Here is a 42,566-nt window from a genome sequence, read left to right on the forward strand (position 1 = left end):
GGCGCCGAGGCGGAGCCAGCGCCGGAGCCGGAGCCGGCTCCGAAAGTGATCGAGCATAACCCCAAACCCGCCGCCAAGGCGAAGACCGCCGCCCGTGCCAAGGCGCCGCGCACGCCGAAGGCGGGCTAGATATCCCTCCAACCACATCGTCATGCCCGGGCTTGACCCGGGCATCCAGGGGCTACAAGTTCGGAGCGTGCGGCCCTGGATTGCCGGGTCGAGCCCGGCAATGACGAAACCAAATCTGCGGCCAAATCGCATCTATGTTCGACATCGGTTGGTCTGAACTCCTGGTCATCGGCGTGGTGGCGATCGTCGTGGTCGGCCCCAAGGAATTGCCGCGGCTGATGCGCACCTTCGGCCATTACGTCGGCAAGGTCAGGCACATGGCCGCGGACTTCCAGCGCCAGTTCGAGGAGGCTGTGCGCGACAGCGAGATCGATGAAGTGCGTAAGGCGATGCAGGATTTTCACGCGGAGGCCTCCGACGTGAAATTGGGCGGAACCGTCGACAAGCCTCTAATGATGCCGGCCCCGACTCCGCCGGCGCCCGCCACCGCATCGGCCGAAGCGGCGCTGCCCCCGCCCGCGCCTAAACCAAATCCCAAGCCGCGGGCGAAGAAGGCCAAGCCCGTCCCGGCCAAGACGGTTCCCGCCAAGACCGTTCCAGCCAAGACCGTTCCGGCCAAGACCGCGGCAGCCAAAAGCAAGACGCCCAAGCCACGCGCCAAGAAGCGCGAGGAGGCGCCGTGAGCGATAAGGATCAAGAGGCGATCGAGGCGACCAAGGCCCCCTTGATGGAGCATCTCATCGAGCTCCGCCGCAGGCTGATCTGGTCGCTTGGCGCGGTCGCCATCGCCTTCGCCGTCTGCTTCTATTTCTCGCGGCCGCTCTACAATCTCCTGCTCTGGCCCTACCGGCTCGCGGCCGGCGTCGATACGCCGATCGAGATGATCTACACCGCGCCGCAGGAATTCTTCTTCACCGAGATGAAGCTCGCGCTGTTCGGCGCCATCTTCATTGCCTTCCCGGTGATCGCCTCGCAGATCTACATGTTTGCGGCGCCTGGGCTGTACCGCAACGAGCGCAAGGCGTTCTTGCCGTTCCTGGCCGCGACACCGATCCTGTTCCTGCTCGGCGCTTCGCTCGTCTATTTCGTGGTCATGCCGCTCGCCATGACCTTCTTCCTGTCGATGCAGCAGTCCGGCGACAACCAGGTGCATATCCAGCTCACCGCGCGGGTGAGCGAATATCTCTCTTTGATCATGACGCTGATCCTCGCCTTCGGCATCTGCTTCCAGTTGCCGGTGCTGCTGACGCTGCTCGCCCGCGCCGGTCTGATCACCGCGGCGCAGCTCAAGGCCAAGCGCCGCATCGCCATCCTCATCGCCTTCATCGTGGCTGCCGTGCTCACCCCTCCGGACCCCTTGAGCCAGATATCGCTCGCGCTTCCCACAGTGCTGCTTTACGAGCTCTCCATCTACGCAGTGAAGTTCGCCGAGAAGCGCCACGCCGCTTCGACGGCCGCCAAGCCGGCCGCTAAACCCGCCGGCAAACCGGCCGGCAAGCCGGCTTAGTGGTTTGTAACGCCTATCCTCCGTTTGTCACGCCCGCGAAGGCGGGCATCCAGTAATCACTGGTGGTGCAGTCTGACGAGATCGGTGGTTCCTGGCTGATCCGCCAAGCCGGGCGACGACAGGGGAGAGAAGTGGGGCGTCGCCGCAATTCGAGGCGCAGCGATTGGGGGATAGAGGTCATTCCAATTCGGATTGTTCTCCTCAATCAGCCGAACTTTCCAAGCGCGCCGCCATTTTTTCAGGCGTTTTTCGCGTTGGATCGCGGCACCAATCTCTCCAAACTGCTCGAAATAGACGAGACGGACGACATCGTATTCCTGGGTAAAGCCCTTGAGCAACTTTTCCTTATGCACGTACACGCGTCGCACGAGGTCGTCGGTCACGCCAACGTAGAGGGTGCCGCCAATACGGCTCGCGAGAATGTACACGTAGTAGACGCGCTCCCTCATACGCAGAGTCTCGTGGTTACTGGATCGCCCGGTCAAGCCGGGCGATGACAATGACGGGAACCGAGGTACAATGGGATCGCCACATTTCGACAGGACAAAACCATGCGCGTGAGAATCGATCAGGGAGCCGATGCGGTCTATCTGAACCTCACCGACCGCCCCATCGAGGGGAGTGAGGAGGTCGCTGAGGGCATCATCGTGGACTACGACGCGCAAGGCTGCATCGTCGGCGTCGAGATCCTAGATGCCTCGAAGAACTTTGTCATGCCCGCGAAAGCGGGCATCCAGTAATCACCGCCGGTGAAAGATTATTGAGGGCGGTGGCTACTGGATCGCCCGGTCAAGCCGGGCGATGACGATGGAATGAGAAACGGATGACCCGAGCTCTCTCCCTCGACGACAGGCGGCTTCGCACCAGCGTGCTCTTTGCGGTCGCGGTCCACAGCCTGTTCATCCTCTTCTTTACCGTTTTTCTGTTCCAGCACGCCAATCCCATGGGCGACGGCATGGAGATGGTCGGCACCAGCATCGCCTTCATGTTCATCTTTCTGCCCTTCAGTCTCCCCGCTTATCTCCTCGCCAAGACTGGTCGCTTGCTCATCGTCGCGGCCATTCTCGCGCTGATCGCGTCCTTCCTCTATTTCGGCCTCTGGCTCGAATTTCTCGACGAGTTGAGCATCCAGCCGGCACCCTGGAACACGGGATAGCTACCCCCTTCTTACCCGGGTCGATCGCGTCACCAAGACCGGCGACGTCGTGCGCGATGTGATGAGCGTTGCAGATGTTGCCTACCGCTGCGAGCCCGTTACTAGTTCTCGGCCGTGTCGATATTCATCTCGCGCCACAGACGAGCTTGGCACGCGCGGCGGGAGATCGCTCGTTTGAGCTGGTGGCATTCGCCAATCTGACCGGAGTTTAGGTCAGGTGGACCAACCGTGGTGAGAGCGGGCGCTTGAGGCCCAACTTGTCCTGCGTTTTGCGTCAACTCACCGGCGAAAACGGGGATGCTGGCCGTGGTGAGGGCGACAAGGGTACCTGCCGCAGCCAAACTGATGCGAGCGAGCGAGAACATGGCTGGCTCTCCTTTCCTGTCTCAGTGCTCAAGGCGATCTTGAGCTTGAGGGAGAGTCTCGTTCGCCGCTCGGATCGGCGCTGTGGCATTTGCCGCGCCTTCGCCATTTATCCGCGGCGCCCGCGCCCGCCAGGTGAAGTTGGCTAATCTTTCGGCTTCTTGACGATGTCGTAGAGGGCATTGACCGCCTCGCCGAGCTTATCGGTCCCGTCGGGCGGCTGCGAGTTGGTCTGGACCGTGATCATCACATCCTGGTCGGCAAACCAGACGTAGAGCGTGCGGTAGCCGAGACTCTCGCCCTCGTAGAACCATTGCGCGCCGAGAGTCCCAAGAATCTTCCTCCCCAACCCAAGCGCGAAGCCGCCTGGGTCGTCGGCCGACACTGCCGCGATCGGCTCGCCCGTTTTCATCGAAACGAGCGCGGTCCATTCTTGCTGCTGTTTCGGCGGAACCACCTTCCCGCCGAACACCGCGCGCATCCAGCGATCGACGTCGCGGGCGCTGGAGACGGCGCCGCCTGCCGATTGCATCCAGGAGGTGCTCATCTCGCGCACGTCCTTCCCGACGACCGGCGCATTCCACGGGACCTTGCAATCAGGTTGGTATTCCGAGCAGGCTGCGTTCTCGAAGTAGCCGTGCGCAAGACGCTTGATGACCGATTCCGGGTAGGTACTCGCTTCGTAGAACGTCGAATCGAGACCGTGCGGCTCGATCGCCAACTCATGCACGAGATTGGTGAAAGCCTTGCCTGCAGCTTTCTCGGCGATCATGGCGGCGAGAATGTAATTGGTATTCGAGTAGTGATAGCCCTTGGTCACCGGCAGCTTGTTGTTCGGGCTTGGATAGGCGGCATCCGCAAGCTCCTTGAGGGTGAGAGCCCGCATCGGCTCCTCCGTCCAAGACTTGGCCATCCACTCGGTCTCGGAATAGTTGGGAATTCCGCTCGTCATGTCCAGCAGACTGCGGATGGTGACGTCCTTCCACGCCGGAAACTCAGGCAGCCATTTGTCGAGCGTGTCGTCGATCGAGAGCTTTCCCGCCGCTTCGAGCTGGAGGATCACTGCGACGGTGAATGATTTCGACGTGCTTCCCATCTGGTAGAGCGTGTCCTGGTCGACCGGCCTTGCGTCTGGGTCGCGGCCCACTTTCCCGGCGAATGCTTCGATCGCCGGCCCTGCAGCGCCGAAGCTTATATAGGCGGCGATGCCGGTGACCTTTTCGATCGGCGCCCGAGCCGCGAGCCACGCGTCAAGCGCAGCCTGAACCCTCTCGACCTGGGTCGGCTCGGCAGCCAAAGCGGCCGTCGCATGGACAACCGCGACCGCTCCGGCCAGAAGCGAAATAAGTCCGTTCTTCATGTTCTGCTCCCCTTGCGCGCGACGCTTATGAGATTCTTATAAGACCGCATTCCGCTTCACCTCGAAAACATACGCAGAGTCGGTCAGCTCTTGTCGGCGAGCAGATTGCGCTTCGTCAAGGCGCGATTTCCGCAACTAACGTAGCGGTCTGAGCGCGGCTCGGAGCTCGGTACTTAATAGTTCCGGCTGTTCCCAGGCCGCAAAGTGTCCACCTTTGTCGAGCTTGTTGTAATGGCTGAGTTTGGGATACGCGCGCTCCACCCAGCACCTAGGAGCTGCGTAAATCTCGTCAGGGAAGGTGCTCACGGCAACCGGGATCGTGACGTTCTTTGGAGCAAAGAACGCCAGGCGGTCTTGGCCTCGGCCTCGGATTTGTACTGGCCCATCATTTTGGCCGTTTTCGCGTCGGACGGCATGGCAGTCATTATCTTGATCTTGCATGACCCTCCGTCTCAAAGCATCAGGTCGACGTAGTAGTTATCGCCACCGCCCCGGCGAGCGCGGGTGCAGCCAAGGCGCCGACAAGCGTACCGGCGATTAGATACTTTTTCATCGACTTCCACCCCTGTAACCGTGGTTGACCCCAGCCCGGCTAAACTCCGATCGGTCCCCTCTAGCTGCAAGTTGGCACATCAATTCTGACCGGCGATGGGGTAAGCTCGGACGCCTGCCCCTGGGGGAGTCTGCGCAAAAGGAAACACGGCAACGCCTCGCCCGACCAGGCCTCGGGCGACGATCCCGAAGCTCTGCTGATGGAAATTTTATGAATACGTTTCTCAACAACACGGGCACGATCCCAATGCCGTCATTGATGAAACCCTTCTGCGTTTCCCGCCGTCGTTTCCTAGGAGGTTCCAAATGGGACGCAAATTCGAAAACATCCTCGGAACAATAGGCAACACGCCGATTGTCAGGATCGGCAAGTTGGCGCCCCCCGGGGCGAACCTGTTCGTGAAGATCGAGGCATTCAATCCCCTGGGCTCAGTAAAGGACCGCTTGGCTCTCGGTGTGATCGAAGACGCCGAGCGATCGGGAAAGCTCAAGCCGGGACAAACCCTCATCGAGGCAACGAGCGGCAACACCGGGATAGGGCTCGCCATGGTGTGCGCCCAAAAGGGCTACCCGCTCGTGGTTACGATGGTCGAGACCTTCAGCGTCGAGCGCAGGAAGCTGATGCGGTTTCTCGGTGCCAAGGTGGTGCTTACGCCGGCCGCCGACAGAGGCGTGGGCATGGTCAACAAGGCAATCGAGCTTGCCGAAACCCACGGCTGGTTCCTGACGCACCAATTTGAGAACGAAGCCAACGCCGACATGCATTCGCGCACCACGGCCAGGGAGATCGTGGCGGATTTCGAGGGCGAGCCGCTCGACTATTGGGTGACGGGGTTTGGTACCGGCGGCACGCTCAAGGGCGTTGCGCGCGTCCTTGCCAAGGAACGGCCGGATACGAAGATCATCGTCTGCGAGCCCGAAGACGCACCGATGCTCACCAGCGGAGTGAAGCAGGAGAGAAACGCAGATGGCTCTCCCGCGACCGGCCATCCGGCGTTCAAGCCGCATCCGATGCAAGGCTGGAGCCCGGATTTCATTCCAAAATTGGCGGGCGACGCCGTTGCCATGGGCGTCATCGACCGCATCCTGACGATTGCGAACGCCGACGCGATGCATTGGAGCAAGCAACTTGCTCAGAAGGAAGGAATCTTCGTTGGCATCACGTCCGGCGCGACTTTCGCGGGAGCGATCAGGATCTGCAAGGAAGCGCCCAGGGGCGCAACGGTGCTTTGCATGCTGCCCGACACCGGTGAGCGCTATCTGAGCACGCCGCTTTTCGCCGATGTCGCCGCGGACATGACCGATGAAGAGCTGGAAATCTCGCGCTCGACCCCTGGCTTCCGACTCGTGCCCAAGGCTTAAGAAGCGGATCAGCAGTCCTGTAAATACTTCCCAACCCAGAGTCTACGGCGGACGTGGCTCAATCGCGGCGGCGTTTGACGCTGTGCTGAGCTGTGCCTCCGCTTTAAGGCAGCGGTGCCTGGGAGACCTTCGGGCAATCGAGCGTCTTCTCCAGCGCCTCCACAAGCTCGTCCTTGCCTTCGGCCGGGCCAGAGAGCCCGTCATTCTGTTTGGCCACGCACATCAGGTCAGGTTGAATCCAGACTCCGTCCGCTTAGGATCTATTTGATCTCCCAGGTGGCCTTGTGGTTGACGATAACGGCCCCACGGCCGCCGACCGCTTCGTGAAGTTCCACCACAGTGTAGGGAACAGTTCCCGTTATACCTTTGTATTTCCCCGTACCACCCATCAGGTAATGGTTGTTGTCGTCGAAGGTCGTGAATACGTTGTCGCCATCTTTGTCGGTTTCAACGCAGCTGCCGTTGTAGTGAAATGTCTCTCCCACCGTGCTCGTGTGATAGAGGCAGCGAACGGACATGTCATTGAACGGGCCTTCTCCTTTGACATTGCGGGTGATTCCAGTTTCGTCAACGATCGACCCGGTGCCGGCTCCGCTATCCATTTTTGCCAAAGTGTTATCGACATAGTATGTGTCGTATTCCGCCGTGCCGGTCTTGGGAAACTCCGCTGCCACTGCCGGAGCCGCGCAAAACGTCAATACGACAGCCATCGAAGCGAGCATCGATTTCATATCAGTACCTCCTTCAAGGACATCCCTTCGGGGACAACGGTCGAACTGGCGCCGAGCTCGCTGTTGCATCCAGCCTGCAGATAGCGGGACGCCGTCCCGACCAGCTACATACCCAGCTCCGCATCCTACTACAGCAATGATAATACCACGATGTCATTGCGCGAGCAGGCGAGACCTCGGCGAGTCCGATGTTCAGCTCGGTGAAACTTCACCAAAAGCCCGACCACCCTGTTGATTGTCACTTTTTGGGGTGGGACAATGCCTGCAGTTCGCGCCTGCTATATCCTGCTAGATAATGTCTGGCCTTCTGGTGCGAGCGAAAACTGAACCCTCGTACTGGCCCCGCTGGAGCGGGACGCCTCTGAATTTTGCTTGCAAACAGCAGCGTAGGAGTGAGCCATGACGACACGTCCATCCTCGGTGATTGTGTTCATCGCATCATTGCTTGCCGCCTTGGAAGGGCTCCGCACCATGGTTGTCACCCACCGGCACGTCCTCCTGCTCGCCCTGCTTCTTGCCTCACCCGCTGTGGTGCGAGCCGCACAGGGCGCCGAAGGAACTGCGACCGTGCCGCGCTTCGAGGAAGCGCCGTGCCCGAAACTGCAGGGGGCCGAAGAGCTTGGCAAAGCGAGCTGCTTCTACCTCGTCGTACCGGAGAATCGCGGAAAGCCGAATGGCCGCACCATCCGGCTCATGGTCGCCAAATACCCCGCCCACGCAGCGCAGAAACGACCCGATCCCGTTGTCTATCTGGCGGGCGGCCCGGGAGACATCGCCCCCCTGGAGGTCAACGGGTTCATCGCCGCCGACTTCATCCGCGACCGCGACATTTATGTGGTGAGCCAGCGCGGCACCATGTTCTCGGAACCGGCGCTCACCTGCGCGGCCATCGACGACTTCGCCAGACAGCTTCTTGGCCTCCGCTTCTATTCCGAAGCGACCAAGCGCACCCATTTGGCCGCCACCGAAGCCTGCCACCGCGAGCTAGCCGCCACCGGCGCCGACCTCAGCGCCTACAATTCGACCGAGAGCGCCGCCGATTTCGCCGATCTCCGCAAGGTGCTCGGCATCGCCACGTGGAATGTCCATGGGACGTCCTATGGCTCCTACCTGGCGCAGACGCTCATGCGCGACCACCCTGAGGGCATCCGCAGCGTCGTCCTCGATTCCGTGTTGCCGACGACCTACACGGTCCCGGCAAACTGGCAGAATGCGCGCTACGGGTTCAACAACCTCTTCCAAGCCTGCGCGGCGGAACCGGCCTGCAACGCGGCCCATCCTCGTCTCGAAGAAACCTTCACCGGACTGGTCAACAAGCTCGAGGCCGCGCCGCTGACGGCAACCGTCAAGGACCCGGCCACCAGTGAAAACATCGAAGTCGTCATCGACGGTGGAGCACTGATCGATTGGCTGCGCAACCAGAACTATGGCATTCCCATGCTCCGCGCCGCGCCGGATCGGATCGATGGGCTCGCCGCCGGCCGGCCCGAGGCCATCGAGGCGATCGCCTTGGATCGGGCAAGCCGGGCGCCACCATCCCGACCGGGTGCCCCAGCCCTCGGCTACGGGTTGGCGCTTGGCGTCAGCTGTCGCGAAGACTATCCGTTCGCGACGCCGGAGGATCTCGCCGCTTCCGGCCGGGAAGCGTTTCCGGACTATCCTGCGTCGATACAAGACGAGGGGATCGGCGGCTGGGCGTATTTCAACGAAGACTGCCGCGACGTCTGGAAGGTGCCCGCCGCTCCGGAGGCCATGCGCCAGCCCGTCGCGAGCAGCATCCCGACGCTCCTCATCTCCGGCAGCTTCGATACGCTGACGTCGCTCGCCGGGGCCAAGGCCGCGGCGACCAGCCTGTCCAACGCAACGATCATCAGCATCCCGGGCGTCGGGCACTTTGTCTCCCCCCCGTCTCCTTGCGCTCAGACGGTGATCGTATCGTTCCTCGCCGATCCCGCCGCGCCCGACACATCCTGCGTCGGCGCGCTGAAGCCGCAGACCTTTACCTCAGTGGCCTCGCCGTGAGGCGTTGCCGCGCGGCCTAGCGGGACCTTCCATCGAGAATTGGAGGCCCGCTACCGGCCTGACGCAGGCTAGGGAAAGTCTTGCACACCCGGATAGAGCGGGTAGACGGATTTGATCTCTCGCGGCGTGCCGGCGATCTCTAGCACTCATTTCTCGCTCAAGCGGCGTGTCCGCTCGTAGCACCTAGCTGACATCGCCTCGCACGACTCGGCGATCGTCTGTTCGCCACCCTGCGGCCTCCCTAAGTTTTTCGCCCCGTCGTGCTGTGACAAACGCCACAGCGCGAGTCAGATCGATGAGGCCAAGATCTCCTGTCGAAAGGCCACGACGACAAAAGGAACCGTCGTGGCTCGCCCAACCTCCAGGCGAGGCGTTCATGATGCAGAAATACATCAAGTGCATGGCGCTGCTCGCGTCCCTGATCCTGCTCTCTGCGGGGCTGAACTACATTTTCATCGGAACCGCCGGGGGCAGGGTGATGAAGCAAACGCAGCAGGTTCAGCGCGGAGGGCCGACTCTGCAGCAAGCCTCCGCGGTTGAGTGCGCGCCTGAAACGAAACGCTGCTCACTTGCAGTTCGTTGACCTGACGTGATCCCGGCGATTCGTCCGTTCACTACTTATCCCCGTCGCTCGCGCCTCACTTACACTCATGGCCATCTTCGGAGCTTGTGACGAGTCACCATTGGATTGCCGGGACAAGCCCGGCAATGACGAAGGAGGAGGAGAGGCCGTCTTTGCGTCACCCCGGCGAAAGCCAGGGCCCAGATTTTTGCCTTCGCGCGTCCCGCGCGAGCTGGATTCCGGCTTGCGCCGGAATGACTGAGGAGGGGAGGGAGGTAGACGCTCCAAGGCTCGGGCCTTATAGGAAAGCCTCGATTTCCAGCCTGTAGGACAAAGCCTTGCTCGACATCAAATGGATTCGCGAGAACCAGGACGCCTTCGTCGCCGGGCTGAAGAACCGCGGCGCTGACGGGTCGGAAGAAATGTTGACTCAAATTCTGAGGCTCGACGAGCAACGCCGCGCCACGATTCAGAAATTGCAGGAGGCGCAGGCCCGACGCAACGCCGCCTCGAAGGAGATCGGCCAGGCCAAGGCAGGCAAGGACGAAGCCTCAGCCAAGCGGCTGATGGACGAAGTTGCCGGCCTCAAGACTGCGATCCAAGAAGGCGAGGCGGCGGAGAAGCGGCTCGATGACGAGCTACGCAGCTTGCTCGCGGCTATTCCCAACACGCCGGCGGATGACGTGCCGATCGGGCCTGACGAGAAGGCCAATGTCGAGCTGCGCAAGGTGGGCACGCCTCCGAAATTCGACTTCCAGCCCAAGCAGCATTTCGAGCTTGGCGAGGCGCTCGGGCTCATGGATTTCGAAACCGCGGCAAAGCTCTCAGGCTCGCGCTTCGTGGTGCTGAAGGGAGCGCTCGCGCGTCTCGAGCGTGCACTGTCCCATTTCATGCTCGATCTGCACACGAGCGAGCATGGCTACACTGAGATCGCCCCTCCACTCTTGGTTCTTGATGAGGTCATGTTCGGCACCGCGCAACTCCCGAAGTTTCGAGATGAGCAATTCTTGGGTGCAAGTGAGGGATCCCGAACCGAACTGCTAAATGAAGCTATGAAAAGTGCTGACGAGACAGATCGGAATGCAATCTGTTCCGGTAATAAGTCTATTGCCGAAGCCGTCGTCGCCATTCTGGCGCGTGCGCCGTCCAAAGAGGATCTTTGGCTCATCCCCACCGCCGAAGTTCCGCTAACCAATCTCGTGCGCGAGGATATCACCGACGAGTCCAAGCTTCCCATCCGTGTCACCGCAGGCACGCCGTGCTTCCGCGCCGAGGCAGGTGCCGCCGGCAAGGACACGCGCGGCATGATCCGCCAGCATCAATTCTCCAAAGTCGAGCTCGTCTCCATCACCACGCCCGAGCAGTCGGCGAACGAGCATGAGCGCATGACGGCCTCAGCCGAGGAAGTCTTGAAACGCCTCGGGTTGCCTTATCGCGTGGTGGTGCTGTCCACCGGCGACATGGGCTTTGCCGCGCAGAAGACCTACGACATCGAGGTCTGGCTGCCGGGGCAGGGGATGTATCGAGAGATCTCCTCCTGCTCCAACTGTGGGGACTTCCAGGCCCGCCGCATGAATGCGCGCTACCGGCCGCAAGGCGCCAAGGAGACGCGCTTCGTGCACACGCTGAACGGCTCTGGCGTCGCCGTCGGCCGCGCTCTGATCGCGGTCATGGAGAACTACCAGGAAGCCGACGGCTCGATCCGCATCCCGGACGCGCTTCTGCCCTACATGGGCGCCCTCACCAAAATCGAGGCGCCGAAGCAATGACGTCTGACGCACCGACCCCCTCACCCTAACCCTCTCCCCACTGGGGAGAGGGAGAAGAGGTCCCCATCTCGCCAATCCATTCTCCTCGCCCCTTTGGGGAGAGGGTTTTCCGCCGCGATCTTGTGCGAGCGAAGCTCTGCGCAAGTCGCGTGGCGGAGAGGGTGAGGGGGCTCCGGCTTCCGCATTCGTCATTGCCGGGCTTGTCATTGCCGGGCTTGTCCCGGCAATCCAATTCTGAGTTTGAAAGGGACACCATCGTTGGCCAAGGCCCTATTGGATGTCCGGGACTTCGCCCGGGCATGACGAGGGAAAAAGAATAGCCGCCCAAACCATGCGCGTCCTGATCACCAATGACGACGGCATCGAGGCGCCAGGCCTCGACGTGCTCGAGCACATCGCCGGCGCGGTGAGCAAGGAGGTCTGGGTGGTGGCGCCCGAGACCGATCAGTCCGGCGCGTCGCACTCTCTGACGCTGGCCGAGCCCTTGCGCATGCGCGAGCTTGGGCGGCGGCGCTACGCGGTGAAGGGCACGCCGACCGACTGCGTCATCATGGGGGTCCGCTTCCTGCTCAAGGACAAGCCGCCGGACCTCGTGCTGTCAGGCGTCAATCGCGGCCAGAACCTCGCCGACGACGTGAATTATTCCGGCACCGTTGCCGGCGCCATCGAAGGGTGCCTGCTCGGCGTGCCGTCGATCGCTCTCAGCCTCGCCATCGGCAACTACGAGACCGGCACGCCGATCTGGGACACGCCCATGCGTCACGGCGGCGAACTGTTGCGCAAGCTGCTCAAGGCCGGATGGCCTGAAGGCGTGGTGCTCAACGTCAATTTTCCCAATTGCCAGCCCGATGAGGTGAAAGGCATGGCGGTCACCACACAGGGCCAGCGCCACCCCGACCTCCTGCGCATCGAGGACCGGCTCGATACCCGCGGCAAGCCCTATTACTGGGTCGGCATCGAGCGCCGCAAAGCCAAGCCGCCGAAGGGCACCGACCTCTGGGCGGTGCAGTCGGGGCGCATCTCGGTGACGCCGCTGCAGCTCGACTTCACCGACGAGGAAGCGCTTAAGACGCTTGCCGCTGCGCTCGGCGAATAGGCCTTCCGCTCTTTAAGAGAGGAGTTCACTATCGCCGGATACGCGATGAATCGTATGCTTGAGGGGATCGCTCGCCATGGCGAGTGAGCCGGACCAAATCGGCCTGATCATGCAGCTCAGGCGCCGCGGCATCCGCGATACGCGGGTGCTGCGCGCCATTGAGCGCGTGCCGCGCGAGCTGTTCGTCGACCCCGCCTTTGCCGACCACGCCTATCAGGACATCGCGCTTCCCATCGATTGCGGCCAGACCATCTCGCAGCCTTATGTCGTCGCCTTCATGACCGAGAAGCTAGAGCTCAACGACAGCCAAAAGGTGCTGGAGATCGGCACCGGCTCCGGCTACCAGGCGGCGGTGCTGTCGCATCTCTGCCGCCACGTCTTCACCGTTGAGCGCTGGCGCGAGCTGCAAAAGGCGGCCGGCCGCCGCTTTGCCAAGCTCGGCATCGCCAATATCACCACCATCATCGGCGACGGGTGGATCGGCTGGCCGCCGCAGGCGCCCTACGACCGCATCATCGTGACCGCGGCGGCGGCCGAACCCCCGCTTGCTTTAATCGATCAGTTGAAGCCAGGCGGCCGCATGATCATCCCGCTCGGCTCGACCCGCGACACCCAATCTCTGGTCGAGATCGACAAGACCGAAACGGGGGAGATCGTCAAAAAGCCTTTGCTTCCGGTGCGCTTCGTGCCGCTGCTGCACGGAAGGGTGAAGCCCGATGAGCGCGCGTGACGCGGCCGCTTAAGCACCTGCTTCTTTTTCGCTCAGACCGGGAACATCGTTAAAAGCTTGTTTACCGTTCGCGCGCTTAACTCGGACTCTCGGTCTGTATGCGTACGAGGGGTACGGGGGAATGCAAGCGCGCGTGTCTTGGTCAGCGGTTGGCCGTTGCGCTCTATTGTCCACTGCAGTGTCGGCCTTGACGCTTGTCGGCGGCTGCAGCTCCGGTGTCTCTCGTTTCGACTTTCCCTCTTTCGGCCTGACGCGCTCAGACCCTGCGCCGCTCGCCGATCCCAACGCCACCGCGTCGCTTCCTCCGGTTCCGCAAGAGTCGGTCTATGCCCAAGGCGGCCCGAATGCCTACCAGGGCGGCTCGTACTCCCGCTCGAGCCTGCCGCCGGCCTCGCAGCCTTATACCCAGGCGACGCCGGCCGCCTATTCGCCGCCCGGCGCAAGTCTGAAGCCGGAGAGGTCTGCCTATGAGCCGCCTTCGCCCGCGCCGCGGCCGAACCTCGCCAAGGTGCGCGCCGTAGCAGAGCCTGAGCGCGGAGGGGAGATCTACAAGGTGCAAGCCGGCGACACGCCGCGGAGCATCGCCCAGATGACTGGCGTGAGCGAGAAGGCACTGATCGAACGCAACGATCTCGCCCCGACCCGCCTTAGGATCGGGCAAACGCTATACCTGCCGAAAGGCGGCAAGGCTCCGGTCGCGCCGCGCGCTGTGGCGGCGAACCAGAGCAAGCCTGCGCCTGACGTCCGCGTGGTGAAGACCACGACGATCGAGCCGCCCGGGCAGCGAGAGAAATCTCAACCGGCCGCGAAGGCTCAAGCCGCTCCCGCCCCCGCGGTGGCAAGCTCGGACGAGGTCATCGGCGGACAGAACCCGCAAGTGGCCAGCACCCAGCAGCTTCCGGCGCCTGAGCCAATGTCTGGCAACAGCTTCCGCTGGCCGGTGCAGGGGCGCATCATCTCGGAATTCGGCACCAAGCCCGACGGCGGCCACAATGACGGCATCGACGTCGCGGTGCCGATGGGCACCTCGGTGAAGGCGGCTGAGAACGGCGTCGTCGCCTATGCCGGTGACGAGCTGAAAGGCTACGGCAATCTCGTGCTGATCCGTCACTCGAACAATTGGGTGTCGGCCTACGCCCACAATGACGAGATCCTGGTCAAGCGCGGCGATCAGGTTCGCCGCGGTCAGGTCATCGCCAAGGCCGGGCGTTCCGGTCAGGTCAATCAGCCGCAGCTCCATTTCGAGCTGCGCAAGGGCTCTCGCCCGGTCGACCCGACCAAGTACATGACGCACGCAACGGCGGACGCCGACTAGCACGTCGTTTCACTCGAACGGAAATAGGCCTCGTCATGGCCGGGCTTATCTCGGCCATCCACGCCTCTTCATCCCTCCCCTTGATGGGGAGGGTGGCGATCGCGACCGCAGGTCGGGATCGCCGGGTGGGGTGACACGCATGAACCCCCACCCCGACGCCGCCTCAAGAAGGCGTCGTCGGACCTCCCCACAAGGGGGAGGTAAGGAGGTTCCTCGTCTTGCCTCCAGTCAATCGCCGTCAAGCCGCACACCCAAGCGTCCTGCCAGATCCTGAATGAATTGAAAGGCGACGCGGCCCGAGCGTGCGCCGCGGCCAATCGCCCAGGCGAGCGCCTCGCGCGTCAGTGCCTCGTCGGCGATGGGCAAGCGATAATGCGCGGCATAGCCCCGCACCATGTCGAGATAGTCGTCCTGACTGCAATTGTGGAAACCGATCCACAGGCCGAAACGGTCGGAGAGCGACACAATCTCGTCCACGCCCTCCGACGGGTTGATGGCGGTCGAGCGCTCGTTCTCCAGCATCTCGCGCGGCATGAGATGCCGCCGGTTGGAGGTGGCGTAGAACAGCACGTGCTCAGGACGCCCCTCGATCCCGCCTTCGAGCACCGCTTTGAGCGACTTGTAGGAGGTGTCGCGCCCCTCGAAGGACAGGTCGTCGCAGAACAGGATGAAGCGCTTGGCCCTTGTCTCGCGGAGATGCGCAAGGCAGCGCGGCAGCGAAGCGATCTCCTCGCGATGGATCTCGACGAGCTTGAGCGCGCCCGCTTGCGGCCTCGTCTCGCGGCTCACTGCCGCATGCACCGCTTTGACCAGCGAGCTCTTGCCCGTGCCGCGGGCGCCCCACAGAAGCGCATTGTTGGCGGGGAGGCCGCGCGCGAAGCGGACGGTGTTGTCGTAGAGCACATCGCGCATGCGGTCGATACCCTTGAGCAGGCAAAGCGGCACGCGATTGACCGCCGCGACCGGCAAAAACGCCTCAGGCTCGGCCTGCCAGATGAAGGCTTCCACTCTATCGAAGTCGGGCTTCCGCGGCGGCAGCGGCGCCAGCCGCTCCAGGGCCCGCGCCATCCGCTCGATAAGGCCCCCAATTGGCTCCTGGAAGTTCATGGCCCTTTCGTTTAAGGCTCTCCGGCCCCGTTGCAAAGCCGAGACGGGCCGCTATAGTCGCGGCAATTTCGTGCTACCAATCCGCTCAAAATGGACGGTAAGAGCCTTGAAAGGCTTAAGGGCGGCCAGCTTTAGGCCAAGCCGAGGACAGCAGCAATGATCGACGCCGTATACGCTCAAGCAGCCCCAAGCGCATTCGACGCCCTGAATAGCTTGATCGTTCCGACCGTGCTAATCATCGGCATCATGTATTTCCTGATGATCCGGCCGCAGCAGAAGCGGCTGAAGGATCATCAGGCGTTGATCGCCGGAATCAGGCGCGGCGACACCGTGGTCACCTCTGGTGGCATTCTCGGCAAGGTGACCAAGGTCGATGACCAGGAGTTGCAGGTCGAGATCGCCGACGGAGTCCGGGTCAAGGTCGTGCGCGGGACGGTCTCTGAGGTCCGGGGCAAGGGAGAGGCACAAGCCGCGCCTAAGTCGAAGGCGGCGGCGGAAAGTGACAAGTGAGTTTCGCTCGGGTCTGAACGCTTAAGCCTCGAAAAGCCAAATCTGGAGTCGATAGGCGGCAATGCTGCATTTTTCCCAATGGAAGGTGATCCTGGTGCTCGGCATCGTTCTCGCCAGCATCGTCTTTGCCCTTCCCAATCTCTTCCCGCGTTCGACCATGGAGGCCATGCCAGGCTGGCTTCCGCACAAGCAGGTCAGTCTCGGTCTCGATCTGCAAGGCGGCGCCCATCTCCTCTATCAGCTCGACGAGAACGAGATGATCGAGGATTGGCTCAACAAGTTGCGCGACGAGGTGCGTGAAACGCTGCGTAAGGATCGCATCTCCTACACCGACCTCACGCAGAACGTGGCCGGGCGCACGGTGTCGGTGAAGATTCGCCAGGCGACCGACTTCGACAAGGCCTACCAAGCCTTGCGCAAGCTGTCTCAGCCGGTTGGCGGGTCGTTCGGACTATCGGGCGTGAACAATCTCAACGTCAGTCAGAACGGCGACGATGGCGTCACGCTCAAGGCCACCGACGCCGGGCTTACCCAGCGCATGAATTCGGCCATCCAGGCCTCGATCGAGACCATCCGCCGGCGCGTCGACGCCTTCGGCACCACCGAGCCGAGCATCCAACGCCAAGGGCGCAATCGCGTGCTCGTGCAGGTTCCCGGCATCAGCGACGTCGAGCGGCTGAAGAAGCTCATCGGCGAGACCGGCAAGCTCGAATTCAGGATGGTCGATCCGGGCGCCAATGCGCAGCAGGTGGTGGAGAGCAAGCAGGTTCCCATCGACGACGAGCTGCTCTACTCCAAGGACACCCCGCCGGTTCCCTACGTGATCAGGAAGCAGGTGCTGGTGAGTGGTGAGGATCTTGTCGACTCCCAGCCAGGCTTCGACCAGCGCACCAACGAGCCGATCGTGACCTTCCGCTTCGACCCCAGCGGCGCCAAGCGTTTCGCCAGGGCGACGCAGGAAAACGTGGGCCTGCCCTTCGCCATCATCCTCGATGGCAAAGTGGTTTCGGCGCCAGTCATTCGCGAGCCGATCCTCGGCGGTTCCGGACAGATCAGCGGCCGCTTCACAGTCCCCGAGGCGAGCGACCTTGCCGTGACGCTCCGCTCCGGTGCGCTGCCGGCCAAACTCACCGTGATCGAGGAGCGCACCGTCGGCGCGAGCCTCGGCGCCGACTCGATCGCCTCGGGCAAGAAGGCCACGCTGCTTGGGCTGCTGCTCGTGGTGATCTTCATGTTTACCGCTTACGGGCTGTTCGGCCTGTTCGCCAATATCGCGCTCGTGGTCAATATCGCGCTCATCTTCGGCGTACTCTCGCTGATCGGCTCCACCCTGACGTTGCCCGGCATCGCCGGCATCGTGCTTACCATCGGCATTGCCGTCGACGCCAACGTGCTGATCAACGAGCGCATCCGCGAGGAGATACGCTCAGGCAAGTCACCGGTCGCTTCCGTCGAGGCAGGCTATCAGCGGGCGATGACCACCATCATCGACTCGAACGTCACCACGCTGCTCTCGACGCTGGTGCTGTTTTGGCTTGGCTCCGGCGCGGTGCGCGGATTTGCCGTGACCCTCACCATCGGCATTCTCGCCTCCTTGTTCACCGCCGTGACCCTGACGCGGCTCATGGTGTCCTATTGGCTGCGCTGGACGCGGCCCGCCCTGATCCCGATTTAGGAAAAATCGCCGCTATGTTCACAGGCATTCATTTCATCCCCGCCGACACCAAGATCGGCTTCGTACGCCTGCGCACCATCAGCTGGGTGGTCTCGGCCCTGCTGACCGTGGTGCCGCTTCTGCTCGTATGGAAGGTCGGGCTCAACTTCGGCATCGACTTTCAGGGCGGCACGCTCATCGAGATTCAGACCAAGGAAAGCGTCGCCGATCTTGGCGACATTCGCTCCAAGGTGCACGGGCTCAATCTCGGCGAGGTTCAGATCCAGGAATTCGGCGCGCCGAACGACGTGCTGATCCGCATCGCCGCCCAGCCGACCGAGAAGGAGCAGCAGGGCTCCATCGCCAAGGTCAAGCAGGCGCTCGGCGACCAGGTCGAATATCGCCGCATCGAGGTGGTTGGACCCACGATCTCGAGCGAGCTGATCGCCGGCGGCACCGTCGCCGTGGTCGTCGCCATGATCGCCATCCTGTTGTACATCTGGTTCAGGTTCGAATGGCAGTTCGCGGTCGCCGCCGTCGCCTCGCTGGTCCACGACGTGACCGGCACCATCGGCCTTTATTCCGCGCTTCAGCTCGAATTCAATCTGTCGAGCATCGCCGCGCTCCTCACCATCATCGGCTATTCGCTCAACGACAAGGTCGTGATCTTCGACCGGATCCGCGAGAACTTGCGCAAATACAAGAAGATGCCGCTGACCGAGCTGCTCGACCTGTCGATCAACGAGACGCTGTCGCGCACGGTCTTGACTCATGTGACCACGTTCCTCGCCATGATGCCGTTCGTGCTGGTCGGCGGCGAGGCGATCTTCGGCTTTGCGCTTGCCATGGTGTGGGGCATCGTCATCGGCGCCTATTCCTCGATCTATGTTGCCGCACCGTTGCAGCTGATCCTCGGCGTCAAGCGCGACGGCGGCATGGCGAGCGCGCCCGCCAGGGCAAAGACGCAAGCCCGGGCGCGTGCTTGAGCGGGATGCGCCCAGTCCTGATTTGACGCATGATCCTTTCGGAAAGGTCTCCGGCTTTCTGGATCAGGCTCTAGGACAAGAAGGCCTTGCAGGCAGGCGAACGAGACGCTGCCGTCCGCACCATCGCCCGCGATGGCGACCTTGACCGCTATGTGAGCGCGCTGTTCGCGCCCGGCGCCTGCCGCGAGCCCCTGTTTGCCCTCTACGCCTTCAATGTCGAGCTCGCGCGCATCGGCGAGCAGGTGAGCGAGCCGCAGCTTGGCGAAATTCGTCTCCAGTGGTGGCGCGACGCGCTCGATCGGGCCTGCGCCGGCGAAATCGCCGGTCACCCGGTGGCCGACGCTCTCGGACGCGCGGTTCGGCAGTGCGACCTGTCGCGCGATAGCCTCGCCGATTTGATCGACGCGAGGCACTTCGACGTGTCGGTGAGGATCATGCCGGACGCAGGCGCGCTCGACGACTATCTCGCCAAGACGGCAGGCGCGCTGTTCAAGCTCGCCTCGGAAATCGGCATGGCTCGGGCCCGGTCAGCTGAGCCTCGTGCGCTGGAGCAGGCGGTCAGAGCCGCCGGCATCGCCTATGGCCTCACCGGACTGATGCGCGCTCTGCCGGTTCATGCAAGGCGCGGACGCGTCGATCTCCCGGAGGATGGGCTTCTCCGCCACGGCACCTCGCCGGCGCAACTTCTATCCGAAGAGGCGAGCGAGGGGCTGACCGAGCTCTTGGCGGATTTGCGGAAAACGGCGCGAGCCGCGCTCGGATCGGCGAGGCAACATGTGGCAGAGCTTCCGCCTGCGGCGCGACCGGCGTTCCTGCCGCTGGCGCTGGTCGGTCCTTACCTCTCCGTTTTGCAGAAGGTTGATCCGCTGCGGCAGATCGCCGAGATCAATCCGCTCCACCGGCTGTGGCGGCTAAGCACCTGCCGTTTTCCTCCATCGGCGTAGCAGAAGGACGATCCATGACAGAGGCAACACGACGCTGGTCCTGGCGGAGCTGGCTTCCGGACGTGAGCGCAGCCGTTTCGCGCTTTCCCCTCGGAGTGCTGCTTGCCGGCTTCTTGACGATCTACAAGCTCTGGGCGGATAGCCCGAACGAGGCTGACGAAAAGATCCTCGGAACGCTTGCCGCGTCGTTTCTTTGGGTTGTCGCGGTCGATCTGTTCGTGGAGTCCCAAGGCCGATCGCAAAAAGCGCGAGGAATCGCCTGGCTCGCCGGTATCGCCGTCATCGCGCTGCTGTTCCACTTCAGATGGGAGGCATGGCTTTTCCCGCCGCTGCTCTTTGGCGCCTTGCTGTTTGCAGTCGGGCTGGCGGGGCAACTCCGGAGCGGAGATCGCAACGCCGCCTTCTGGCTGTTCAACCATCGGCTCTGGCTCGCCGCCGCGCTTGGGCTGATCGGCGCTGTCCTGTTCGGCGGCGGCCTCTCCATCATCCTCGAAACCTTGAACTTCCTGTTCGGGCTTGAGCTTCCGGAAAAATGGCACGAGAGCATCTGGACCGTTGCGCTCGGCTTCTTGGCGCCGGTGAGCTGGCTTGCGCTCGCGCCGCAAAACTTCACCGACCGGATCAGCGATCAGGAGACTGAGTTCACCACCCGCGCCGTCGCCACCATCGTCAGGTTCGTGCTGGTGCCGCTGCTCCTTGTCTACACTGCCATCCTCTATGCCTATGCCCTCAAGATCGGACTCGCAGGGACGCTGCCCAAGGGAACTCTCGGCAGTCTCGTCGTCGGCTATTTGCTCGCCGGCGCTGCAACCCTGCTTCTGGCCTATCCCATCCACGACAGCGGCGGCATCCTGGTGCGGTTGTTCTGGCGCTATTGGGTCTGGCTCTCGGTCCTGCCGGTTCTGCTCCTGTTTCTCGCGGTCTATACCCGCATCGCCGCCTACGGCCTCACCGAACCGCGTTACGCGGTCGTGCTCATCGGCCTTTGGGCGTTGATCCTTGCCGTATGGCGCATGGTGAGGCGAGGGGAGAGCTTCGATCTCCGTGTGATTCCGGGGTTGCTTGCGCTTCTGCTGCTTGTGGCGTCGTTTGGGCCTTGGGGCATCGTCGGCGCCTCGGTGCGGAGCCAGACGGCCGAACTCGCCGGCATCCTGCGTGAGAAGGGGATGCTCGCCGATGGCAAGTTCGCGCGTCCTGCCAAGGGGAGCGAATCTCCGCTCGGCACGAGCGCCGCGCGGGTGCGCCAGATCGAATACTACCTGAACACGCGGCACGCGCTTCGGAGGCTCGCTCCCTGGTTCGAGGGCGAGCAGCAGAATCCGTTCGCCGAGGGCAAATCGCCGGAAGTGACTGTCCGCGAGCTTCTCGAAGCGCTGTCGCTTCCGCCCGACCTGTCGCGGTCCACCGGCTCAACCTTCACGTATTATGCAGATGCACCTCGAGCCATATCGCTTGACTCCCGCGGCCAGGTGATCGGGCCGGTCGTGTTCGAGAGCCAGGGCCCGATCCAGGGCGCAATCCCGCCGCAAACTGTGAGGGTCGATGGCCTCGGCACGGTGAGTCTTGAAATTGCCGGGAACAGCCTCATTGCCGGCATCGAGACCGGTCCCGAGCTGCGCTTCGACCTCACCGAGGCGGCCAACAGCCTGTCCGGGGTCGTCGTCACCGAGCGCCGCCCCCTGCCGATCGAGGCGGCAAACGGGTCGCTGTCGGGCACGGTACTGATCGAAAATCTCAAGGGCACCTATGACGGCGCCGATCTCGACCTGTCGCTGTTGCGCTTCTGGCTCGTGCTCAAGCGCGAGAAGTAAGACCGCGTCACTCCGCGGCGATCGACGCGACTCCGGCAAGCCAAAGCTCGAGATCGGCAAGCGCGCGCGTGGCAAGCGCGTGCTTCCGAGCGAGCGTCTTGCTGCCGCGTTCTCCCTTTGCGCGCTTCGGCGGAGCGGCGAGGGGAGGGAACAGACCAAAATTGACGTTCATCGGCTGGAAGCTGCGCGAGGCGCCGTCGCCGCTGCTCGCGAGATGCCCGCAGGTGATGTGATTGAGGAGCGCGCCAAGCGCCGTGGCGGGTGGCGGCAGCGAGACCGCTTGGCCGAGGCGTTCGGCTGTGGCAAAGCGGCCTGCGAGCAGCCCGATGGCAGCCGACTCGACATAGCCCTCGACCCCGGTGATCTGTCCGGCAAAGCGGAGCCTTGCGTCAGTTTTCAGCCGCAAGCTCCCATCGAGCAGCACCGGGCTGTTGAGGAAGGTGTTGCGATGCAGGCCGCCGAGCCGCGCGAACTCCGCCTGCTCAAGCCCCGGGATGGTGCGGAAGATGCGCACCTGCTCGGCATGTTTGAGCTTGGTCTGGAACCCCACCATGTTCCACAGGCTGCCGAGCGCATTATCCTGCCTGAGCTGCACCACGGCATAAGGCCGTTCCGGGCGATGCGGGTTGGTGAGGCCGACGGGCTTCATCGGGCCGTAGGCCAGCGTCTCGCGTCCGCGCTCAGCCATAACCTCGATGGGCAGGCACCCCTCGAAATAGGGCGTCGAGCCTTCCCACTCCTTGAACGCGGTCTTCTCGCCCGAGATCAGCGCGTCGATAAAGGCGCCGTACTGCGCCTTGTCGAGCGGGCAGTTGATGTAATCGGCGGTGCCGCCGCCGGGACCTGCCTTGTCGTAGCGCGACTGCAGCCAGCACACGCTCATATCGATCGTCTCGCGGTGCACGATCGGGGCGATGGCATCGAAGAAGGCAAGCTCGGCCTCGCCGGTCAGCGACTGCACGGCGCGCGCAAGCGCGGGCGAGGTGAGGGGGCCCGTCGCCACGATGACGCTGTCCCAGTCGGCCGGGGGAAGGGCGCCAATCTCTTCGCGCACGATGCAGACCAGCGGCTCCTCTTCGAGCCGGCGGGTCACCTCGCCGGCAAAACCGTCGCGGTCGACGGCGAGCGCGCCCCCGGCCGGTAACTTGTGACGATCGGCGGCGGTCATGATCAGAGAGCCGGCCCGGCGCATTTCCTCGTGCAACAGGCCGACGGCATTGGCTCCCCAATCGTCTGAGCGGAAGGAGTTGGAGCAGACAAGCTCGGCGAAGGCGCCTGTCTGATGCGCCTCGGTCCGCCGCAGCGGGCGCATCTCGTGCACCACCACAGGCACGCCGGCGGCCGCGAGCTGCCAAGCGGCCTCGCTGCCGGCAAGGCCACCGCCGACCACATGAACCTCTTTGACCATGGAGGCTAGCTAGCTCCCAATCGGCGCCGATTCAAGCCGGGGACGCGTTCGCAGATTTTGGCCGAATTCCGAGGCGGGCGGCGGCGCCACTGTTGCCGCGATGTGACAGAAGCCGGAAAACTGCTCAGGACGCAGGCCACAACCTGCCTGTTGGCGGGGGCCAATGCTACAACAACACTCCAAGGAATCGAAATTCGGCCGGTTTTTCAATGGGACAGGGGCGCGTTCTCGTGAGCCTGGTTCTCGCGGCGGTTAGTGTCGCCGGGTGCACCTATGATCGCGGCGAAGGCCCGCCGCAAATCCACTTTGCCGAGTTCAGAGTGGCGCCGCCTGACGGCAATACCGTCGAAGTCTGTCACGCTTACACCTGCCAGATGAAGACCACATTCTACTTCCGTCCCAAGGACATCCAGGACATCACGGCGGAGATGCGCAAGGTGAAGAAGGGCGACACGCCGTTCCAGGAGCGCCGCGCCATCGCCTACGCCATCGCCATGATCGAAAAGAAGGTTGGCGCCAAGCTCGGCATCAACGACAGGGCTGGCATGCAATTTGGCGGCACCGGCGATCCTACCCAGCAGGATTGCGTGGACGAGGCGACAAACACCACGAGCTATCTCCTCATCCTCCAGTCGCATGGGCTGTTGAAGTACCACACGGTTGGCATCCCCATGACCAAGGGGGACCTTCTGAAGGCGACATTGCAGGGGGATCCGGTGAAATACTGGCCGCATTGGACCGCGGTGATCGAGGAGAAGAAAACCCGCCAGAGGTTCGCGGTCGATTCCTGGATTTACGCCAATGGCGAGAACCCGGCCGTGGTCGAGGTCGAGAAGTGGTACATCAAGGACATCGACAATCTGCCTAAGGCCACGAATTAGCGGCCCATTCGGCCCCCCCTCGCGAATTTGGGCAAAAATATGAAATGATGTTCAAAATGGGACGCTTTTCGATTATGCTTTAGTCGGGAGCCGAATCAATATGGCGTAAAAATAGGCTCCCGCTCCATAGAGCCGGTGGACCGCCGGCAGCGCGGACATCCACCCGCTCTCCAACCAGCAAAGGGGGGTGAGATGTCCTTGAATACAGCCTTAGCAATTAGCCTTGGCGTACTGGGTGCCGTCGCGACCTGGCTCTTCCTTGGGCCGCTCGGCGGCATGCTCGCAATCTGGGCGGCCTTTATCGCCTGGGGATGCTACTATCATTCCGGTGGCAAAGAGACCGGTCTGCAATCAACGATCCTGGGCACCGCAGCCGGCGCCGTGATCGCCGGCATCACCTTGAAAGTGGCGGGAATGGGCGTCGGCCTACCAGAGACCATGTGGACGGCCATTTGCGTGGGCCTCGGCGTGGCGGCGATGGTGCTGCTCGCCAATGTCCCGATGTTCGCGAGCATTCCCGCGCAAGTCTATGGCTTTGCCTCGACCGTCGCCTACGCCATGCTCAAAGGCGGAAGCGTGACCGAGGCCTCAATGGCCAACCCGGTCGTCGTCATCATCCTTTCGATGATCCTCGGCGCGGTCTTCGGCTATGTGTCGGAGAAAGTTGCCGGCATGCTCATGGGCGCTGGCGACCATCGGGCTGCGGCAAAGGTTTAACGCGCCGCGAGACGCTCGCGCGAACAAGCTCCGCGAGCGGGACCGCTAGAAGCGGCCCCGCCCGCGTCTGCGCTTTGCAATAACGGCGTGACGTTACAAAGCAACGTCACGCCGTTTCTGTTAGTCTGATCGCGGACCAAGCACGAAGGAGCAATTTGCATGAATGGACCGTACAATTACGGCGCGGAAGGCGTGAAATATGGCGTGAGCTTCGGTACCGCGCTCGCCATCGCCATTTCCTACACCAACAACCATTCGATCCTGTGGGCCATCATCCACGGACTCTTCAGCTGGCTCTACGTGATCTATTTCGCCCTGTTCAAATAGCCGACCTGAACGAGGCGCCAGGAAAGCCGCGCCATGCGGCTTTCTTCAATCCCCCATGCGATCAAGACAGCGCGAGGTCATTCATCTCGCCGTTCTTAACCCTCGCTTCGATCTATTGTGGTTACTGATCCGCTCCTGAGCGATGTTGGCAACACACCGTTTGCCACAGCAACAAACCTTTACCGGCACGCCCTTGCGCCCAACCTGATGCTGGCGCAAGGTCGTGCGGCTTCAACCCAAAGTGTGGAGTGGCGTCTCCATGTCCTCTGTCGTTGTTGGTTGGACTGGCAGATGTCCCGATCGGAGAGATCGCGCGCGGCTCATCGCGCATCTTGAGCGGCTGGCCGAGGTCAGCGACAGCTATCTGCGCACCAGGCTTCCCGAGCCTGTCATCGTAACCGGCCGCGCCGCCGCGTTGCCGGGCAAGGTGCGGCGCGCCCGTGCCAATATCGAGCACGTCAACCGAACTCTCTCGGGCCGGATCGTGATCTCGAGCGGGATCGTGCCCGACCAGAATACCTTTCTCGCCGCCGCGCGCGAGGCGGAGTTGCCCGCCATCGACCATCCCGACATCGAGCGCGCCTCGATCACCTGGCTCAAGAGCGCGCGGCTGAGCGGTATCGATTTCCGGCTGTACGACCCCAGTGAGCTGCATCCAGACGCCGACCGGCTGAGCTTCGTCTTCCTCGAGAGCGAGGCCGCGCCCTTCCTCAACGGCAGGCTCGTTCAGGTCGAACGCCAGGACCACGACGCTGATATCATTCGCGAGGCGAGCTTCTATCTCCGCGGTCCGGACCTCCATTTGCACAGCTATCTCGAGGATTGGATCGACCTGTTGTTCTCCTGGGTGAAGTACTTCTTCGTCGGCGATTTGTGGTGGCGCCGCTTCGAGGACATGCAAGGCTACGAAGATTATCGGGAGGTGTTCTCCGACGTGCAGAACACCATGGGCAGGGAGCGCGCCGAGCAGGCGACCTTCGATGCGATCCTCGCCACCTTCACCCAGCATGCCGAGCATTGGAGCGGCAAAGTCGCCGCCGGCGGCAGCAGGTAAGCGGTTCGCTCGTGGCCGTTATTGCGGGATCACCCAGTTCGACCCGTCGGCTTGCGCCACTTCCGTCCGGCACAGCGTGACGTCCTGGCTTTGGGTCTGCCCGTTCTTGCTGACGCTCTGGGTCACCTCGCGACAGGTGGTGCCGTCAGGCTTTTGATAGGGCTCCGACTTGGGCACGACCCAGCCCGAAGCCGTGACCGTATTGGTCTGCGGGTTGGTCCGCTTCCATTGCACCTTCTTCGGCGGGGCGCTCTTCACCACAGGCTGCTCCGCCGCCATCTCGCTTGCGAGCGCGAGCTGACGCCGCTCTTCCTCGTCGAGCGACCGGCCGATGGCGCTGCCGACGAGGCCTCCGGCCACGGCGCCGATCACCGCGCCACCGACGGGGTTGAAGCCGGCATTCCTGGCGATGAGGCCGCCGGTGATGCCTCCGGCCACGGCGCCAATTCCGGTGCCTGCCTGCTGGCGCGAGCCTGGCGCGCCGCATCCGGCGACCAAACTACCGATTGCAATGATGAGGACCAAAGCCCCGATCACGTATCGCGATGTCACCATGGCCAACCCCCAATAATGGCGGAGCCTCACTGAAAAATGCCGCGGCGATTGCGCCGCGCGTCATCCGCAGCCTGCCGGTATTGCGGCGTTGCGTCGGCGGCGGGACGCGCCGCTCCGTTGGTCAGCGCGGCAAGCCCGAGATCGACGTTGCTCACGAAACAAACGTAACGCTCGCTGATTGGCTCGCAGCGGATCTGCGAGCCCTGTTCCTCGATGAATTTCGCAAGCTGGTCGCGATAGGGCGAGCCAAGCCCCTTGATGCCGGCGAGTTCGATGGTCTCGCCCTGGATCTTGAGCGTGCCGGTGTCGATGACCTGCTCCACCGTGCCGGTCAACATCACGGGTTGCGGCTCTGGCGGCAGCGGCATCGGCTCAGGCGCGGTCGCTGCCTCAGGCGGCGATTCCGGTGGGAGGTCGATCGGCGGCATTGGCGCAGCCTGCGGCTTCGGCGCCACCGCCGCCATGGTCACTCGCGTCTCATTGGCAGGAGCAGGGATGCTCGATACCGCCTCGGCATCGACACCGGACGCGTCGTGATTGGCCTGAGCCTGATTTTGCGCTGGGGGCTGAATTGGGACCTGCCATGTCTTGATCTGATCGGAGATGTAGCCGCCGACCACATTGGCGACGATGTCCGTGATCAGGACGCCGCCAATGCTAACGATCGAGACGATTCCCGCCAATTTCCAGCGTTGATCAGAGGACATGCAAAATCGGTCGAGCGACCCCCCTCAGCCGATGACGGACTTGGCAAAACCCTAACACGAAGTCGGAACACTGAGAACATGGCGGGGAACATGGCGGGATTTGGGCTTCGTGCCCTTGAGCCCGGATTTGCGCGTTGAAAACGCCGGAAATCGGGCGCTTTGGCCGCCTCCCCACAGCGGCACGGGCCGCTCTGCCTGCTTCACGCCCCCGCCATCATTGTCGTGCAAACCGAACCGACAGCAGCGCCAAAGGAGGTTCGGGATGGCCAAGCTCACGCTCTATCATGCCGCGCCGTCGCGCTCGTCGATCATGCGTTGGATGCTGGAAGAAATCGGCGAGCCCTACGACATCCATTTGCTGCGGCTCATGGAGGGCGATCAGGCCAAGCCCGACTATCTCGCCATCAACCCGATGGGCAAGGTGCCGGCGCTGAAACATGGCGACGTGGTGGTCACCGAGGCAGCCGCCATCTGCACCTATCTCGCCGACGCCTTCCCGCAAGCGCGGCTCAACGTGCCGATCGGCGATCCCCGCCGCGGCATCTATCTCAAATGGCTGTTCTTCGGGCCAGGCTGCGTCGAGCCGGCGATCACCGACCGCGCTTTTCCCCGCAAGGAGGAACCGCGCCGCGCCGCGCTCGGTTATGGCGATTTCGACACGGTGATGAACGTGGTGGCCAACGCCGTAGCCAAAGGCCCGTACCTCATGGGCGAGCAGTTCACCGCCGCCGACGTGGTCATCGGCTCGACCCTACGCTGGGGCATGATGTTCAACCTGTTGCCGAAGCGGCCGGAATTCGTCGATTACGTCGCGCGCATCGAGACGCGTCCGGCGCTCAGGCGGGCGACAGCGCTCGACCAGGAGCTCGCCGCCGCCTGACGCTGTAACAGATCGACAAAGTTTCAGTCTAATCTGCCGCGGCGTCGTCACCGATCGGTAACCGCCCGTCATGCTATGGTGGGCGAGGTTCGCCTCGAACTCATGAAGGAGCAACCTATGGTTTCCAAGAATCCGGTCGTCGATTCCAGCACTCTCAAACGTGGAGAGGTGTGGGGCGAGACCGACCCCGCCGTGCATTGGGCCGGCGCCTTCGCCGTTTATGGCGCGCACGGCGCCACGGCGTCCTCGACCATCGTCTACGAGATCGAGCCAGGCAAGCGGCTTGGCTGGCACACCGATGCGACGGAAGAAACGCAATACATCATCGCCGGGACCGGCAAGCTTTATATGGAAGACGGGTCCACTTGGCCGGTCGGGCCAGGCAGCGTGTTCGTGCTGCCGACACCGGTGCGCCACGACCTGGAAAACACCGGCAAGGAAACGCTGCGCGCCGTCGCTTTCTTCGCCGCGGCGATGTTCACGCAGGACTTCGACCAGGTGATGCTGCCGCCGAAGAGCCACATCCTCGGCACGCCCAACCGCGAAGGCTGAGGCCTCTATTTGGCCGGCCGTGCTGCCCTCACGAGCCGCAGGAATAGCGCCGTGCCGAATCCCCAGCTGCCGTTGAGCATCATGGAGGCGAGGAAGCGCGGCCAGAGTTCCGGAACCGGCTCGCCCTTGATCGGCGGCACCACGAAGAATCCGACGAGCGGCAGCGCGATCGCCCCGATGATGATCCAGCCCGCCCAATAGGCGCGCCCGCGCAAACGCGAGAGCAGGGGTGCCAGAACCGCGCCCCACACCCCTCCCCAGAACGCCTTGGAGATCACCGACGGCACGCCGAAGGGCGGGATGGGGTAGAGCGGCCAGGCCGGGCGCTCGGGCGGGATGAGGCCGATGTGATTGAACAGGAACCACAGGCTCTGATGGAAGATGAGCACGGCGAGCGCGCCGCCGACAAAGCCCAGGATCGAAAGTCGCGCCATTGGCGGCATCGAAGCCTTCCCTCATTGACGCCATGATGCAACGGCTCAATGAAAGCGCAAGGCAAGACAAGGTCGCGTTTCGGTGGGAAGCTGCGTGATGGTCATGGGCAAGAACCGGAAAGAGAAGGCGACTGGCCTGACCCGCCGCCAAGCCCTGGCCGGCGCCGCAGCGACGTTCGGCTTCGGCCTCGCCGCGGGCACCACCCTCTCGGCGCAAGAGCGCCTTGCCGCCACGCTCCCCGGCGCCAAAGTGTGCATCCTCACGCCTGAGGCGGTGCAAGGTCCGTTCTATTTCGACCCGAAGCTCGTGCGCGCCGACATTACCGAGGGGAGGCCCGGCGCGCCGCTCGCGCTCACTTTGCAGGTGGTTTCCGCCAAGGATTGCACCAGGCTGAACGGCGCCCGCGTCGATCTCTGGCATGCCGACGGCCGTGGCATGTATTCAGGCTATCGCGGCCAGGGCGACGACGCCGTCTCGACCCGCGGCCAGACCTTTCTGCGCGGCACGCAATTCACCGATGCCGACGGTCAGGTGCGCTTCGCCACGATCTATCCCGGCTGGTATCCCGGCCGCGCGCCGCACATCCACTTCAAGATCTTGCTCGACGCGACGACCCTGGTCACCGGCCAGCTCTATTTTCCCGACGACCTCTCGGCGCGGATCTATGCGGGGCGCCCGCCCTACGACGAGCGCAAAACGAAGCGCGACATTGTCGCCAATGAAGAGGACTTCATCTTTCAGGACCAGGGCGGCGCCGACACGCTGGTGAGCGTGACGGAGGAAGGCGGGTCCTATCTCGCCTCGCTCGTTATCGGCGTCGACCGTGCCGGCTGACGAGATGCTGACCATCGTCTCCGGCGGCCAGACCGGGGTGGACCGCGCCGCGCTCGATGTGGCCATCGAGCGGGGCATTGCCTATCGCGGCTGGTGTCCGAAGGGCGGCTGGGCCGAGGATCGTCCGAGCCCTCCCGGCGTGTTGGCCCTTTATGCCGGGTTGCGCGAGACGCCTGAGGCAGACCCACGTGAGCGCACGGAATGGAACGTGCGCGACTGCGATCGGCTGATGGTGCTGGTCGACCGCACCGGGCTGCCGGTGTCGAAAGGCACCGCGCTTGCGATTGAATGCGCCAAGGCTCTGGCCAAGCCGCATATCGTCATCGATATCGATGCCGGCGGCGCCGAACATCTTGCGGCAGGCTTCCTCGGCGAAGGGCAGGGGCCGTTGGCGCTGTGTATCGGCGGCCCGCGCGAAAGTGAGGCACCTGGAATTTATGTGAAGTCGAAGGCATTTTTGGTGCGCCTGCTGGCAAGCCGGATTTGAAGGTTTTTTGCGCGGGCGTCGCTTTGACCTTTCGCGCTAAAAGTGCGGCTTCGCTATGCTCACCGGACAAGAAGATGGAGGATCGCCATGCGCATGATGCTGAAGATCTTGATACCGACGGATGCCGGCAACGACGCGGTCAAGGATGGCTCGCTCGCCAAACTGTTCGAGAAGACGATCCGCAAACTCAACGCCGAAGCGAGCTATTTCGTCGCCCAGGATGGTCTGCGCTGCGCATTGATCTTTTTCGACATGAAGGATTCTTCCGAGCTTCCCGCCATCGCCGAGCCGTTATTTGCGGGGGTCAATGCCGAGATCGAGGTGATCCCGGCGATGAACGCCGACGATTTGAAGAAGGGCCTCGGCGCAGCGATGTCGGCCGTGTGAGAGCGCAGACAAGCCTCGTCAACTGGACAACCTTGCTAGTGATGATGGCAGGACGACAGACCGGCGTCGTCAGCCTTTGCCGATGAGCGCCTCGCGCTCCCTCAGCAGCGCATCCAATTTCGCCTGCTGGTCGGCGATGCGATCGGCGTTGCGCTCTTCGTCGGCCGCGCCCGAATAGGCTGCGGCCTGCTCGATCAACTCGCGCAAGTTGTCTTCGACGATTTGGATACGTTTGTCGACGTCGGCGAGTGCTGCCTGGTCCACCATGCGATTTGCCTCGATTGGAGCTTGTGTCGGGGGCGGACCCCCAATAACACGCCACCTCTTTTCGGCAAACAACGGCATGCCGTCAACCGTGTCAGAGCTCCACCTTTAACCAAATGCCTTCGCTCCGTCGCCGCGCAGCCCGGTGCGCAGCGTCTCGGTCATCAGGTACGAGCAGGCAAATGAGATCAGGGCAATGACGATGACGAACACGGCCACCGAGTACAAACTTCTGGTCATGGCGACGAGCGCGGTGCAGATCAGCGGCGACATGCCGCCGAAGATGGCGGCAAACTGATAGGCCAGCGAGCTGCCGCTGTAGCGCATGCGGGTGGAGAACTGCTCGGCGAAGTACGCCGATTGCGGCCCGTAGACCGCACTGCGGCAGGCCTGGACGCCGAGACCACCGAGCAGGAACAGCCAAATATTTCCGGTCGAGACCAGCATGAAATAGGGGATCGCAATCAGAGCGAGCACGGCCATGCCAGCGAGGAACAGCTTGCGGCGGCCGACATGGTCCGAGAGCAGGCCGAAGGCCAGAATCATTGGAATATCGGACAGGCTCAAGCTCGCGTTGGCGGTGAGGATTGCGGTGCGGTCGTAGCCAAGCTTGGTCGTGGCGTAGGAGATCAGCCACACCGACACGATGTAGAACGTGGCGTGGGTGGCGACGAACGACCCGGCGGCCAGCGCAATTTCTTTGGGGTAGGTCTCGAGCGCCTCGAGTACCGGCATCTTGGCGGCCGCCTTGGCGTCGAGCGTCTCCTGGAAGATCGGGCTTTCGGCCACGGTGAGGCGGATCCACATGCCGACCGCGATGAGCAGCGCGCTCGCCAGGAACGGCACCCGCCATCCCCAGTCGAGGAACTGCTCGTCGGACAGCGTTGCTGACAGCAGCGCATAGGTCCCGGTGCCGAGGACGATGCCGGCCGGCACGCCGACCTGCGGCCAGGCACCATAGAAGCCGCGCCGGTGTTCAGGCGCGTGCTCCACGGCCATCAGCGCCGCGCCGCCCCACTCGCCGCCGACGCCGAAGCCTTGGGCGAAGCGCAGCGTAACCAGCAGAACCGGTGCCACGATGCCGATCGTGGCGTAGCCGGGCAGCAGGCCCATCAGCACCGTCGCCGCGCCCATGAGCAGCAGCGAATAGACCAGCATGGGCTTACGGCCGATCTTGTCGCCGTAATGGGCGAAGACCGCACCGCCGACGGGCCTGGCGATGAACCCGACGGAAAAGAAGGCGAACGCGGCCAGGGTCCCCGTCACCGGATCGAATGACGGGAAGAACACCTCGTTGAACACCAGGGCCGCAGCGGTGCCGAAGATGAAGAAGTCGTACCACTCGATCGTCGTTCCGATCAGGCTGGCGAAGGCCACCTTGCGCGACGAGCCGAGAGACGGCAGGGCATGGGTATGGCGAGCGGTGTAGAGAGGAACGGCAGGATCTCGGGGAGCTGCCACGCAATCGCTCCTACCGGTGCGCGGCGGACGGCGGTGCCACCTTCGCGGGATGGCCGCCGTCGCCGCGGCCTCCATCAGGCAATTCTATCTTGCCGCTGTAACTGCCGCCGAAGTAGCGCTGCGGGCAGGGCGGTCAGCAAAGTCTTGCGGTTCATGGTGCCTTCCACCCAAATCGACTTTCCGGCTGAAAGGTGACAGTCCGGGCACGCTCGGCCTAGTATGTAACGGTATCAAACCCCTGGCGCCGATGCCAAAACCTTCGCGGACTGGTGGCGCCTGTGGAACATGCCAGAGGGTGACGTCGCAAGCTGATGGAGGGCGTCTTCAAGTCCGGCGTGCTCGGGACCGACGCACCCTGGGTCGGCTAGACTCTGCTGCTTGTGCGCGCCCGCTTGTGCTAGACTGCGACCTGTCGTTCAGCCAAGGGGGGAAACCATGCTGACAGCACTCATCATCGCTATTGTCATCGGCGCAATTGCGGGCTGGCTTGCCGGCCTGCTCGTGCAAGGGACTGGCTTCGGTCTGGTCGGCGATATCGTCGTCGGCATCTTGGGAGCGCTGATCGCGGGCTTCCTGTTTCCCATGCTGGGCATCGCGCTCGCGCTTGGCGGCGGTTTGCTCGGCGCCATCATCCTCGCCTTCATCGGTGCCGTGATCCTGCTCGTCATCGTCAAGGTGTTCAAGCAGATCACGGCGTAGCGCCGCTCCGCGCCGGCCATACTTATTTCGCTCGCCGTTCAAGGCCACGCCGCGGAGACGCTTGCCCACCGCCGGACAATTGATCTTCGTGCGAAGCGGCCGCCTGACCAAAATGGTCTATTGCCGGTGGCAATCGCTCACTGGGCCGGCGCGGCTTGGGCGTGCTTTGGGCAGAGAACCGTAGGGCGCGCCGGTTCGCCTAGCCTGTGGCCGGCGTCGGGCGCCAACCGCTTCCATTCGGCTGGCAGCTTCCCCTGGAAACTCTTGTCGCACTTCTTGCCCGCGCACCGCCTCACCACGTCGGCCGCGTTCACTCCACTCAGTTCATCGCTGGCAATCATCACCTACTCGCCGATCTGACGCTGCCTTTGGCGCCTACTCTACGATATCAGCCATAACTAGGCGCGCAAGATAGCCGGCCCGTGCCTGGCGTCGTCGCAAAGCAATAACCATGCGGGGTACTCCTTCGCAGCGCGCGGGCTTGGTGCTGGCACTCGGTCGAGACTTCGATCATCTTATGGAAGCGCTCATCGCGTGAGGCCTGGAGGAGGGTCTTTATGGACGACTTGGCGACGATGTTCAGCTTCAACAATTGGTTTGGGCATTTCTCCTACGTGCTGATTGCGATTTCCTACTGGCTGAGCGACATCTTCTGGCTGCGCGTGGTCGCCGTTGTCGGACTGTCGTTTGAGATCCTCTATTTCTGGCATTCAGGCGGCGATCTCCGCACCGGCATCGGCTGGGACATAATCTTTATCCTCATCAACCTCTACCAACTCTATCGGCTGTTGAAGGACCGCCTGTCGCTGCGCCTACCCGAGGGCGATCGCGAATTGCTGCGCAGCGTGCTGACCGGCCTCGACGATTCACAGATCGCGCGTCTGCTCAACGCCGGCAAGTTTGTCGATCTCGCCGACGGTACGAGGCTCGCCGAGGAGAACGAGGCGCTTGAGAGAATCTTCTTCATCTGCTCCGGCCGCGCCGGCGTCATGATCGGCGGCCGCGAGGTCTCGCATCTGGAGAAGGGCAGCTTCGTCGGCGAGGTCGCGTTCCTAACCGACAAGCCGGCAACCGCGACGGTGATTGCCGAAGGCGACATGAGGGCGATTGCCTTTGACAGCCGCACCCTCAGGCAGTTCTTCGACAAAGAGACGGAGGTCGCGGGCCTGATCTACCGGCTTCTCGGCCGCGAGCTCGCCAACAAGATCAAGGTCAGCAATAGGCTGCTCGCGACCGCAGAAGCTTGAGGTGAACGGCGTCTCTGCCCACGACAGCCATGAGCCGAGGCTTGGAAGCTTTGCGTCAGACAGCGTCCTTGGCGGCCTTCACCGGGCGCACTTTCAGCATCTTGCGGGCCGGCTTCGCCTTGAACACGGTCGGCTCCTTGGTGAACGGGTTGATGCCCGTGCGCTCCTTGGTGGCCGGCTTCTTGACGACGATGAACTTGGCGAAGCCCGGCAACAGGAACTCGCCAGATTTCTTCATCTCCTTGTGGCCGACGCTGGCCAGCGCCTCGAGGGCCGCCTTCACGTCCTTCTTCGCCAGCGAGCACTCGTCGGCGATCTTCTCGATCAGCTCAGATTTCGACATCATAGGATCGGTCCCTTCCGAAAAAGCGTAGCCTTAGGCAGCCTAGAGGCCTTGGCCGCACCCTTATAGACTATGACGCATGGCCGATTCGGGCCGAATTGTCTGCACCTAAGCCGATGATCCTGTTGGTATCTCTAAAGCTTGGCCGGAGCCGGGGTGGGGGATCGCAGGACGGTTTGGTCCCGAATGGCGGGGTGGCTCCCTTCTCATACCTCCCTTGCGGGAGAAGCGGGAACGGCTTGGTCAACTCATCCTTTACAGGCGCAGGAGCCGCTCGGCATTGCCGCGGCGGTTGCGTCATTGGTAACCGTCGCGGCGCGTCCCGTTTGCAAGAAGGCCGGAAAGGCTCCATTGAACCCGTTCGAGAGCGGTCCGGTAATCGTGGTTGAGGCTCAAGCGGCAATCCATGCAGATGATTCACCGGGTCTTCCTTGCTGCAGCCCTCATCGCGGCGCCGAACTTTGCATTTGCGGGCAATCACGAGCTTGCCCGTGAGCCGCACGGCATCGACACGCCAGTTCCCGAGGCTGCCGCGGCGCCGGCGCCGTCCAAGAAGATCACCATCTATACGGCGAAGACGATCGTGACGCAGGATCCCGGCACGCCCACCGCGCAGGCGGTTGCGGTGATGGACGGCAAGATCCTCGGCGTCGGCACGCTTGACGAAGTCAAAGGGTGGGTCACCGACGAGGACGTCAAGATCGACCGGCAGTTTCAGGACGCGGTGATCGTGCCTGGCTTCATCGAAGCGCATATGCACCCGCAAATCACCGGCGTGCTTTGGCTCGGCGTCTATGTCGGCCGCTTCGACCGGACCTCGCCCGAGGGCACGCTGGTCAAGGGGCTTGAGACCAAAGAGGCGGTGCTCGAGCGGCTGAAAGAGGCCGCAGCAAAAATGCCGGCCGACGGCAAATGGCTGGTCGCTTGGGGATATCAGCCGGAATTCTACGCAGACTCGCCGCTCACCCGCGACGATCTCGATCCGATTTCAAACGGTCATCCGATGCTGATCGAGAATCTGTCGATGCATATCTATTACGCTAACAGCAAGGCGTTCGAGATTGCCGGGATCGGCGATAGCACCGAGATCGTCGGCATCGTCAAGAAGGACGGCAAGCCCACCGGCGAGATCGAGGAGATTACGGCGGCTCTTGCTTTCGCCGAGAAGCTCCCGCCGCTCGATGCCAAGACCATGCTCAAGGCCACCTGGGGCGCGGCCGAGCTCGCGCATCGCGTGGGCGTGACCACCTTCGCCGATCTCTCCTTCGGCACCATTCCGGGCGGCTACAAGGCCTATCAGACGGTTGCCGCCGACCCCAACTTCCCGGTGCGCACCGTTATGAACCCGGTTATCCAGGTCTTCCAAAAGCCTGAAATCGTGGCCAAGGGTGGGCTCGATGCTCTCACCGAGTGGCACAAATTCGATACCGATCGTCTCAGCTTCGGCGGCGTCAAGTTCGTGGTCGACGGATCGATCCAGGGCTACACCGGCCTCATTCAATGGCCCCATTACTACAAGACGTTTGCCAACGGAGTCGCCAACATCTCGCAAGAGGATTTGAACAAATGGGTCCTCGAGGTCCACAAGCGCGGGTTCCAGGCCGTGATCCATACCAACGGCAATGAAGCGACCGAGATGGCGCTCACCGCGCTCTCCGAGGCTGAGCGGCAAGATCCGCAATTGGCGACGCGCCATCGGCTTGAGCACAATCAGTTTGTGTCGCAGAGCCAGCTTCTGAAAATGAAGGAGCTTGGCGTCGCCACCAATCTGTTCACCAACCACATCTACTACTGGGGCGACTTGCACTACTCGACATTCGTCGGACCTGACCGCGCCGAGGACATGGACCCGGCGGGAAGCGCTGAGCGCCTGGGGATCCCCTACAGCATGCATTCGGATGCTTCGGTCACGCCGGTCGATCCGCTGTTCTGCATGTGGACAGCGAGCGCGCGCAAGACCATGTCGGGGCGCGTCCTCGGCGAGGCCGAACGCATCACCGTTCCGCAAGCCTTGCACGCGGTGACCCTCGGCGCGGCCTATCTGCTTGGGCAGGACGACAAGAAAGGCTCGATCGTCGCCGGCAAGCTCGCCGATTTCACCGTTCTTGACCGCAACCCCCTCGACGTCACCTCGCCGGATGAGTTGAAGGACATCAAGGTGCTGGGGACCGTCATGGGCGGCAAAGCCTTCCCTGCTGGCCCCCTTAGCGGCGACCCGGGGTCTGCCGACAAGGCGCCGTAACCGAGCGTCGCGGCTTTCAGGCATTCGCTTCCCGATGCGGCGTGAGGAGCCCGCCGCCGGACCCCTTGACCAAGCGTCCGTGGCGATAGGGCGTGGGATCGACGATCGGCGGCTCGCCCGTCACCAAGTCAGCCATGAGATAGCCTGCGCCGGGGCCGATGCCGAAGCCGTGGCCTGAGAAGCCGCTCGCAATGAAGAAGCCGGGAAGTGAAGGCACCTCTGAGATGACGGGAACGCCATCCGGCGTCGCATCGATCACGCCGGCCCAGCGCTCGACGACCGTCATGCGGCCGAAAGCCGGGAAGCTCTGCACGAGGTTCCTTTCCCCCTCATCGAGGATGGCGCAGGAGGGCGCAGGGTCCAGCGTGCGGACCGTCTCGAACGGCGTCTCGGCATCGAGCGCCCAGCGCCTCGGGATGCGCCATTCCTTAATGAAGCTGCTACCGGCGCGCAGCCGCAATTCGTGCCACTGGGTGATCAGGGCGGGGAGGAAATCGAAGAACAGCCTGAAGCTGTCCGGCGTGAGCTCGGCGACGTTGGCGTTCCGCCGCGCGATCGAGTAGCCGCCGTCGAGCCGCTTGCGGAAGGCGAAATTGTCGGCGCCGGCGGCGCGATCCGGCGCACCTTCCACGGGCCCGGTGCGCATCACCGAGGCGAGCAGCTTGAGCTGCGGCAGCTCCACCCCGAGATTGCCGCAGAAGAGCCGCGACCAGGCGCCACCTGCGAGCACCGCCTTGCGGCAGCGGATCGGCCCGCGTTCCGTGACGACGCCGCTTAACCGCCCGGCGGTCGTCTCGATCCCGCGCACGGCGCAAGCCTCGAGGATCGCGGCGCCCTTCCTGAAGGCGGCGTTGGCAATGGCCGACGTGGCTTTCTCCGGCTCGGCGCAGCCGTCGCTCGGCGTGTAGAGCGCCGCAGGCCACCGCCGCGACGACCCAGGCAGGAGCCGGTCGATCTCGTCAGGCCCGATCAGGCGGGAGTCGATCTGATACGCCTTGGCGTGCGCCAGCCACGCCTCGTGTTTCGCCGCCTCCTTCGAGGTCTCGCACAGATAGACAACGCCGGTCTGGCGAAACCCCGTCTCGGCGTTGGTCCGCGCGTTCATCCCCTCCCACAGCCGCAAGGACTCCACCGCGAGCGGGACCTCGGCGAGATCGCGCCCCATCTTGCGGCACCAGCCCCAATTGCGGCTCGACTGCTCGCCGGCGATCCTGCCTTTCTCGCAGAGCGCGACCGGCACGCCTCTCTCGGCGAGGAAGAGCGCGGTCGAGGCGCCGACGATGCCGCCGCCGATGACGACGACATCAGCCTCCGCCGGAAGCTCTGAGGTCGTGTGGACTGGATCGACGCGCGGTGCCGTCACTTGCCGTCTCTATGCAGCATCGATCTCACCCGAGCTCGCCGGAACGGCGTCCCGGGCGCGGAAGGACGCTGACGGACGCCTCATTTTTTTCCAGTTTCTTTCCTTCAGAATCGGCCGCCATGATCCAAGCCTGTCTCCGCCGCCTGTAGGCTCAGCGATGGCTAAGGATGGTCCGGGGTGACGCCTAGCGAGCCCATGCGCGCCGCCTCGACCACTTGCCGCACGGCAGCGATCACCAAATTCGGCTCCGTGGTCTGGATGTAGTGCCCGCTCCTGGTGGCGATCACGTGCTCGGCCCCTGGCACAAGCGCCACCAATTTGTCTTGGCAATCCCGCCAGATCTTCTCCTGCTCGGCCGAAAAGTTCGCCGGCAGCTTGGAGTCAGGGGACAGCTCCATCGGACGTCCGCGGGAGAGGACGACGAGCGGCATCGGGCGCAACGGCCTCGCGTCCGCCGCCTGATGCATCTCGGCCGCGCTCGCATCGACGTCCAGCCTTTCGATGTCGTGATAGTCGGCGAGCTCAGGCGGCGTGCTCGAGGTCATGTCCTTCCACTGCTCTGGCGTCACCAGCGCCTTGAGCTTCGTCCAGAAATCCTCCTGCGCGGCATCCACCAGGACAAGGCCGACCACGTCGTCGGGGGGAACGGTGCTCGCGAACAGCCTGACGACCAGGCCGCCGAACGAATGGCCGACCAGCACGAAAGGAGGGCGCACGCCGGCAGCGGCAAGGAGCGCGCGCAAATCGGCAACGACGTCGCCGGCGCTGCGCGGCATCGGCGCCGGGTCGCTGCGGCTTCGCTGGATCGTTTGGGACCCGGCGATGGTTCCTGGACGATGGTAGGCACAGACGCGCGTGAACGCGGCGACGCCGTCAAAGACGGAGCTCTGCCCCGCCACCTCGGGCGCCACCTCACTCCAGATGTCGCCATTGTTGCCGGCGCCGGCCTCGAGGATGACGGTCGGGGTGCCGGACCCCTTGCAGGCGAGGTAGAGCCGGCGGCCGCCGATATCCACCAGGCCGGCGAAGTCACCGCTCGCCGCGACCCCGCTCTCCACAACCGGCGGCGTTGTCGCTTGACCAAAGGCGGCAGGCGTCGGGCCACCGATCAGGAGCGCGGCCAGGAGCGTCAATGCGGCAATCCGAAGCGTATGAGGCATGATCACCTCAGTCGAGCGCTGCCCGAGTCTCATCCGTCAGTGCCTTCCCGCCCTTGCAATTCTCATCGAGCAGCGCGCTTGCGAAAGCCTTGGCATAGCCTTTTCCGAAATGCTCAGTCTCAAGCTCCTTGGCTCGTAGCGCCATGCTATTTGCGACAGTACCCTCGGCATCGGCGCAGGCCAAACCGGCATGAAAGCGAGCGAGCTCCTCGGCTGACGGTTCCTTCGCCGTGCCGGCATAGTCCGTCCAGCTTTTCGCATCGTCCCAGTTCGGCGGCTCATTGCGCAGGATCTCATCGAGGCGGGACATCACGACCGGCAACACCACGGGGTCGGTGATGCTGGCGTTGAGGTCCTGTTTCAACTGCGCCTGCGCCTCAGGCGTCAGAGGCGACATTTTGAGATCGGCCAAGCCCGTTGGAGCCGGCGATTGATCGGCAAGGTCGGATGGGAAATTGACCAGCCAAATCTCTGCCGCTGCCAGGTCAGCGCCCTGAAGCTGGACCCCTTCGAGTTTGGCGCCCTGAAGCTGAGTCCCCCGCAAATCGGCGCCCTGAAGATTGGCGGAGCTGAGATCGGCGCCCTGAAGCTCCGCCCCTCGCAAATCGGCGCCCTGAAGATTGGCGTAGCTCAATTCGGCGCCCTGAAGTTGGGCCTTGCTCAAATCGGCGCCCTGAAGCTGGGCCGAGTTCAACTGGGCGCCCTGAAGCTGGGCGCCTTGCAAAAATGCCCCCTGAAGCTGGGTGTCCTTGAGCTTGCCCTTGGCGAGCGTCTTCCACATTTGCGTGGCACGGAGATCGGCCCACGAAAGATCGGCGCGGTGAAGATCCGACCGGCTGAGCAGGGCAAAGCGAAAGTTGCGTTCGCGAAGCACGACCTTCTCGTCTTCCTCAGCGCCGAGATCGGTGTCCTCGACGATGAGAACGCGATACGACAACAGCCAACGTCGCCACCACCCCTTGTCGTTATCGTCGGGCAGGCGGTCGTAAACGATGCGGCGCACGAGGGGGTTCAGCAGCTTCGCCTCTGCATCCGCCCCGCCCCTGATGCTTGCCGGGGCGACAAACCCCAGACGCCGATCGATCCATTCGTTTGGCACGGTGGCGATCAACCAGCTGAAGCCGACCACGAGCGGAAGCAGGAAAAGGACCAGGAGCACCTGTGTACCCGAGGCCTCCCAGGCCTCTGCTTGCGGCCCGACTTTGATGTCCCATCTCCGCCGCTCCGGGCCGGTATTCTGCATGAGAGGCGTGAGCAGAATGAGCATGGCGAAGCCGAGGATCACGGCGAGCCGATGCCAGTAGGTGATCGAGATCTCGTGGTAGGGCAGGAACTTGATCTGAAAGTAGAGCAGCGTGATGATCGGCAGGACGCTGAACGTCACGTAGACGATCAGCTGCATCATGAACTTGGTGATCAGATTGGGCCTGGGGCCGGCCGCGATCTGCGAGAACACGTAGGAATGCACCCGTTCACGGGCCGGGTGCTGGGTCCCGGTTTCCATCTCATAAGGGGCGATGGCGTCGGTGAACCTGCGATATTTCCGCGCCAGGATGACGTGCTGAACGAGGAGCGACAAATAGACGAGCAGGAACAGCAGCGGCGCGTATTGGAAAAAGCCAACCAGGGGAATGTCGGCGTTGATGATGGGCAGCTTGACCGGGCTGTTGAGCAGGAGGTTCTTGTGGCTCACGGATGCGAGCGTCACCACCACATAGGTCAGCAGCAGGAGGAAGGCGAGCCAGCTGCTCCAGGCCGGATCGCTGGCCCTGTTGGCCTCGTCCAAGAGCTCCTGGGCGTCCTCGGAGGGACTAGGGGGCATGGTCATTCAGGCAGGTTCCGGCAGGCTTGGTGAGGGTAGTCTCGGTTGAAGCTGAGGACTCATACCTCCCCCTTGCAGGGAGGTCGACCGGCGAGAGCCGGTCGGGTGGGGGATTTCTCAGCGCTGGGGTATTTCTATTTTTGACGCCGCTACGCGGCTTACCCCTCACCGCGCTCGCATGGCGCTCAAGTAGCGTGCGATAGCGCATCAAAATGCGAGCGCGTGCTCTCCCACAAGGGGAGAGCGGGAGCTGGTTGCGCCGCATGGGCATGATCAAATGCTTCACCACCCGCTTGTCCCACTCGACTCCGCGGGCGCTTTCATTTACGCCCGCGTCGGGGCCGGCTGGCCGGGAGGGGCGCTGCGATGATCACCCTGGATGAAATTCGGGACTTCGGCATGCGCTTCTTCAATGCAGTGGCGAACGGAGCGACGGCCGCCGAGCAGGCGCAATTCTTCCTCGATCCTCATGCGCGCATCTACATCGCCTGGAACGGCGCAACCATCAGCCTCAAGGAGCACGAGACCCTGCATGCTCAGTGGGTCAACGAGCACCACAGCTTCGGACATTTCGAGCTCACGCCGCTCAATGCATCGCCCGAGCGCGTTCGGGCGCAAGGCACCGTCTATTGGCAGGTGGAGATTGCCGGCCGGCCGGCGCCCAACGCGATCAAGGCTGTCGTCGGCGAGGACTGGATCCTCGAGCGCGCGCCCGGAGGCGCGCTGAGATTCGTTCTCTACCTCAACACCTTCCACCATTTGCTGCCGGACTCCGCGCCGCTCGATTTGTGAGGGGGCTCGATGGGCATGATCAATTGCTTGACCGCCCAGCGCTGCTGTGGCTTCCGTATACTTTTCATACCTCCCCCTTGCGGGGAGGTCGACCGGCGCGAGCCGGTCGGGTGGGGGTGAATCTTTTTCGACGCGGCAAAGCCGCTTACCCCTCACCGCGCTCGCATGGCTCTCAAGCAGCGAGCGATAGCGCATCAAAATGCGAGCGCGTGCTCTCCCACAAGGGGAGAGCGGGGAGCGTGTTGCGCCGCTCAGGCGTGTTTCATCGCCTCGCTGCCCAGCGCTGCTTCTCATACCTCCCCCTCGTGGGGAGGTCGACCGGCGCGAGCCGGTCGGGTGGGGG

At 63.2% G+C, this 42,566-nt stretch carries 44 protein-coding genes and 1 pseudogene; 29 read left to right on the forward strand and 16 right to left on the reverse strand.

The features are described 5' to 3' along the window. Nucleotides 1-263 precede the first annotated feature (263 nt). Nucleotides 264-752 (forward strand): Sec-independent protein translocase protein TatB, encoded by a 489-nt coding sequence (gene tatB / locus ACREC7_RS04560; RefSeq protein WP_431554508.1) that lies wholly within the window; start codon nt 264-266, stop codon nt 750-752. Nucleotides 753-796: 44 nt separating this feature from the next. Further along, nucleotides 797-1,576, forward strand: a complete 780-nt coding sequence (tatC, locus tag ACREC7_RS04565) for a twin-arginine translocase subunit TatC (RefSeq protein WP_431554550.1) — start codon at nt 797-799, stop codon at nt 1,574-1,576. A gap of 56 nt (nt 1,577-1,632) precedes the next feature. Here tatC and ACREC7_RS04570 read toward each other — a convergent pair whose 3' ends face one another. Continuing rightward, nucleotides 1,633-2,025, reverse strand: a complete 393-nt coding sequence (locus ACREC7_RS04570) for a GIY-YIG nuclease family protein (RefSeq protein ID WP_431554509.1) — start codon at nt 2,023-2,025, stop codon at nt 1,633-1,635. A 102-nt stretch (nt 2,026-2,127) separates the two neighbouring features. Here ACREC7_RS04570 and ACREC7_RS04575 point away from each other — a divergent pair, with 102 nt between their 5' ends. Both ACREC7_RS04575 and ACREC7_RS04580 read left to right on the forward strand, forming a co-directional pair. Further along, a complete protein-coding gene (locus ACREC7_RS04575; protein ID WP_431554510.1) occupies nt 2,128-2,316 on the forward strand; it encodes a DUF2283 domain-containing protein in 189 nt (62 codons plus the stop codon). 83 nt (nt 2,317-2,399) lie between these two features. After that, entirely contained in the window at nt 2,400-2,732 is a 333-nt protein-coding gene (locus ACREC7_RS04580) for a hypothetical protein (RefSeq protein WP_431554511.1), read from the forward strand. Nucleotides 2,733-2,833: 101 nt separating this feature from the next. On the opposite strand, the gene ACREC7_RS04585 is transcribed toward ACREC7_RS04580, so the two are convergent. From ACREC7_RS04585 to ACREC7_RS04595, 3 genes and pseudogenes are all read right to left on the reverse strand, one after another. Continuing rightward, nucleotides 2,834-3,097, reverse strand: coding sequence for a hypothetical protein (locus tag ACREC7_RS04585; RefSeq protein ID WP_431554512.1), 264 nt, complete (start codon nt 3,095-3,097; stop codon nt 2,834-2,836). Between the two features lie 143 nt (nt 3,098-3,240). Further along, entirely contained in the window at nt 3,241-4,455 is a 1,215-nt protein-coding gene (locus tag ACREC7_RS04590) for a serine hydrolase domain-containing protein (RefSeq protein WP_431554513.1), read from the reverse strand. A 135-nt stretch (nt 4,456-4,590) separates the two neighbouring features. Then, nucleotides 4,591-4,812: pseudogene (locus ACREC7_RS04595) on the reverse strand (epoxide hydrolase); the annotation flags it as partial. A 501-nt stretch (nt 4,813-5,313) separates the two neighbouring features. Between ACREC7_RS04595 and cysK the strand changes: the two are divergent. After that, nucleotides 5,314-6,369: a cysteine synthase A gene (cysK, locus tag ACREC7_RS04600; RefSeq protein ID WP_431554514.1), complete on the forward strand. Its 1,056-nt coding sequence runs from the start codon at nt 5,314-5,316 to the stop codon at nt 6,367-6,369. A 260-nt stretch (nt 6,370-6,629) separates the two neighbouring features. Here the strand turns inward: cysK and ACREC7_RS04605 are convergent, their stop codons facing one another. Next, entirely contained in the window at nt 6,630-7,100 is a 471-nt protein-coding gene (locus ACREC7_RS04605; protein WP_431554515.1) for a hypothetical protein, read from the reverse strand. A gap of 399 nt (nt 7,101-7,499) precedes the next feature. On the opposite strand from ACREC7_RS04605, the gene ACREC7_RS04610 reads away from it, so the two are divergent. From ACREC7_RS04610 to ACREC7_RS04635, 6 genes are all read left to right on the forward strand, one after another. Beyond that, nucleotides 7,500-9,122, forward strand: coding sequence for an alpha/beta fold hydrolase (locus ACREC7_RS04610; protein ID WP_431554516.1), 1,623 nt, complete (start codon nt 7,500-7,502; stop codon nt 9,120-9,122). Between the two features lie 376 nt (nt 9,123-9,498). After that, nucleotides 9,499-9,705, forward strand: a complete 207-nt coding sequence (locus ACREC7_RS04615; RefSeq protein ID WP_431554517.1) for a hypothetical protein — start codon at nt 9,499-9,501, stop codon at nt 9,703-9,705. 317 nt (nt 9,706-10,022) lie between these two features. Next, nucleotides 10,023-11,453 (forward strand): serine--tRNA ligase, encoded by a 1,431-nt coding sequence (serS, locus tag ACREC7_RS04620; protein WP_431554518.1) that lies wholly within the window; start codon nt 10,023-10,025, stop codon nt 11,451-11,453. 331 nt (nt 11,454-11,784) lie between these two features. Then, nucleotides 11,785-12,549 (forward strand): 5'/3'-nucleotidase SurE, encoded by a 765-nt coding sequence (surE, locus tag ACREC7_RS04625; protein WP_431554519.1) that lies wholly within the window; start codon nt 11,785-11,787, stop codon nt 12,547-12,549. A gap of 76 nt (nt 12,550-12,625) precedes the next feature. Beyond that, nucleotides 12,626-13,279, forward strand: coding sequence for a protein-L-isoaspartate(D-aspartate) O-methyltransferase (locus ACREC7_RS04630; RefSeq protein WP_431554520.1), 654 nt, complete (start codon nt 12,626-12,628; stop codon nt 13,277-13,279). A 187-nt stretch (nt 13,280-13,466) separates the two neighbouring features. Further along, the gene (locus ACREC7_RS04635) at nt 13,467-14,594 is read left to right on the forward strand and encodes a peptidoglycan DD-metalloendopeptidase family protein (RefSeq protein ID WP_431554521.1); all 1,128 of its coding nucleotides are present in this window, start codon (nt 13,467-13,469) and stop codon (nt 14,592-14,594) included. A 228-nt stretch (nt 14,595-14,822) separates the two neighbouring features. Here ACREC7_RS04635 and ACREC7_RS04640 read toward each other — a convergent pair whose 3' ends face one another. Continuing rightward, nucleotides 14,823-15,701 carry an ATP-binding protein gene (locus ACREC7_RS04640; RefSeq protein WP_431554522.1) on the reverse strand — a complete coding sequence of 293 codons (879 nt, stop codon included), beginning with the start codon at nt 15,699-15,701 and terminating at the stop codon, nt 14,823-14,825. A 156-nt stretch (nt 15,702-15,857) separates the two neighbouring features. On the opposite strand from ACREC7_RS04640, the gene yajC reads away from it, so the two are divergent. The 5 genes from yajC (at nt 15,858) to ACREC7_RS04665 (ending at nt 21,606) form a co-directional block, all read left to right on the forward strand. Continuing rightward, nucleotides 15,858-16,211: a preprotein translocase subunit YajC gene (gene yajC / locus ACREC7_RS04645; protein ID WP_431554523.1), complete on the forward strand. Its 354-nt coding sequence runs from the start codon at nt 15,858-15,860 to the stop codon at nt 16,209-16,211. Nucleotides 16,212-16,272: 61 nt separating this feature from the next. Further along, the gene (secD, locus tag ACREC7_RS04650) at nt 16,273-17,886 is read left to right on the forward strand and encodes a protein translocase subunit SecD (RefSeq protein WP_431554524.1); all 1,614 of its coding nucleotides are present in this window, start codon (nt 16,273-16,275) and stop codon (nt 17,884-17,886) included. A gap of 14 nt (nt 17,887-17,900) precedes the next feature. Beyond that, nucleotides 17,901-18,851, forward strand: a complete 951-nt coding sequence (gene secF, locus ACREC7_RS04655) for a protein translocase subunit SecF (protein WP_431554525.1) — start codon at nt 17,901-17,903, stop codon at nt 18,849-18,851. Between the two features lie 86 nt (nt 18,852-18,937). Further along, nucleotides 18,938-19,795 carry a phytoene/squalene synthase family protein gene (locus tag ACREC7_RS04660; protein WP_431554526.1) on the forward strand — a complete coding sequence of 286 codons (858 nt, stop codon included), beginning with the start codon at nt 18,938-18,940 and terminating at the stop codon, nt 19,793-19,795. Between the two features lie 14 nt (nt 19,796-19,809). Continuing rightward, complete coding sequence (locus ACREC7_RS04665) at nt 19,810-21,606, forward strand: DUF4153 domain-containing protein (RefSeq protein ID WP_431554527.1); 1,797 nt, start codon at nt 19,810-19,812, stop codon at nt 21,604-21,606. 7 nt (nt 21,607-21,613) lie between these two features. Here ACREC7_RS04665 and trmFO read toward each other — a convergent pair whose 3' ends face one another. Then, nucleotides 21,614-23,014 (reverse strand): methylenetetrahydrofolate--tRNA-(uracil(54)-C(5))-methyltransferase (FADH(2)-oxidizing) TrmFO, encoded by a 1,401-nt coding sequence (trmFO, locus tag ACREC7_RS04670; RefSeq protein ID WP_431554528.1) that lies wholly within the window; start codon nt 23,012-23,014, stop codon nt 21,614-21,616. A 230-nt stretch (nt 23,015-23,244) separates the two neighbouring features. Here trmFO and ACREC7_RS04675 point away from each other — a divergent pair, with 230 nt between their 5' ends. From ACREC7_RS04675 to ACREC7_RS04690, 4 genes are all read left to right on the forward strand, one after another. Continuing rightward, a complete protein-coding gene (locus ACREC7_RS04675; RefSeq protein ID WP_431554529.1) occupies nt 23,245-23,895 on the forward strand; it encodes a hypothetical protein in 651 nt (216 codons plus the stop codon). A 192-nt stretch (nt 23,896-24,087) separates the two neighbouring features. Continuing rightward, the gene (locus tag ACREC7_RS04680; RefSeq protein WP_431554530.1) at nt 24,088-24,612 is read left to right on the forward strand and encodes a DUF1097 domain-containing protein; all 525 of its coding nucleotides are present in this window, start codon (nt 24,088-24,090) and stop codon (nt 24,610-24,612) included. A gap of 159 nt (nt 24,613-24,771) precedes the next feature. Continuing rightward, nucleotides 24,772-24,939, forward strand: a complete 168-nt coding sequence (locus ACREC7_RS04685) for a hypothetical protein (protein WP_431554531.1) — start codon at nt 24,772-24,774, stop codon at nt 24,937-24,939. A gap of 259 nt (nt 24,940-25,198) precedes the next feature. Beyond that, entirely contained in the window at nt 25,199-25,993 is a 795-nt protein-coding gene (locus ACREC7_RS04690) for a hypothetical protein (protein WP_431554532.1), read from the forward strand. A gap of 18 nt (nt 25,994-26,011) precedes the next feature. Here ACREC7_RS04690 and ACREC7_RS04695 read toward each other — a convergent pair whose 3' ends face one another. Together ACREC7_RS04695 and ACREC7_RS04700 are read right to left on the reverse strand one after the other, a co-directional pair. Continuing rightward, nucleotides 26,012-26,548 (reverse strand): glycine zipper domain-containing protein, encoded by a 537-nt coding sequence (locus tag ACREC7_RS04695; RefSeq protein WP_431554533.1) that lies wholly within the window; start codon nt 26,546-26,548, stop codon nt 26,012-26,014. 26 nt (nt 26,549-26,574) lie between these two features. Continuing rightward, complete coding sequence (locus tag ACREC7_RS04700; protein ID WP_431554534.1) at nt 26,575-27,255, reverse strand: thermonuclease family protein; 681 nt, start codon at nt 27,253-27,255, stop codon at nt 26,575-26,577. 262 nt (nt 27,256-27,517) lie between these two features. On the opposite strand from ACREC7_RS04700, the gene ACREC7_RS04705 reads away from it, so the two are divergent. Both ACREC7_RS04705 and ACREC7_RS04710 read left to right on the forward strand, forming a co-directional pair. After that, nucleotides 27,518-28,135 carry a glutathione S-transferase family protein gene (locus tag ACREC7_RS04705; RefSeq protein WP_431554535.1) on the forward strand — a complete coding sequence of 206 codons (618 nt, stop codon included), beginning with the start codon at nt 27,518-27,520 and terminating at the stop codon, nt 28,133-28,135. 117 nt (nt 28,136-28,252) lie between these two features. Continuing rightward, complete coding sequence (locus ACREC7_RS04710) at nt 28,253-28,687, forward strand: cupin domain-containing protein (RefSeq protein WP_431554536.1); 435 nt, start codon at nt 28,253-28,255, stop codon at nt 28,685-28,687. 5 nt (nt 28,688-28,692) lie between these two features. Here ACREC7_RS04710 and ACREC7_RS04715 read toward each other — a convergent pair whose 3' ends face one another. Next, complete coding sequence (locus tag ACREC7_RS04715; RefSeq protein WP_431554537.1) at nt 28,693-29,130, reverse strand: hypothetical protein; 438 nt, start codon at nt 29,128-29,130, stop codon at nt 28,693-28,695. 88 nt (nt 29,131-29,218) lie between these two features. On the opposite strand from ACREC7_RS04715, the gene ACREC7_RS04720 reads away from it, so the two are divergent. The 3 genes from ACREC7_RS04720 (at nt 29,219) to ACREC7_RS04730 (ending at nt 30,830) form a co-directional block, all read left to right on the forward strand. After that, on the forward strand, nt 29,219-29,956 hold the full coding sequence (locus ACREC7_RS04720) for an intradiol ring-cleavage dioxygenase (RefSeq protein WP_431554538.1): 738 nt from the start codon (nt 29,219-29,221) through the stop codon (nt 29,954-29,956). Next, a complete protein-coding gene (locus tag ACREC7_RS04725; protein WP_431554539.1) occupies nt 29,946-30,443 on the forward strand; it encodes a putative molybdenum carrier protein in 498 nt (165 codons plus the stop codon). The genes ACREC7_RS04720 and ACREC7_RS04725 overlap by 11 nt, the downstream gene beginning before the upstream one ends. A gap of 87 nt (nt 30,444-30,530) precedes the next feature. Next, nucleotides 30,531-30,830, forward strand: coding sequence for a hypothetical protein (locus ACREC7_RS04730; protein ID WP_431554540.1), 300 nt, complete (start codon nt 30,531-30,533; stop codon nt 30,828-30,830). Between the two features lie 69 nt (nt 30,831-30,899). Here the strand turns inward: ACREC7_RS04730 and ACREC7_RS04735 are convergent, their stop codons facing one another. Continuing rightward, the gene (locus ACREC7_RS04735; RefSeq protein ID WP_431554541.1) at nt 30,900-31,097 is read right to left on the reverse strand and encodes a hypothetical protein; all 198 of its coding nucleotides are present in this window, start codon (nt 31,095-31,097) and stop codon (nt 30,900-30,902) included. Nucleotides 31,098-31,202: 105 nt separating this feature from the next. Next, a complete protein-coding gene (locus ACREC7_RS04740) occupies nt 31,203-32,555 on the reverse strand; it encodes an MFS transporter (protein WP_431554542.1) in 1,353 nt (450 codons plus the stop codon). Between the two features lie 435 nt (nt 32,556-32,990). On the opposite strand from ACREC7_RS04740, the gene ACREC7_RS04745 reads away from it, so the two are divergent. Further along, the gene (locus tag ACREC7_RS04745) at nt 32,991-33,254 is read left to right on the forward strand and encodes a GlsB/YeaQ/YmgE family stress response membrane protein (protein ID WP_431554543.1); all 264 of its coding nucleotides are present in this window, start codon (nt 32,991-32,993) and stop codon (nt 33,252-33,254) included. A gap of 557 nt (nt 33,255-33,811) precedes the next feature. Further along, nucleotides 33,812-34,501, forward strand: a complete 690-nt coding sequence (locus ACREC7_RS04750) for a Crp/Fnr family transcriptional regulator (RefSeq protein ID WP_431554544.1) — start codon at nt 33,812-33,814, stop codon at nt 34,499-34,501. A 55-nt stretch (nt 34,502-34,556) separates the two neighbouring features. Here the strand turns inward: ACREC7_RS04750 and ACREC7_RS04755 are convergent, their stop codons facing one another. Next, entirely contained in the window at nt 34,557-34,844 is a 288-nt protein-coding gene (locus ACREC7_RS04755) for an HU family DNA-binding protein (protein ID WP_431554551.1), read from the reverse strand. A 406-nt stretch (nt 34,845-35,250) separates the two neighbouring features. Here ACREC7_RS04755 and ACREC7_RS04760 point away from each other — a divergent pair, with 406 nt between their 5' ends. Then, complete coding sequence (locus ACREC7_RS04760) at nt 35,251-37,086, forward strand: amidohydrolase (protein WP_431554545.1); 1,836 nt, start codon at nt 35,251-35,253, stop codon at nt 37,084-37,086. A 16-nt stretch (nt 37,087-37,102) separates the two neighbouring features. On the opposite strand, the gene ACREC7_RS04765 is transcribed toward ACREC7_RS04760, so the two are convergent. The 3 genes from ACREC7_RS04765 to ACREC7_RS04775 all read right to left on the reverse strand — a co-directional run bounded on the left by ACREC7_RS04765 (nt 37,103) and on the right by ACREC7_RS04775 (nt 41,437). Then, entirely contained in the window at nt 37,103-38,449 is a 1,347-nt protein-coding gene (locus ACREC7_RS04765) for an NAD(P)/FAD-dependent oxidoreductase (protein WP_431554546.1), read from the reverse strand. Nucleotides 38,450-38,610: 161 nt separating this feature from the next. Further along, the gene (locus tag ACREC7_RS04770) at nt 38,611-39,642 is read right to left on the reverse strand and encodes an alpha/beta fold hydrolase (protein WP_431554547.1); all 1,032 of its coding nucleotides are present in this window, start codon (nt 39,640-39,642) and stop codon (nt 38,611-38,613) included. Next, nucleotides 39,617-41,437, reverse strand: a complete 1,821-nt coding sequence (locus ACREC7_RS04775) for a pentapeptide repeat-containing protein (RefSeq protein WP_431554548.1) — start codon at nt 41,435-41,437, stop codon at nt 39,617-39,619. The genes ACREC7_RS04770 and ACREC7_RS04775 overlap by 26 nt, the downstream gene beginning before the upstream one ends. Before the next feature lie 360 nt (nt 41,438-41,797). Between ACREC7_RS04775 and ACREC7_RS04780 the strand changes: the two genes are divergently transcribed. Further along, the gene (locus ACREC7_RS04780; RefSeq protein WP_431554549.1) at nt 41,798-42,223 is read left to right on the forward strand and encodes a hypothetical protein; all 426 of its coding nucleotides are present in this window, start codon (nt 41,798-41,800) and stop codon (nt 42,221-42,223) included. Nucleotides 42,224-42,566: the final 343 nt, after the last annotated feature.

Source organism: Methyloceanibacter sp., assembly GCF_050728395.1.
Taxonomy (GTDB): domain Bacteria; phylum Pseudomonadota; class Alphaproteobacteria; order Rhizobiales; family Methyloligellaceae; genus Methyloceanibacter.

Excerpts from the sequence above, each read along its gene's own strand:
- tatB (WP_431554508.1), top strand. The coding sequence starts at position 264 with ATGTTCGACATCGGTTGGTCTGAACTCCTGGTCATCGGCGTGGTGGCG.
- tatC (WP_431554550.1), top strand. The coding sequence starts at position 797 with ATGGAGCATCTCATCGAGCTCCGCCGCAGGCTGATCTGGTCGCTTGGC.
- ACREC7_RS04570 (WP_431554509.1), bottom strand. The coding sequence starts at position 2,025 with ATGAGGGAGCGCGTCTACTACGTGTACATTCTCGCGAGCCGTATTGGC.
- ACREC7_RS04575 (WP_431554510.1), top strand. The coding sequence starts at position 2,128 with ATGCGCGTGAGAATCGATCAGGGAGCCGATGCGGTCTATCTGAACCTC.
- ACREC7_RS04580 (WP_431554511.1), top strand. The coding sequence starts at position 2,400 with ATGACCCGAGCTCTCTCCCTCGACGACAGGCGGCTTCGCACCAGCGTG.
- ACREC7_RS04585 (WP_431554512.1), bottom strand. The coding sequence starts at position 3,097 with ATGTTCTCGCTCGCTCGCATCAGTTTGGCTGCGGCAGGTACCCTTGTC.
- ACREC7_RS04590 (WP_431554513.1), bottom strand. The coding sequence starts at position 4,455 with ATGAAGAACGGACTTATTTCGCTTCTGGCCGGAGCGGTCGCGGTTGTC.
- cysK (WP_431554514.1), top strand. The coding sequence starts at position 5,314 with ATGGGACGCAAATTCGAAAACATCCTCGGAACAATAGGCAACACGCCG.
- ACREC7_RS04605 (WP_431554515.1), bottom strand. The coding sequence starts at position 7,100 with ATGAAATCGATGCTCGCTTCGATGGCTGTCGTATTGACGTTTTGCGCG.
- ACREC7_RS04610 (WP_431554516.1), top strand. The coding sequence starts at position 7,500 with ATGACGACACGTCCATCCTCGGTGATTGTGTTCATCGCATCATTGCTT.
- ACREC7_RS04615 (WP_431554517.1), top strand. The coding sequence starts at position 9,499 with ATGATGCAGAAATACATCAAGTGCATGGCGCTGCTCGCGTCCCTGATC.
- surE (WP_431554519.1), top strand. The coding sequence starts at position 11,785 with ATGCGCGTCCTGATCACCAATGACGACGGCATCGAGGCGCCAGGCCTC.
- ACREC7_RS04630 (WP_431554520.1), top strand. The coding sequence starts at position 12,626 with ATGGCGAGTGAGCCGGACCAAATCGGCCTGATCATGCAGCTCAGGCGC.
- ACREC7_RS04640 (WP_431554522.1), bottom strand. The coding sequence starts at position 15,701 with ATGAACTTCCAGGAGCCAATTGGGGGCCTTATCGAGCGGATGGCGCGG.
- yajC (WP_431554523.1), top strand. The coding sequence starts at position 15,858 with ATGATCGACGCCGTATACGCTCAAGCAGCCCCAAGCGCATTCGACGCC.
- secD (WP_431554524.1), top strand. The coding sequence starts at position 16,273 with ATGCTGCATTTTTCCCAATGGAAGGTGATCCTGGTGCTCGGCATCGTT.
- secF (WP_431554525.1), top strand. The coding sequence starts at position 17,901 with ATGTTCACAGGCATTCATTTCATCCCCGCCGACACCAAGATCGGCTTC.
- ACREC7_RS04665 (WP_431554527.1), top strand. The coding sequence starts at position 19,810 with ATGACAGAGGCAACACGACGCTGGTCCTGGCGGAGCTGGCTTCCGGAC.
- trmFO (WP_431554528.1), bottom strand. The coding sequence starts at position 23,014 with ATGGTCAAAGAGGTTCATGTGGTCGGCGGTGGCCTTGCCGGCAGCGAG.
- ACREC7_RS04680 (WP_431554530.1), top strand. The coding sequence starts at position 24,088 with ATGTCCTTGAATACAGCCTTAGCAATTAGCCTTGGCGTACTGGGTGCC.
- ACREC7_RS04685 (WP_431554531.1), top strand. The coding sequence starts at position 24,772 with ATGAATGGACCGTACAATTACGGCGCGGAAGGCGTGAAATATGGCGTG.
- ACREC7_RS04690 (WP_431554532.1), top strand. The coding sequence starts at position 25,199 with ATGTCCTCTGTCGTTGTTGGTTGGACTGGCAGATGTCCCGATCGGAGA.
- ACREC7_RS04695 (WP_431554533.1), bottom strand. The coding sequence starts at position 26,548 with ATGGTGACATCGCGATACGTGATCGGGGCTTTGGTCCTCATCATTGCA.
- ACREC7_RS04700 (WP_431554534.1), bottom strand. The coding sequence starts at position 27,255 with ATGTCCTCTGATCAACGCTGGAAATTGGCGGGAATCGTCTCGATCGTT.
- ACREC7_RS04705 (WP_431554535.1), top strand. The coding sequence starts at position 27,518 with ATGGCCAAGCTCACGCTCTATCATGCCGCGCCGTCGCGCTCGTCGATC.
- ACREC7_RS04710 (WP_431554536.1), top strand. The coding sequence starts at position 28,253 with ATGGTTTCCAAGAATCCGGTCGTCGATTCCAGCACTCTCAAACGTGGA.
- ACREC7_RS04715 (WP_431554537.1), bottom strand. The coding sequence starts at position 29,130 with ATGCCGCCAATGGCGCGACTTTCGATCCTGGGCTTTGTCGGCGGCGCG.
- ACREC7_RS04720 (WP_431554538.1), top strand. The coding sequence starts at position 29,219 with ATGGTCATGGGCAAGAACCGGAAAGAGAAGGCGACTGGCCTGACCCGC.
- ACREC7_RS04730 (WP_431554540.1), top strand. The coding sequence starts at position 30,531 with ATGCGCATGATGCTGAAGATCTTGATACCGACGGATGCCGGCAACGAC.
- ACREC7_RS04735 (WP_431554541.1), bottom strand. The coding sequence starts at position 31,097 with ATGGTGGACCAGGCAGCACTCGCCGACGTCGACAAACGTATCCAAATC.
- ACREC7_RS04745 (WP_431554543.1), top strand. The coding sequence starts at position 32,991 with ATGCTGACAGCACTCATCATCGCTATTGTCATCGGCGCAATTGCGGGC.
- ACREC7_RS04750 (WP_431554544.1), top strand. The coding sequence starts at position 33,812 with ATGGACGACTTGGCGACGATGTTCAGCTTCAACAATTGGTTTGGGCAT.
- ACREC7_RS04755 (WP_431554551.1), bottom strand. The coding sequence starts at position 34,844 with ATGTCGAAATCTGAGCTGATCGAGAAGATCGCCGACGAGTGCTCGCTG.
- ACREC7_RS04760 (WP_431554545.1), top strand. The coding sequence starts at position 35,251 with ATGCAGATGATTCACCGGGTCTTCCTTGCTGCAGCCCTCATCGCGGCG.
- ACREC7_RS04770 (WP_431554547.1), bottom strand. The coding sequence starts at position 39,642 with ATGAGACTCGGGCAGCGCTCGACTGAGGTGATCATGCCTCATACGCTT.
- ACREC7_RS04775 (WP_431554548.1), bottom strand. The coding sequence starts at position 41,437 with ATGACCATGCCCCCTAGTCCCTCCGAGGACGCCCAGGAGCTCTTGGAC.
- ACREC7_RS04780 (WP_431554549.1), top strand. The coding sequence starts at position 41,798 with ATGATCACCCTGGATGAAATTCGGGACTTCGGCATGCGCTTCTTCAAT.